This window comes from Longispora sp. NPDC051575 (genome assembly GCF_040681875.1).
Classification (GTDB): Bacteria; Actinomycetota; Actinomycetes; order Mycobacteriales; family Micromonosporaceae; genus Longispora.
This window is the reverse complement of record NZ_JBFAZP010000010.1, coordinates 113288-170958: the sequence shown is the minus strand read 5'-3', so window position 1 is coordinate 170958 and position 57671 is coordinate 113288. Positions and strand designations below refer to the sequence as shown.

The following is a 57671-nucleotide window of genomic DNA, read 5'->3' as shown; positions in this document are numbered from 1 at the left end:
CGTCGCCGACCAGCGGGTCGGGCAGGGTCTGGTAGAGCAGGCGGTCGCCGAGCTGCCAGCGGGCCGCGACCAGCGCGCGCCACGTCTCGTCGCCCACCGCGCCGTCGGCACTCAGGCCCCGGGACTGCTGGAAGGTCCTGACGGCCAGCTCGGTGGCGGCGTCGAACTCCTCGCCGTCGGGGGTGTCGAGCACCCCGAGCTTGTGCAGCGTCGCACGGATCTCCACGACGGCCGGGCCGGTGGCTCCTCGCCGGAATGAGCGCACGCGTTCTCCTCCTGTCGCGGTGTCCGCAGCCTAGTTCGACCGCTGTCACGAGGCTAGCGGCTGTTGATCCAGACAAAATACGCAGCCCACCCACGTCCCACTGTCTGTACCCGCCTGCTGTGGTCCTATACACACAATTCTGGCGGGGAACCCCCGGAGTTCGAGGTTCCCCGCCAGAAAGTGCGAAAACTAGATCGCTTCCTCGATGAACGTCTTGATCTTGCTCTTCGGGTGCGCGCCGATCATCGACTGCACCGGCTTGCCACCCTTGAAGATGGTCAGCGTCGGCAGCGACATGACCTTGTAGTCGCGCATCACGCCCGGGTTGGCGTCACCGTCGACCTTGACGATCGTGAGCTTGTCACCGAACTCCTCGGACAGCTCGGCCAGAACGGGGCTGACCTTCTTGCAGGGCGCGCACCACTCCGCCCAGAAGTCCACCAGCACCGGCGTCTCGGACTCCAGGACATCGGCGACGAAACTCGCGTCGGTCACAGCCTTCATGTGTATCTACTCTCCTGTCACGTGTGCGAGGAACCGCTCGGCGTCGAGCGCGGCGGCGCAACCGGTGCCCGCGGCGGTGATGGCCTGGCGGTACGTGTGGTCCACCAGGTCACCTGCCGCGAAGACCCCGGTGAGATTGGTACGGGTACTCGGGGCGTCGACCTTCACGTAGCCCTCGTCGTCCAGGTCCACCTGGCCGACGAACAGCTCGTTGCGCGGGTCGTGGCCGATCGCGACGAACAGGCCCGTGACGTCGAGCTTGCGCTCCTCGCCGGTGACCGTGTCGCTCAGCACGACGCCGCTGACCTTGTCCTCGCCGAGGATCTCGGTGACGACGCTGTTCCACTCGACCTTGATCTTCGGGTTCGAAAGCGCTCGCTCGACCATGACCTTGCTGGCCCGGAACTCGTTGCGGCGGTGCACGATCGTCACGGTGTCGGCGAACTTCGTCAGGAAGGTCGCCTCCTCCATCGCGGTGTCGCCGCCGCCCACGACCACGATGTGCTGGCCCCGGAAGAAGAAGCCGTCACAGGTGGCACAGCTCGACACGCCGTGGCCGAGGAGCCGGTCCTCGCCCTCGACGCCCAGGTGCCGCCACGCCGAACCGGTCGCCAGGATCACGGCGTGCGCCTGGTACTCGGTGTCGCCGATCCAGACCTTCTTGATGTCGCCCGACAGGTCGACCCGGGTCGCGTCGTCCGTCACGAACTCCGCGCCGAACCGCTCGGCCTGCTTGCGCATGTCCTCCATGAGCTCCGGGCCCATGATGCCCTCGGGGAAGCCCGGGAAGTTCTCCACCTCGGTCGTCGTCATCAGCGCACCGCCGGACTGCGCGCCCTCGATGACCAGCGGGCTCAGGCTGGCGCGGCTCGCGTACACGGCGGCGGTGTAGCCGGCCGGGCCGGAACCGACGATGATCAGCTTGCGTACGTCCACGGAAAGTCTCCTCGATCGGCGTCCAGTCGGCGCAACGCCATCGTACGGAGGGGGATTCCCGCTAACGGGACGGTGTCGGGTAGATCTCGTCCGCGCCGCTGGTCCCGCAGTTCGGGCCGACGATGACCGTCACCGCGTTTCCGCCGTCGAGAGTGATCACCAGGGCGGGGGAGCCCTCGTACCGGGCGTAGTCCGCGCGGGTCGGCCGGCCGCCGTGCAGGTCCTTCACCGCCTTCATGCACGCGTCGAACAGGGGCCGCTGGCGCAGCGGGTCGAGCTTCCTCGGCGGGTGCTGCGCGGTGGCCTGGGCGTCGGCCCCCGGGACCAGGAAGCCCTTGACCTGGGCCGCACTGTAGTTGCGGCCGCTGGCCAGGGTCTCCACGCCGGTGTCGGGCGGGCCGTAGTTGGACTGCGTGGCCTCCGGGGAGGCGGCGACCGGGGCGGGGCCCGACGGCTGGCCCGAGCCCGCCGCGCGCTGCTCGGCCTTCGGCGCGTCGGCGGCCTTGTCGGTGGTCGCGTTGTAGGTGGTGGGGCCCGTGGCGTTGAGGAGGATGCCCACCCCGCCGAGGGCGAGCGCGGCCACGGCGAACGCGCCGCCGGCCAGGGTCCACCGGGAGCGCCTGCGGGCCGCCGGAGGGATGACGGGGGCGGACGTGCCCTCGTCGGTCCACGCGGTGCCGGCCCAGGACGGGCCCAGCTCGCGCGCCAACGCCGTGGAGATCCGGGCGGCCACGTCCGCGGGCAGCGCCACCGGCTCGGCGGCGAAAGCGGACAGATCTGACCTGACGGCCACATCGGCGACGAGAAGCTCCTCGTACGCGGCGCGCCAGGCGGGGTCCGAGGCGATCCGGGCCGCGACGACCTGCTCCTCCGGGGTGCCCTCCAGGGCGCCGCCGAGGTAGTCGGCCAGTGCGTCGTACATGTTCATGAGACGTCATCCAGGAGCGATGGGTTCCGCAGATGGCCGAGAAGCACAGCCAGCCGGGCGCGACCCCGGGCACACCGGCTCTTGATCGTGCCCTCGGCGACGCCCAGGATCCGGGCGGCCTCGGCCACGGGGTAGCCCTGGACCTCGACCAGGACCAGGGCGGCCCGCTGGTCGGGGGGCAGTTCGGCCAGCGCGTCACGGACCAGCATCGGCGTGTCGCGGTCGGTGTCCGTGGCCGGCTCGTCGGGGCCCGACTCGGGCAGCGGGACCGTGGGGCGGGCCTGGCGGCGGCGGACCCGGTCCAGGCAGGCGTTGACGACGATCCGGTGCAGCCAGGTGGTGACGGCGGACTCGCCCCGGAACCGGGCGGCGCTCCGGTGCGCCGACAGCAGGGCGTCCTGGAGCGCGTCGGCGGCCTCCTCGCGGTCGCCGAGGGTACGCAGCGCGACAGCCCACAGCCGGCTCTGGTGCCGGCGGATCAGCTCCTCGAAAGCGCCCCGGTCACCGGCGGCGTGGGCGCTCAGAAGCTCCGCATCGTCCCGCACGGCGTCACACTACCGATCCACACGGCATCCCGGGGTCACTGGACCCGGACCGTGACCTCCTGAATTCCGACCTGATACCTGCCCTCGCTGACGGGCGGGAGCTTGGTGATCCACACCAGGAGGTACTGCACGCCGTCCTTGCCGGTGAACAGCTTCCGGTTGCTGATGTTGTCGACCGGACCCTCCACCGTCGTGTACGACGAGAGGATCTTGCCGTCGCCCTGGCTGTTGTTGCCCGGGTCCTCGGTGCCCGCCTTGAGCTCGACGGTCGCGCCCGGCCGGTCGAACTGCACCTCGACGGAGCTGACGTTGTACGACTTCCCCAGGTTGATCAGCAGCCCCATCCCGGGCTTGATCCGGCCGAACTCGGGGTGGTCCCAGTACTGCTGGGTCTGCCAGCCCGTGTCCAGCTTCCCGTCGAGCGCCCGGTCCGCCCCGGTCAGCTCGTCGTCGCGGTCACCGGCCGGCGCGACGATCCGCACCTGGCCGGCGGTGAGCACCAACGGGCTCGGCGCCGTACTCGGCCCGGGGCGGGGCGACGACGTACCCGGCGCGGTCTGGTCCGTGGCCTTGTCACCCGACGGCCAGGTGACCGCGACCAGGGAGGCGGTGAGGGCCACGATCACGAACCCGGCGACGGCCAGCGCCCACCGGATCCGCATCCGGCGCGTGTGCATCGCGGCGGGCGTCGCCCGGGGCAGCCGGACGGGGGTGTCGGGGCCGAGCAGCGAGTCCAGCGGGGCCGGGCCGAACCGGCTCAGGTCGGCGGCCACCTCGGCGGCGGTCGGCGACTCGCCCTCCGGGTGCAGGAGCAGCATGCAGAGCTCGTCGAGGTCCGCCGGCACGCCGGCCCGGATCTGGCGCGGGGAGGCGATCTTGCCGCCGTCGACCCGCAGCGCGTTCGGGAGGGCCTTGGAGCCCTCGATCTCGTGCGGCCAGTGGCCGGTCAGCGCCGAGTAGAGCACGGCGCCGATCGCGCGGACGTCCGCCTCCTGGGAGGTGGCGTCGGTGACCCGGGCGTCGGCGAGCACCACGCGGCCCTCGTCGCCGATCAGCACGGTGCCCGGGTGCACGTTGCCGTGCGCCACGCCGGTCTCGTGCACGGCGGCGCAGGCGTCGGCGATGGCGTGCGTGACCAGGGCGGCCCGGCGGGGCTCCAGGGGGGATTCCAGCAGGATCTGGCGGAGGGACTGGCCCTCGACCCACTCGCGGACCACGTACGCCCGGTCGCCCTCGTCGACCGCGTCGTAGACGCCGGCCAGGTTGGGGTGCACGACCCGGCTCGCCGTCACGGCGGCCTGGAGCATCTCCAGGGCGGCGTCGCCACCCGGGTGCCGGAGCACCATCGCGACGGGGCGGCGGAGGATGACGTCGGTGCCGCGCCAGACCTGACGGCCGGCGGGATCGTCGTTGATGTGCTCCTCGAGGCGGTAGCGGTCGGCCAGCACCTCGCCGACCTCGCTGTGCTCCTTCGGAACGGGCTGAGACTCGGTCGTCTCTGGATCCACCGTGAGCGCACCCGTGCTGTCGCTGGACGAGCTCTCGTGACCCTCGTCGACCTTGGTCACCCCGTGCTCCTTCCGCTTTTGGCCGTAGGGACAGCCTAGGCGTACGCCCCCAAGAGACCTTACCCGTGTCGTGCACTGTTCCTGGAGATCACCGTCTATGTGGCCTAACGCTCATGACATTGCGGACAAAGAACTACGATTTATGCCATGACTTCGGAGTTGGTGGACAAGGTCACGGCCGGATACACGTTCAATTCGCCCACCCTCGACCTTGGCGCGCTCGTGGTGGACGGAGTCGGGGTGCCGACAGCGCAGGTCCGGATCCCGTTGGCCGTCCTGAACAGGCACGGGCTGGTGGCCGGCGCGACCGGTACCGGTAAGACGAAGACCTTGCAGGTCATGGCCGAACAGCTGTCCACGGCCGGGGTGCCGGTGTTCCTCGCCGACATCAAGGGCGACGTCTCCGGCATGGCCGTGCCGGGCGAGTCGAACGAGAAACTCGTCGCGCGCGCCACCGAGATCGGCCAGACCTGGCAGCCGACCGCGTTCCCGTGCGAGTTCTACGCGCTCGGCGGCAAGGGCACCGGGATCCCGGTCCGGGCGACCATCACCTCGTTCGGGCCGACCCTGTTGTCGAAGGTGCTCGGGCTGACCGACGTACAGGAATCCTCGCTGAATTTGATCTTCCACTTCGCGGACAAGAACGGCCTGCCGCTGCTCGACCTCAAGGACCTGCGCGCCGTCATCCAGCACCTGACCAGCGAGGAGGGCGCCGACGCGCTCAAGGACCTCGGCGGGCTGTCCAAGCAGACGGCCGGCGTCCTGCTCCGCGAGCTGATCGGCTTCGCGGACAAGGGTGCCGACCAGTTCTTCGGCGAGCCCGAGTTCCTGACCACCGACCTGCTCCGGACCGCGCCCGACGGCCGGGGCCTCGTCTCGATCATGGAACTGCCCGGGGTGGTCGCCCAGCCCGCGCTGTTCTCGACCTTCCTGATGTGGCTGCTCGCGGACCTGTTCAACGACCTGCCCGAGGTCGGCGACCTGGACAAGCCCAAGCTGGTGTTCTTCTTCGACGAGGCGCACCTGCTGTTCAAGGACGCGTCCAAGGCGTTCCAGGAGTCGATCACGCAGACCGTGCGGCTGATCCGGTCCAAGGGCGTCGGCATCTTCTTCGTCACCCAGACCCCGAAGGACGTGCCCGGGGACGTGCTGGCGCAGCTCGGCAACCGGGTGCAGCACGCGCTGCGGGCGTACACGCCGGAGGACGCCAAGGCGCTCAAGGCGACCGTGTCGACGTACCCGCACTCCGACTACGACCTGGCCCAGGTGCTCACGTCGCTCGGGACCGGCGAGGCCATCGTGACCGTGCTGTCCGACAAGGGCGCGCCGACCCCCGTGGCGTGGACGAAGCTCCGGGCGCCCCAGTCGCTGATGGCCCCCGCGCCGGCCGAGGTGCTGGAGGCGGCCGTGAAGGCCTCCCCGCTGTACCCAAAATATGCGGAAATGGTGGATCGGGAGTCCGCGTACGAGATCCTGATGGCGAAGGTGGCCGCCGCGCCCGCACCCGAGGCCCCCGCGCCGGCCGCGCCCGCGCCGAAGCAGGCCCGCGCCCCGAAGGAGGAGCCCGGCATGGTCCAGCAGGTGATGGAGTCCAGCGCCGTGAAGAGTTTCCTGCGCTCGGCGGCCACCACGATCGGCAGGGAGATCACCCGATCCATTTTTGGTACGGCACGCAAACGGCGCTGACTCGTTGGAGGGGATATGAACACATACGGACCCGGTGACGGGGATACCTGGGACCCCACGAGCTCCGACGACTGCCTGGGGGCGTAGCCCCTCCCGGCCAATGATGTGACCGTCCGGCGGCCCGGGGAGCCCCGGGCGGGGCCGGGGCCGCGCGGCAGGGGCGGTCAGCGGCCGAGCTTGCGCTTGACCATCCCGATCGCCTCGGTCACCTCGGTGATCCGCAACAGGTGCGCGACGCCCAGGTAGACCAGCCCGATCACGGCCGAGCCGAGCACCAGGACCAGCGCGTTGTACCCCTTGCCGCCGGTCTCGGGGTCGAACGGCAGCAGCACCGCGTACCCGGCGGCCGTGGCCACCAGCGCCGCCCCGGCGACCTTCCCGACCGTCACCATGATCGAGCGCATCCCCAGCGGGCCCAGCCGGCGGCGCAGCAGCCAACCGGACAGCCCGACGGCCGCCAGGAACGACACCGCGTTGCCGAACATCAGCCCGGCCGCCAGCGAACTGAGCGCGAACAGCCCGTACCAGGCGAAGTCGACGCCGATCCGGACCGCGACCACCGGGATGTTGATCAGCGCCGGGGTCCGGGTGTCGGGCAGCGCGTAGAACGCGAACGTCTGCAACTGGCTCACCGCGAACGGGATCAGCGCGAACGCCGCCGCCGCCGTCACGAAGCCGGTCGACACCGCGTCGGCCGTCTCGAAGTTGCCGAAGTCGAACAGCGTGACGCCGATCGGCACGTTGAGCACCATGTAGATCACGGAGATCGGCGCGAGGAGCACGACGACCAGCCGGGTGCCCTTGGCCAGGTAGTCGACGACCTCGTGGTACCGGCCGGCCGCCGCCGCCGCGCTCAGCCGGGGCATCAGCGCCGTGAGGATCGAGACCGCGACGATGCCGTGCGCCATCATCATCAGCAGGTACACGTTGTTGTAGATCAGGATGCCGGGCTGGTTGTCGGCCGCCGCCCGGCCCGCGAGCCACGCGATGGCGAAGACCGCGACCTGGCTGACCGCGACGTAGGCGATCATCCAGCCGCCGAGCCGGGCGATCTCCCGGAGCCACAGGGCGCGGAAGTCGAACCGCCAGCCCCAGCGGAACCCGACCTTGCGCAGCGCGGGGATCAGGGAGAGCGCCTGCAGGACGATGCCCGACGCGGTACCGAGGCCGATGATCCAGACCGTGCTCGTCGGGGTGTCCTCCAGGGTGGGCTTGCCCGAGGCCAGCAGCAGCACCATGCCGGCCGAGCCGCACAGCACCAGGTTGTTCAGGATCGGGGCCCACATCGGGGCGGCGAAGTGGCCCCGGGTGTTCAGCACGGCGGCGAACAGGGCGGCCAGGCCGTAGAAGAAGATCGTGGGCAGCACCATGTACGCCCAGGTGGTGGTCAGGCCCAGCTGGCCCTCGTTCGACACGATCCGGGCGAGCAGCGGGGCGGCGGCCACGGCCAGCACCGTCGCCACGCCGAGGAACAGCACCGCCGCGGTCAACAGCCTCTGGGTGTACTTCTCGCCCCGGTCGTCGTCGGAGTCCCGGGCCCGGACCAGCAGGGGCACCAGCACGCTGGACAGCACGCCGCCGAGCAGCAGCTCGTAGACCATGCCCGGGAACAGGGTCGCGTTCGTGTACGCGTCGCCGACCAGCCGGCCGAGGGCGGCGGTGATCAGGAGGGTGCGCAGGAAGCCGGTGGCGCGGCTGACCAGGCTGCCCAGGGCCATGCCGGCGCTGCTGCGGCCGATGCTCTTCTCGGGGGCGGCGGGAACCCCGGCCGCGCCCGCCCGGCCCGCAGTGGCCGGTTCCGGCCCGGTACCCCCCTGAGGGTTTTCCGCCGGTATCGCCGACAGCAACCGGGTGGCGTCCGGGTCGGCCTCGGGCACGATCGGGAGCATCACGGTCGCGTCTGGGTCCGGCTGCCTCATACGGCTGACAGTAGCCGCCCGGAACACGGCGAACCGCGCCGACTACCCTGGATCAACCATGTCTGAGAACGATCACCGAGCGTTGACGGCCGCCCAGCAGCGGGGCGTCGCCGAGCTGTTGCGCATCTCCCCCGTCGCCGACGAGTTGGGGAAGCGTTTCGCGGCCGCCGGGCACGAGCTGCACCTCGTCGGAGGCTCCGTCCGCGACGCCCTGCTGGGCAGGCTCGGCGACGACCTGGACTTCGCCACGGACGCGCATCCCGAGCAGACCCTCGACCTGTTGAAGAACTGGGCCGAGGCGATCTGGGAGACCGGCCGGGAGTTCGGCACGATCGGGGCCACCAAACACGGCTTCCGCGTCGAGATCACCACATACCGGGCCGAAGCGTACGACGGGCTGTCCCGCAACCCGGTCGTGCAGTACGGCACCTCGCTCGCCGACGACCTGGTCCGCCGCGACTTCACCATCAACGCGATGGCCGTCTCGCTGCCCGGGCACGCGTTCACCGACCTGTTCGACGGGCTCGGCGACCTGGCCCGCAGGGTGATCCGCACCCCCGGCGCGCCCCAGGACTCGTTCGGCGACGACCCGCTCCGGATGCTGCGGGCCGCCCGGTTCGCCGCGCAGCTGGAGTTCGAGGTGGCCCCCGAGGTGCGCCAGGCGATGACGGACATGGCCGCCGACCTGGACCGGATCACCGCCGAGCGGATCCGCGACGAGTTCAACAAGCTGCTGTGCGGCGCGGACCCGATCACCGGGCTCCGGCTGCTGGTGGACAGCGGGCTGGCCGAGCGGTTCCTGCCGGAGCTGCCCGACCTGCGGATGTCCATCGACGAGCACGCCCAGCACAAGGACGTCTACGAGCACACCCTGACCGTGGTCAGCAACGCCGTGGCGCTGGAGGACGACGGTGCGGACCTCGTGCTCCGGCTCGCCGCCCTCCTGCACGACATCGGCAAGCCCGACACGAAGGCCATCGAGGGCGACGGCCGGGTGTCGTTCCACCACCACGAGGTCGTGGGCGCGCGGATGACCCGGGCGCGGCTGAAGGCGATGAAGTACCCGAAGGACGTCATCAACGCCGTCAACCAGCTCGTCTTCCTGCACCTGCGGTTCTACGGCTACGGCCGGGGCGAGTGGACCGACTCGGCGGTGCGCCGCTACGTCACCGACGCCGGCGAACTGCTCCCCCAACTGCACAAACTCGTCCGCTCGGACTGCACGACCCGGAACAAGCGCAAGGCCGCCGCCCTGTCCAGCACGTACGACATGCTGGAGGAGCGGATCGACCGGATCGCCGCCGCCGAGGACCTGGCCCGGGTGCGGCCCGACCTCGACGGCAACGCGATCATGGAGCTGCTCGGGCTGCCGCCGGGGCCGCTGGTCGGGCAGGCCTGGCGGTTCCTCAAGGAGCTGCGCCTGGAGCGCGGCCCCCTGGAGCACGACGACGCCGTGGCGGCCCTGCACGACTGGGCGCGCGAGCAGGGCCTGACTAGCTGACGGTCACCCTGGTCAGGGTCACCGGCACCTTGGGCTTCTCGTCCTCGGTGCCGTGGCCGCCCGCGATCACCTGGTCGACGAACTCCATCCCGCCGGTCACGGTGCCGATCACCGAGTAGTCCGGCGCCAGGTCCGCGTCGGCGCCCACGATGAAGAACTGGCTGCCATTGGTACCCGGCGTCGCGGTCCTCGCCATGGCCACCGTGCCCCGCGGGTACGGCTTCGCCTGGCCGGTCGGCAGGTTCTCCTCCGCGAACTGGTACCCCGGCCCGCCCGTGCCCGCCCCCGACGGGTCCCCGCACTGGAGTATCACGAGCCCGTCGGCGGCCGTGGTGACGCGGTGGCACGCGGTGTTGTCGAAGTAGCCCTGGCCGGCGAGGCTGCGCAGGGAGGCCACGGAGCAGGGGGCCTTGTCCCCGTACAGGTCCATGGTGATCGTGCCGAGGTTCGTGACGATCGTGGCCGTCATCTTCCGGCGCTCGACGGTCGTGGGGGTGGTCACCTTGCGGGGCGAGTTGTCGGAGTCAGCCGGGGCCCAGACGCAGCCCCCGGTCGAGCCGCCGCCCGTCGCCGTGGGCACAGCGGAGGGCGTGGGCTCGGAGGCGGTCGACGTCGAGGACCCCGACCCGAGCACGAAGTAGAGCGCGAACCCGCCGGCGGTCAGCCCGGCGCAGATCAGCAGGGAGCACGCGACCACCAGCACGATCACCAGGGTCGAGACGGATCTACGCGGCGGGGGCGGTGGCGGCATCGTCATGGCCAGATTCTCGCCGACCGGTGCCACCGGGCGCACCTGTGGAAACGCCACCGGTGCCCACGGGGCCGCCATGGACGTCCACGGGCCGCTCCAGGGCCGCGCGCCGGAGGACCTCACACGCCCCCACCGGCCTCACGCCCGGATCAGTGTCCCCCGCCGCTGCACCGAGAAGTACCAGGTCGCCAGCGCCGCGTACCCCACGGCGATGCAGAACATGGTGATCACCGACTTGCCGTTGGCCGGCAGCAGGTACGCGCCGATGAACAGCCCCACCACGTTGAGCGAGTTGAAGGCGGTGTCGTTCACGCTGAACACCCGGCCCTGGTACTCGTCGTCGCACTCGTGCTGGATCGACGTGTCCACCACGATCTTCATGCCCATCGAGGCGATGTTCAGGACGAACACCCCGGCGAGCAGCAGCCACGGCTCGAAGCTCGGGGTCATCGTGCCGATCGCCACCGCGTCGACGACCAGCAGCGTCAGCAGCCAGCGCGGGCCACCCCAGCGCCGGGTCGCCGCCGGGGTGATCAGGGCCGCGACCAGCGCGCCCACCGCCCCGCACGCGAAGACCAGGCCGAGGAACTCCTTGCCGTGGCCCATCGTCTTCGCGAACAGCAGCGTCGCGATGGTCAGCAGGCCGTACAGGCCGCGCGCGGCGCCCTGGGCGAGGAGGGCGAAGTACGCGTTCTTCCGGGAGGACAGGTGCCGCGCGCCGTCGACCATGCCCCGGGCGGCGACCGCCAGGGCCTGCGGGACGGACAGGTGGCTGTGCCGCAGCCGGTCGGCCGCGTCGGGCCCCAGGACCTCCCAGTGGAAGAGCACCTTCGCCAGCAGGGAGGACGCGCCGTAGCCGACGAGGGCGGTGAGCACGATGATCGCGTACCCGTGGAACCTGGCCCCGACCAGCGTGAGCAGCCCGACCGCCGTGGCCAGCCCGCTCGTGAACGCCATCGTGCCCATCGTGTTCGCCACCGCGTTGGCCGTGGCCAGCCGCTCGTCCTCCACGACGTGCCGCAGCGACGCGGACAGGCAGGCGAGGAAGAACCGGTTGATTGCGAGGATCAGGAGCGCGACCAGCGCGAACGGCAGGTCCGAGTGCCCCAGCCACAGCAGCCCCGCCGCCGGGATGATCAGGAGCGCCCGGCTCAGGTTGGCCATCGCCAGGATGTTGCGCCGGCTCCACCGGTCCAGGAAGACCCCGACATAGGGGCCGATCAACGAGTACGGCAGGAGCAGGATCGCGAAGCCCATCGCGATCGCCACGGGGCTCGTCTCGTTCTGCGGGTTGAACAGGACGCTGCCGCCGATGCCCGCCTGGAACAGCCCGTCGGCGAACTGGCTCGACAGCCGGACGCCGAGCAGCCGGCGGAACCCTCGCCGGGACAGCACCGCGCGCAACTCCCGAGTGGCAACCACCGCCCGAGTGTACGGCTTGCGTCAGAAGATGCGGTTCCAACAAAAAGGGCCCCGGAAAACCGGGGCCCTTTCCGTGCGTATCGTGTCGATCACGCCACGTGTGGGGACGGGTCGTGCCGCCCGACCAGCGACGTTACGTGCCACCCGCCAGCGGCGCCACGTTCCGCCCGACCTACTCGGCGTCGAGCACCTTCGCGTCGACCTTGGTGTCGGCCGCCGCCCCGCCGAGGCGCGCGAGCAGGCCGGCGAGGTCGATACCGGTCAGGTCCGTACCCAGCTGGAGGCCCTGCGCCACGTTCGACGCGACCGACTTGGTCAGCGAGGACGCCCCGTCCGTGGAGATCACGGTCAGCTTGTCGATCGAGGCCATCGGCGCGGACGCCTCCTTGACCACCTGCGGCAGCACCGTGACGAGGAGGTCGAGGATCGCGGCCTCGCCGTACCGGGCGAACGCCTCGGCCTTCTTCTCCATCGCCTCGGCCTCGGCCTGGCCCCGGGCGAGGATCGCGGACGCCTCGGCGGCACCCTCGCGCTCGACGGCCTCGGCGATGGCCTGCCGACGGAACTTCTCGGCCTCACCCTCCTTGGCGCCCTCGATCGCGTTGGCCTCCGCCAGTGCCGTACGCCGGGACTTCTCGCCCTCACCGCTCAGCCGGGCGGTCTCCGCCTGGGCCTGGGCGCGCGCGACGGCCGCCTGGCGCTGGGCGTCGGCCTCGAACACCGCGGCGTTGCGGGCGGCCTCGGCCTCCTGCTCCAGCTTGTACCGCGCCGCGTCCGCCGGCTTGCGCACCTCGGTGTTGAGCTCGCGCTCCTTGAGCTCGGCGTTGCGCTCGGCGACCTTCTGCTGCTCCATGAGGATGGCCTGCTGGCGCTCCGCCTCGGCCAGCGGACCGGCGGCGGCGGACCTGGCCCGGGCCGCGTCGATCTCGGCCTGCACCTCGGCCTGCTTGAGCTCCAGGTTCCGGTTCGCCTCCGCGATCAGCTCCTCGGCGCGCATCCGGGCCTGCTCGGACGCCTGCCGGGCCTGCGCCTCGGCGATCGCCGCGGTCTGCTGCAACCGGGCCGCCTCGGGCCGGCCCAGGTCCTCCAGGTACGACCCGGCGGTGCGGATGTCCTCCAACTGGAACGCGTCGAGCACCAGCCCCTGGTGCGACAGCGTGTTCTCGACCTCCTCGGCGACCTCGGCCGCGAACGCCGCCCGGTCCCGGATGATCTCCTCGACCGTGAGCCGGCCGACGATGGACCGCAGCGCGCCCGCCAGCACCTGGGCCGTGAAGTCCGCGATCTTCTCCTGCTGGTGCAGGAACCGCTGGGCGGCCGGCCGGATGGCCTCGGCGGTGCCGCCGACCTTCACGATGGCCACGGCGTCGGCGTCACACCGGATGCCCTGCTTGCTGACCGCGCCCGTGATCGACACCGGGATCTCGCGGCTGGACAGGTCGAGCTTGTACAGCTGCTGGACGACCGGCATGACGAACACCGACGCGCCCATCACGACCTTCTGGCCGGACATGTCCGTCACGACCGTACCGTCGGCGGCGGTGGTCGCCTTGCCCTTGCGGCCGGTGACGATGAACGCCTCGTTGGGGCCTGCCACCTTGATCCGGGACAGGATGAACAACACGATCAGCAGTAGTAGTGCGGCGCCGCCGATGACGGCGATCAGGATGGAGCTCATTGACCGTCCTTCTGGAAGAACTGGGGAGTGGGCTGGACGAGCACGCAGCTCGGGCTGACAGTGCCGATGACGAGCACCGACGTGCCTGCGGCGAGCGGCTCCTCCGACCGGGCGTTGAACTTCATCGACTGGCCGGCCATGGTCAGCCGGACCTCTCCGTACCCCCCTGAACGGGTTGCGGTGAGGATGACGCCCACAGACCCGACCAGGGCGTCCGAGGTCGGGGTGGAGTCGGTGCCCATCCGCTGCGCCGCGCGGGTGAGCCGGGTCGCGCCGTAGCCGACGGGCACGGCCGCGAGGATGCCGACGCCCGCGCCGACCAGGCCGTCGAGGGCGTGACCCGGGGTCAGCTCGGCCGCGATGGCCCCGGCGAAGCCGAACGCCCCGACGAAGCCGGCGAGGCCGGGCAGGGTGATGGAACTGTCGATGTCGCCGTGCCCGAGATGCAGGTGGCTGCCGAAGACGGACAGCGCGAGCATGACCAGGCTGAAGCCACCGACACACAGGAAGATCAGCGTCGCGAGTCCCACGACCTAACGGTAGGGCACCCCCGCCACCTGCGCAGACCCGCGCCCTGTGTCCTGGACGACTCGGGCGCCGCAGACCGGCCATATGTCGGTTGTGCCGGCCGGAGCGGCGGCGGTGCGGCATGTCGGTTGTGCCGGCCGGACCGGCGCCGCGTGCGCCCGGCGGTTGGGACGCCCGCCCGGTGGGTATCCAACCGGGGTCCCCACCGACCGTCTGAGATGGAGAGTGCCCGATGAGATCGACCCATCGTCACGTTCATCGCCGCCGTCCTGCTCGGCCTCGCCGCCTTCCAGCCGTGGCTGAACGCCATGCTGCCGTCGCAGTACCCGGCCCTCGACCTGCTCGCGGGCAATTCGAACACCGCCCCGGCCAACTTCTACGTGTCCTTCGGGATGGTGCTGCTGGTCGCCGCCGTGGTCGCCCTGATGGCCGTCGTCATCGGCCCGCGCGACCTGGCGTGGGTCGCGTTCGCCATCGCGCTCGTCGGCGGGCTGCTCTACGTCCTGCGGCATCCGGCGGCGCTCCAGGTGTTCCAGCTCGGCTTCTGGCTGACCGCCGCCGCGACGGTGCTGCTGCTGGTGGCCGGTCTGGCCGGCGCCCGGGCGGTCGGCGGCTACCGCTCCCGCCGCTCCTACGACTGACCTTCTGCGCGTCGACCGAGGGCCCGGGCAATCGCCTGGGCCCTCGTCGTGTGCCTCGAAAGGGCCGGCTCGAAGAGTTCCCGACCCAACCCCATGCGACGGGTACGACGAAGGGGCCGACCCTGTCGGGTGCGGCCCCACTCGTACCAAGAGAAGAACTAGCTCTTGATCTCGCCGTTGATGAAGTTCTCCACGGCCTGGTGCGCGTCGTGGTCGTTGTACTGCACCGGCGGCGACTTCATGAAGTAGCTCGACGCGGACAGGATCGGACCACCGATGCCCCGGTCCTTGGCGATCTTCGCGGCCCGCAGCGCGTCGATGATGACGCCGGCCGAGTTGGGGGAGTCCCACACCTCGAGCTTGAGCTCCGCGTTCAGCGGGGTGTCGCCGAACGAGCGGCCCTCGAGCCGGATGTAGGCCCACTTGCGGTCGTCGAGCCACGGCACGTAGTCCGACGGGCCGATGTGCACGTCGGAGCCGCGCATCTCGTGCGGGATCTGCGAGGTGACCGACTGGGTCTTGGAGATCTTCTTGGACACGAGGCGCTTGCGCTCCAGCATGTTCATGAAGTCCATGTTGCCGCCGAAGTTGAGCTGGTAGGTGCGCAGCAGCTCGACGCCCCGGTCCTCGAACAGCTTCGCCAGCGCGCGGTGCACGATCGTGGCACCGACCTGGGACTTGATGTCGTCGCCGACGATCGGCAGCCCGGCGGCCTCGAACTTCGCGGCCCACTCGGGGTCGGAGGCGATGAACACCGGCAGCGCGTTGACGAAGCCGCAGCCCGCGTCGATGGCGGCCTGGGCGTAGGACTTGGCGGCGACCTCGGAACCGACCGGGAGGTACGCGACGACGACGTCGACCCGGGCCTCACGGAGAGCGGCGGCCACGTCGACCGGCGCCTCGTCGGACTCGTCGACCATCTCGGTGTAGTACTCGCCGAGGCCGTCGTGGGTCGGGCCACGCTGCACGGTGACGCCGGTCGGCGGCACGTCGCACAGCTTGATGGTGTTGTTCTCGCTGGCGACGATCGCTTCGGAGAGGTCGCGGCCGACCTTCTTGGCGTCGACGTCGAATGCCGCGACGAACTCCACATCATTCACGTGGTAGTCGCCGAACTTGACGTGCATCAAGCCCGGTACTCGCTCAGCGGGGTCGGCGTTGCGGTAGTACTCGACGCCCTGGACCAGGGACGACGCGCAGTTGCCGACACCGACGATGGCTACCCGTACGGAACCCATCGCGCTGCCTCCTTCACTGTTTCTCTTCATCGGTCTGTCGCCGCCTCAGGTGGCGGGGTGGCCTCGGTGGCCTGAGCGGGTTCTGTGGCGACCGTCACAGACGGACCACTGCCTGCCCGCTCGTGGGCGATGAGCTCTTCGAGCCACCGCACCTCGCGCTCGGCCCCCTCGAGGCCGTGGCGCTGCAGCTCCTGCGTGTAGGCGTCGAGCCGCTCGGCGGCCCGGTGCAGGGTCTCCCGCAGCCCCTCGCGTCGCTCCTCTATCCGGCGCCGGCGTCCCTCGAGGATGCGGAGCCGGGTGGCCGGATCGGTGCGCGCGAAGAACGCGAAGTGCACGCCGAAGCCCTCGTCGTCATACGTCTCGGGCCCCGCCGCGACCAGGAGCTCCTGAAAGCGCTCCTTGCCCTCTGCGGTGATCTTGTAGACGACCTTGCTGCGACGCCCGACCAGGGTCGGGGTCTCGTTCGGGTCGCTCTCCTCGGTGATCCAGCCGCCGGCCTGAAGTCGGCGCAGCGTCGGGTACAGCGAGCCGTAACTGATCGCCGCCCGGAACGCCCCGACCTTCACCGCGAGCTGTTTGCGCAGCTCGTAGCCGTGCATCGGCGCCTCGTGCAGGAGACCCAGGATCGCCAGTTCCAGCATCCGGACCTCCCTTGCTACGGCTCGATGTATCGGCTCGATACATCGTAACGGTATCCCCTCGCCACACGTGTCGACAAGCGGCCCCTCGCTCCTCTCAGAATCGGCCGTTACCCTCGAACCCATGCGTACCCAGCGGCAGGTGGTGGATTACTCGCTTCAACGGCGAGCGCTGCTGCGTGACGTATACGCCGCCCGGGTCGGCACGAACGAGGTGTGCGACGCCTCTCCGTACCTGAGAACGGCCGCCCGGTTCCACGGCGAGCACACCGAGGTGCTGTGTCCGGTATGCCGGCGGGAACACCTCGTCAACGTTCACTACATCTATGGTGACGAGTTGAAGCAGTCGGCCGGCCAGGCCCGGCGACTGAAGGAACTGGCCATACTCGCGACGATGTACAAGGAGTTCACGGTGTACGTCGTCGAGGTGTGCCAGGGCTGTGGATGGAATCACCTGGTGGAGCAGTACCTGCTCGGCAAAGCCGGGCTCGAGACTGAATTGGTGCCCAATGTCTGACTATCCCCCCGAGCGTCCCACCGGTCGCGCGTCTGTGCCGGGGCTCACCCCGTCCAGCCCGAACGACCAGCCGGCCCACGGCGGATACAGCCAGCCACCCGGCGGCTACCGCGAACCCGAGAGCGGGTACCGGGAGCAGGGCAGCGGTTACGACGAGCCCTACCAGCAGCCGCCCTCGTCGACGTCCGGACGGGCGACCGTCGGGCGGGCCAGGGTCGGCGCGCCGCCCCCCGGCGACCCCAACCCGACGGGCCGCGCCTCGGTGAGCGCCCCGCCCGGACCTGGCGCGGCCGGCCGGGCCTCCGTCGCCGGCGCCGCCCCCGTCGGCCTGGACGAGGTCGCGGCGGTCACCCGCCGGGGCAAGGGTCCCGTCGACCCGAAGGTGCGCAAGCGCCGGAAGCGGCGGAACCGGATCGTCGCCCTGATCGCCGTGGTCCTGATGATGACGGGCCTCGTGTTCATCGGCGGCACCTACTACTTCACCAGCGTCCCGCTCCCCAACGAGCTGCCGCTGAACCAGATCTCGAAGGTGTACGCGAACGACGGCACCACCCTGATCGACACGATCGGCGAGGAGAACCGCTCGATCGTCGCGTTCGACAAGATCTCCACGCCGATGAAGCAGGCCATCGTGGCCGCCGAGGACCGGTCGTTCTACCAGAACTCCGGCGTCGACTTCAAGGGCATGATCCGGGCACTGTGGAACAACCTCACGGGTGGCTCCCAGCAGGGCGCGTCGACGATCACGCAGCAGTACGCGCGGCTGGCGGCGGACCTCAACCAGGACTCCTCGTACACGCGTAAGGCCAAAGAGGCCGTGATCGCGATGAAGCTCGACAAGGAATACAAGAAGGACGAGATCCTCAACTTCTACCTCAACACCGTCGACTTCGGCCGCAACACGAGCGGTGTCCAGGCCGCCGCCCAGGCGTACTTCGGGGTGGACGCGGAGAAGCTCAGCTACGAGCAGGCGGCCGTGATCGCCCTCATGGTGAAGAGCCCTGGTGGCTACTTCGAGCCGACGGACAAGCTGAAGCCGGAGGACAAGTGGAACACCAACACCGTCGACCGGTGGGGCTACGTGATGACCTCGCTGGTCGAGACCGGCGCGATCACCAAGGAACAGCGGGCGGCCGCGAAGTTCCCGGACGTGAAGCCGTTGCCCAAGAAGGGTGAGACCGAGCTGGGCGGCCGGCCGGTGGCCAACATCGTCAAGTACGTGATCGAGGAGATGGCCGCCAAGAAGGTTCCGTACAGCCAGCTGGAGCGCGGCGGGTACTCGATCGTCACCTCGATCGACCCCAAGATCCAGAAAGAGGCCGAGAACGCGGCGATGAAGACCGACAAGGGCTGGCCGATGGCGGGCCAGGACCCCAGGGTCCAGCCGGCGCTCGTGGCCACCGACCCCAAGACCGGTCGGGTGCTCGCCTACTACGGCGGTCCGAACGGCGTGAACGGCAGCGACTTCGCCGGCTACAACAAGAACCCGAAGACCGGGGCGATCGGCGGCTTCGGCTTCCACCCGCCGGGCTCGACCGCGAAGGTGTACGTGCTGGCGGCGGCCCTGGAGAAGGGGTACACGGTCAACTCCCTGTGGGACGGCAGCTCCCCGAAGGACTTCCCGAAGAGCGGCCGTGTCAAGGGCTCCAAGCAGGGCGCCATCACCAACTCCGACGGCACCAGCAAGTGCGGGGACCACTGCACGTTGCGTCAGTCCACCGTGCAGTCCCTGAACACCCCGTTCTTCGCCCTCGCCGAGGAGCTCACGCCGCCGGTCGTCATCGGCATGATGCGCAAGACCGGCGTGCAGTACATGCGTCCCGACGGCACCTTCGAGGCCGTGGACATCTCCACGAAGCCGCTGGACTCGATGGAGGAACAGTTCAACGCCCAGGTCGGCATCGGGCAGTACCCGATCACGGTCCTGCACCAGTCCGCCGGCTTCGCGACCTTCGCCAACGAGGGCGTCGCCATGAAGCAGCACTTCGTGGTCAAGGCCACCCAGCGGGTCAACTCCGGCGGCAAGGTCAGCGAGAACCTGATCTTCGAGGACAAGGCCCAGCAGGGTACCCGGGTCATGGAGGCCAACCTCGTGCACGCGATGGACGACGTGCTCAAGGACATCCACCCGTACGACAGCAAGTGGTCCAACGGCCTCGACGGCGGCAAGCGGGTCGCGGCGGCCAAGACCGGCACCTGGCAGTTCAGCGACAGCAACAACGTGGGTAACGCGCACGCCTCCATCGCCGGGTACACGCCGCAGTTGGCCACGGCAGTGTGGGTGGGCTCGAAGGACACCGAGTTCGCGCTCAAGGTGAAGAACGCCAACGGCTCCACCGCCGGCGACATGTACGGCGGTAACCTGCCCGGCTCCATCTGGGCCACCTTCATGGAGAACGCCCACAAGGTGATGAACTGGAAGGCGACCAGCTTCCCGAAGGCCACCCCGGTCGGCAACCCCGAACTGGCCGGCAACGGCAAGACGGCCCCGCCGACCCCGCCCCCGGCCTCGGGCAACCCGTCCTGCCCGTTCCCGCCGTTCTGCCCCGGCCAGACCCCGGGCGGCGGTGGCGGGTCCCCGACCCCGAACCCCAACCCGAACAACGGCCTCCCGGTCCCGAACACGGTCCCGACCGGCAGACGCCGGTAGCCGTAGCGCGACCCTCGGTGGCGGTGTCCTCAACATGGGGACACCGCCACCTTTCTCATCCGTCCAGCGACGTTCGTCGACAGGGGCACCCGCCCGACCAGTGCCCGCGGCGAAGTACGCCCCGGCGTCGGTGTGACCGCTGGACCATCCCGTACGGCAAGATGTGCACATGCGCGACGTCGATCACAGGACCGCCAGCCCGGGCCGCACCGACTGGTTCGTCCGAGGACTCAGTCAGCTCGTCGGGGGGCCCGCCGGCCGGTTCGCCACGGCCAGGCCGGGCAGGTTCTGGACCCCGGCCCGGGTGGTGCTGGCACTCGCGTGCCTGGTCATCGCCCTGAACTGGCTGCAGAAGTCCCCGTGCATGGACGGCGCGTGGGTCGACAACGTGCAGTACAAGAAGGGCTGTTACACCGACGTCCTCGCGCTGTACTACGCCGAGCACCTCAGCGACGGGATGATCCCGTACGTCGACTTCCCGGTCGAGTACCCGGTGCTCACCGGCGCCTTCATGGGCCTCCTCGGCCTCCCGGTGCACGCGCTCGGGGTGAAGAACCCGGCGATCAACCAGGCGATGCTGTTCTACAACGTCAACGCGGTCGTCCTGGGCATCCTGGGCGTGCTCACGGTCGCCATCCTGCTCGCGCTGCGCCGCCGCCGGCCCTGGGACGCCGCCCTGCTGGCGTGCGCCCCGGCGATGCTCGTGACGGCCACGGTCAACTGGGACCTGCTGGTGCTGTGCCTGGCGGCGGCGGCGATGCTGTTCTGGGCCCGGAAGCGACCGGTGCTGGCCGGGTTGTTCCTGGGGCTGGCGGTCGCGGCCAAGTTCTATCCACTGTTGATGGTCGGCCCGCTGCTGCTGCTCGTGGTGCGGACGTTGCGGATGCCGCCGAAGGTCGATCCGGCCATCGACATCGACGTGACGGAGGAGCCCGACCAGGCCACGGAGAGCCGGCTCGCGGCGTTCTGGCGGTTCAACCCGCCCCTGCGCCACGCCCTGACCACCATCGCCGTGGCCGTGCTCACCTGGGCCGCGATCAACGGCCCCGTCTGGTACTTCTGGCGCGAGTCCTGGATGCGGTTCTGGGACCTCAACAGCACGCGGGGCGTGGACTGGGGCACCCTCTGGTACATCGGGGCGCACTTCCCGCTCGGCGGCGACCGGTACGGCATCCCGTTCTTCCAGAACATCGCCGGCAACGTGGACACCCTCAACACGGCGTACCTGCTGCTGTTCGTGATCTGCTGCGCCGCGATCGCCGCGCTGACGTTCATGGCCCCGCGCCGGCCCCGGCTCGCGGCGCTCGCGTTCTTGGTGCTCGCGGCGTTCCTGATCACGGGCAAGGTCTGGTCGCAGCAGTACGTGCTGTGGCTGATCCCGCTCGCAGTCCTCGCCCGGCCCCGGTGGGGCGCGTTCCTGGCCTGGCAGGCCGCCGAGGTCGGCTACTTCATCGCGTTCTACGGCGAACTGCTCGGCGCGAGCGGCGGCAAGCAGGCGTTCCCCGAGTGGGTGTTCGTCACCGCGTCCGGGTTCCGGCTCGTGACCCTCGCGGTGCTGTGCGGCTTCGTGGTCCGCGACATCCTCAAGCCCCGCGAGGACGTGGTCCGCGACAGCTACCCGGACGACCCGGACGGCGGCGTCCTCGACGGGGCGCCCGACGCGCCCTGGGTGACCCGCTTCAACGCGCCGGACGGTTCCCGGTCGGGCGCACCCGACCGGGAACCGCTGCTACAGCGTGAAGATGACGGTCCGACCGTCCTCGCGGCGGTCGATCCCCAGGCCGTCGGTCGGGGCGTCGGCGGCCCGCTCCCACGCGGTGCCGGGGATCCGGTCGCGTAGCACGACGACCGTCTTCACCCCGAGGTCGCGCAGGTACTGCACGCTCTCGGGGCTCGGGAACGTCATCGACGCGTTGCGGATCTCGTCCTGGCGCATCGGGTAGAACGCGCTGCCCCCGTTGACCATGGTCGGGAACCCGTCCGTGGACCACAGCATCGCGGCCTCGTCGGTGAACTGGTCGCTCGGCAGCAGCATCAGCGGCGCCTTCAGCGTGCTGAACGCGACCGGCGGGGGCGGCACCTCCGGGTGCAGGGTGTTGTTCCAGCCCTCGACGCCCACGAGCAGCACCGGCAGCACCATCGCCAGCCGGAGCGGGATGCCGAGCTGGTGCAGCGGCCGGGACCGGGCCACCTCGTACGCCTGCTGGGCGAACGCGCTGACCGCTCCCGCCGCGAGCACCGCCAGGAGCAGCGTGACCCAGAGCATCAGCCGGCCCGGGGTACGCAGCGCCTCCATGCCCGGCAGGCTGCGGTAGACCAGCAGGTAGCCGTACTCGCCGTCGCCCCACGACTGGGTGCCCAGCGAGAGCCAGGTCATCACGACCGTGGTGCCGCCCAGCCACAGCCGGGTGGACAGTTTCCAGGTCGAGAAGAACATGCCGGCGATGGCCATGCCGATCAGGAAGAACCCGGGCAGCAGGGGCTGTTCCGCCAGGTACGGCAGCGTGGTGCGGGCCTGCTCGTGCGCCGACCCCCACAGCCAGCTCTCCGACGGGGCGGTCAGCAGGCCGTGCAGCGGGGGCGAGAACAGCGCCAGGTCGGCCTCTGTGCGCTCGGCGTTCGGGTGGGTGTCGCGGACGTGCCAGTACACCGAGGCGATCGTGAGGGTGACCGTGGCGAACAGGGCGCCGCCGCCGAGGTTGGCGAACACGATCCGCCACGGCACGACCGGGCGCTTCTTCACGAACCACGCGACGAGTACGGCGAGGCCGATCGTGAGCAGCACGTACCCGAACGGGATGCCGATCGCGAAACCGAGGGTCATCTGCCAGGCAGCGACCAGCCAGCCGCCGATCACCCAGCCGATCCGGGTCTTCTCGACCCGGTAGCCCGCCGTCAGCGAGAAACCGTGGCCCCGGGCCAGCATGGCCAGCGCCAGGGCGATGCCGCCGACCGAGATCACGTTCATGTGGCCGCCGTGCGCGAGCTTCCACGGCGCGTAGGCGAAGGCCATGCCGGCCACCGCGGCACCCGGGCGGCGCGCGCCCAACTGGCGGAGCAGCACGTAGGCGCCGAAGAACGCCAGGGCGTGCAGGAGCACGAACACGATGTTGTACCGGACGACCGCGGCGGTGAAGCCCTCGCCGATCATGCCGAACGGCGCGTACCCGGGAATGGCGTCCGTGAAGGCCAGGCTCGCCGGCTCGGGGTAGAACGGGTTGGCGTTCCACAGGTTCACCGGGTCGGTGATCAGGGCGTGTCCCGCCCACGCGATCTGCCAGGCCTGGAGCAGCGGATCGTAGATGTCCTGCGGGATGGTCTTCGTGATGTCCTTGACCGTCGGCCAGGTCATCAGGACCGCGAGCAGCACACTGCTGACCGCGGCGACCGTCCACTCGTGAGTGACGAGGCGGCGGATCCGGCCGCGCCGGACCTTGGGGGCGTCCGGGGCGAAGGCCTCCCACTTGTCCCCGTCCTGGTCGGGGGAGTCGCCTTCCGACCGGCCGTCGTCCGGCGTACCCGTCTCGTCGGGGGTTTCGGTGGTGTCTTTGATGCTTGTATCGGCGGATTTCACCGACTCATTCGGATCCGTGACGGCCTCCGGCCTGGTCTCCTCCCCGCCCGGTGGCTCCTCCGTCCCGTGCTCGGGCGTCGACGTGGGCTTGGGACTAGACGTCACGGCAGGCGCTCCCGCAGGTAGGCGATGTCCGCGGCCTGGTCCTCGACACTGCCCGGGGTCTCGCAGACCGCGGGCGCGCCGGAGGACCGGACCACCTCACTGATGAGTTCGGGGTCGATCTCGCCCCGGACGAAGTTCTCGTGCCGGTCCCGGCCGGAGTCGAAACCGTCCTTGGAACCGTTGGCGTGGATCAGGTCGATCCGCCCCGTGATGGCCTTGAGCCGGTCCACGATCCCGACCAGGTCCTCGCCGCCGGCGTGCGCGTGGCAGGTGTCCAGGCACAGCCCGACCTCGTGGCCGTCCAGCGCGTCCCACAGCCGGGCCAGCATGTCGAACCGGCGGGCGCACGCGTTGTCGCCGCCGGCCGTGTTCTCGATCAGCACCGGGAGCGGGAAACCGCCCTCCGACTCCGCGTACGCGAAGGCCTTGCGCCAGTTGTCGAAACCCGACTCGATGTCGTCCCCGGCGTTCACGTGCCCGCCGTGCACGATCAGGCCCTTGGCCCCGATCTCGGCCGCCGCCCGGGCATGGGCGAGCAGGAGTTTGCGACTGGGGATCCGGATCCGGTTGTTTCCGGTCGCCACGTTGATCACGTAAGGCGAATGGATATAGATGTCGACCTCGCTGTCCCGCAACGCCTCCGCGTCGTCGCGAGGTTTCGGGGCCTTCCAACCCTGGGGGTCTGCCAGGAAAAACTGGACGACGTCCGCACCCCGAGCCTTCGCTTCGGCGAGTGGGTCTGTGGCGTCGACATGGGCACCGATTCGCATACGGCCGAGTGTAGGACCCGGGTGCGTTACTTGGACTCGTGCGCGTCGTTGACTTCGGTAGAAAAACTCCGACCGACAGGGGGTAGTGTGCGTCGCCTGCAAGCTCTCGCCACAGTTGGCCTCCTCGGCACCGCCTGTGCCCTTCTCGGGGCCGGCACGGCTTTCGCGGACTCGCCCACCGTCACGTTCTCCGGTAGTTGCGGCCTGTTGGGCATCGGCGCCCATTCCCGGCCCAGCGTCTCCGACCTCACGGTCGAGGAGATGACCCCGGTCCGGTTCATCAACGGGCTGCGGATCAGGGCCGACCTGGTCCTGCCGGGCGGCGCGCGCTACACCCTCAATCCGGGTACGTACCTGGACCTCCAGATCGCCAGCGGCCCCGCCGAGGCGCTGATGGAACCGGCCTGCGGTCTCGGCCTGCTCCCCACGTACGAGAAGGTCACCATCCAGGTGGAGCCCAGCCCCGGTCCCGAGGGTGGCCCCGAGGAGCCCCCGAAGACGTCGGCCCCCGCCGCGCCCGCGCCCCCCGCGCCCCGCGGCGGACCGACCCGGGCCAACCCGCGCCCCACGGTCCCGGCCCCGTCCGCCGCCGTCCCGGCCCCCGGCGCGGCGGTCTCCCCGAACCTGGTCGAGCCGACCCCGAGCATGTCCACGTCCTCGGCCTCGGGGCCGATCGACTCACCGGCGATCGAGCCCGTAGCCGCAGGTCAGGTACCGGGTCGCGCGTCGAGCCTGCTGGCCATGGTGGCCACCGTATGTGTGATCGGCGTCTCCGCCGCAGCTGTCCGCGCGATCGGCGCGCAGCGCACGGTTCGGACAACGGCCACGTAACAGGTAGGGAAATAGGCCCCGCGGGGCGCTCGCGTCACCTCGTAGGTGTGGTCGTTCCTCCCCAGGTCCCACCCCGGAAGTGGATTCGGCGCCCCGCGGCTGTATCGTTACCGAGTTCACCTGTCAAGAGCGGGGACCTCCCCGCCGCTGGCGCGTGAACTACGCAAAGACCCCTGTCGCAGAGAGCCTGCGACCGCATAGTCCACAGGGGGTGAGTACGTCTTGCGTCACTACGAGATCATGGTAATTCTCGACTCGGAGCTCGAGGAGCGCACGGTCGCTCCGTCGCTCGACACGTACCTGAACGTGATCCGCACTTCTGGCGGTTCCGTGGAGAAGGTCGACGTGTGGGGCCGCCGTCGGCTCGCGTACGAGATGAACAAGAAGACCGAAGGTATCTACGCCGTCATCGACGTGCAGGCCGAGCCCGCCGCTGTCGTTGAGCTGGACCGTCAGCTCAGCCTCAACGAGGCCATCCTGCGTACCAAGGTGATCCGTCCGGAGACCCGCTAGGTACTTCTGTCACGCGGTCGTCGACCGCGTGGCGCCCGGTCCTGTCGTACCCAGGTGCGACTCTTGGTCTCCACACACAAGGAGTAGCCGTGGCAGGAGAGACCATCATCACGGTCGTCGGCAACATGGTCGACGACCCGGAGCTTCGATTCACCCCGTCGGGAGCGGCCGTTGCGAAATTCCGCATCGCCTCCACTCCGCGGACGATGGATCGTGAGACGAACCAGTGGAAGGACGGCGAAGCGCTGTTCCTCTCCTGCGTGATCTGGCGTCAGGCGGCCGAGAACGTCGCCGAGACGCTGACCCGCGGGACACGAGTGATCGTGCAGGGCCGTCTCAAGCAGCGCTCGTACGAGACCCGTGAGGGCGAGAAGCGCACGGTCTACGAGCTGGACGTCGAAGAAGTCGGACCCTCGCTGAAGTACGCCACAGCGAAGATTCAGAAGATGTCCCGCGGCTCCGGCGGTGGTGGTGGCGGTGGCTTCGGTGCCTCCGGTGGCCAGGGCGGCGGCGGTGGCGGTTTCGCCAACGACGACCCCTGGGCCTCCGCGGCTCCGGCCGGCGGCTCCTCCGGTGGCGGCCAGGGATCAGGCTCATCTTCGTTCAGCGACGAGCCCCCGTTCTAGGCCAGTGATGGCCCCGACGGGCGTCGGCCTCATTGCAAGCAGGTTAAGGAGTTAGGGATCATGGCTAAGCCGCCGTCGACCCGCAAGCCGAAGAAGAAGGTGAACCCTCTCGACAAGGAGGGCATCACCTACATCGATTACAAGGACACCGCGCTCCTGCGCAAGTTCATCTCCGACCGGGGCAAGATCCGTGCCCGCCGGGTCACCGGGGTGAGCAGCCAGCAGCAGCGGCAGGTCGCCCGCGCCATCAAGAACGCGCGGGAGATGGCCCTGCTGCCGTACACCGCGCAGTCCCGCTAAGGAGGGCCGACATGAAGATCATCCTGACTCAGGAAGTTTCGAACCTCGGTGCTCCCGGCGACGTCCTGGAGGTCAAGGACGGCTACGGCCGTAACTACCTGCTCCCCCAGGGTCTCGCCATCGGCTGGACCAAGGGTGCGGAGAAGCAGGTCGTCACGATCAAGCGGGCCCGCGCGGCCCGCGAGGTCCGCGACCTCGACCACGCCAACGAGATCAAGGCCGCCCTCGAGTCCCGCACGTACGGCCTCGCGGCCCGTGCCGGCAACGGTGGCCGCCTGTTCGGCTCGATCACGGCCGCCGAGATCGTCGACGCCGTCAAGGCGTCCGGCGGTCCGATCCTGGACCGTCGTCGCGTCGAGCTGAAGAGCGCCATCAAGGCGCTCGGCGACCACCAGGTGCAGGTCAAGCTGCACCCGGAGGTCACGGCGAAGTTCACCGTCAAGGTGGCTGTGTCCAAGTAGTTCGCACGTCGGAGCGGCGGCTCGTCCTCAGGGACGGGTCGCCGCTTTCGTGTGTCCGGGGACGGGGCGAACGGTCTCGGGCTGGTCGGCCCAGCATGGCGTCGCGGGGCCGGGCGGTGCGATCGCCCGCCCGGGACCGTCGGGTCAGACGATCGCCATGTCGACGAACTGGGACAGGTGCAGCTGCGCCGCCACCGTGATCGTGTCCGTCGGCCCGTTACGGTGCTTGGCCACGATGAAGTCCGCCTCGCCCGCGCGCGGGGACTCCTTGTCGTAGTAGTCGTCACGGTGCAGCAGGATCACGACGTCGGCGTCCTGCTCGATCGAGCCCGACTCACGCAGGTCGGACAGCTGCGGCCGCTTGTCGGTGCGCTGCTCGGGGCCACGGTTCAGCTGACACGCCGCGATCACCGGGCACTGGATCTCCTTGGCCAGGAGCTTGAGCCCACGGGAGATCTCCGCGACCTCCTGCTGCCGGCTCTCGGTCTTCTTCGGCGAGCTCATCAGCTGGAGGTAGTCGACGCAGACCAGCTTGAGGTCGTTGCGCTGCTTCAACCGGCGGGCCTTGGCCCGGATCTCCATCAGCGTCATGTTGGGCGTGTCGTCCACGAACAGCGGGGCCTCGCTGATCTCGCCCATCCGGCGGGCCAGCTTCGTCCAGTCGTCGTCGGACAACTGCCCGGAGCGAAGGACGTGGAGGGGTACGCGGGCCTCCGCCGACAGCAGACGCATCACAATCTCGATCTTGCTCATTTCGAGGCTGAACAGCGCGCTGGACAAACCATGCTTCAACGAGGCGGACCGGGCGAAATCCATGGCGATGGTCGACTTGCCCAAGCCGGGGCGGCCGGCGACGATCACCAGCTGGCCCGGGTGCAGGCCGCCCAGGAGGCGGTCGAGGTCGGTGAACCCGGTCGGGACGCCCGTCATCGCGCCGCCGGCCGCGCCGATCGCCTCGATCTCGTCCAGGGTGGGCTGGAGCAGGTCGCTGAGGACCGAGTAGTCCTCGCTGACCCGCTTCTCGGTCACGTCGTAGATGGCCTGCTGGGCGAGGTCCACGACATCGTCGACGTCGCGGCCGGCCCCGGCACCGGCGCCGTACCCGAGTTGGACCACGCGGGTGCCGGCCTCGACGAGGCGGCGGAGGATGGCGCGCTCGGCGACGATCCGGGCGTAGTAGGAGGCGTTCGCGGCCGTGGGGACCATGTTGACGAGCGTGTGCAGGTACGGCACGCCGCCGACCCGGCCGATCTCACCCGCGTCGGTGAGCGCCGCGGCCACGGTGATCGGGTCGGCGGGCTCGCCCCGGCCGTACAGGTCGAGGATCGTGTCGAAGATCGTCGCGTGTACGGGCTTGTAGAAGTCGGGGAGGCGGAGGATCTCGACGACGTCGGCGATGGCGTCCTTGCTGAGCAGCATGCCGCCGAGGACGCACTGCTCGGCCGCGACGTCCTGCGGTGGCGTGCGGTCGTAGCCCGCGCCGTCGTAGGTGTTGGTTGTGGGTGCGTTGCCGGGCTTCACGTCATCCGATACGGCCACGCCGTCCCCCTCACCTGCGGCTACGCACGAGTGTTCGCCGCTGAGCCCCCCGAACGGCGCCGACGCGCCGGAAGCATTCGTCTGACACTAGGAACCCGCAGCCCCACAGCCAAATCTGCCTGTGGATAACTCTGTGGATAACCTGTGGATAAGTGCCCTCCGGCGGTGCATAACCCTGTGGACAGCCTGTGCACAACTTCTGTGGATAACTTGCCCACAGGGTCCTGAGCTGCGAAAACAATCCCCACAGCCTGTGGACGAAAGATAGTCGGGCGTGTCGGAATTCACGGCGTGTCGAAACTGCCGGCGGAACCGCCCGAACGGCGGATGGATACAGGTCACGGAATGAGGAATAATGCCGGACGTGGACAAAGGCATCGGAACCTGGGACGGACCTCGACACAGGGACCCCGCCTCGGCTGAACGCAGGGTGCTACCAGCCATGATGGCCACGGCCGGATGGTATCTGGTCCCCGCCTTCCTCTTCGTGCTCTGGTTCCTGTTCTTCTCCCGGACGTCGACCGGCGGCGGCATCCACCTCAAGCCGGCGGTGATCGTGACCGCCGTCGTGATGGGGCTGGTCCTGACCGTGCCGATCCGGATGATGACCCGGGGCTGGCAGGCGATGTCGGTGGGCTTCGCGGCTTCGGTGATCAGCGCGGGCGTCACGACGATCCTGTTCACGGGCGTCGGCACCTCCTGACCCGGGCGCTGCCCACCCGCTGAGCCGAGGCCGCTGCCACGTGCGCTGAGCCACGGCCGTCCCCCGACCCAGCGCCGCAGGCCCCCACCCGGCCGTCACAGCCGCACGATCATCTTCCCCAGATTCTCCCCCCGCAACATCCCCAGGAACGCCGACACCATGTTGTCGATGCCGTCCACCACCGTCTCGTCGACCGACACCCGTCCACTCTGGATGTGCGGGACGAGCAGCTCCTCCAGCGCGGGGCGCGCGTCCAGGTGCTCGCGGACCAGGAACCCCTCCAGCCGCAGGCTCTTGGCCATCACCTCGAACAGGTTGCGCGGCGCGGCCGGCGGTTCGAGGCTGCTGTACTGGGCCACCGCCCCGCACCAGGCGATCCGGCCGTGCTCCCGCAACGAGGCGATCGCGGCTTCGAGGTGGTCGCCGCCGACGTTGTCGAGGTACACGTCGATGCCGTCGGGGGCCGCCTTCGCGAGCTGGCCGGTGAGGTCGCCGGCCCGGTAGTCGAGGGCCGCGTCGAAGCCCAGGGCGTCGGTGAGGTGCCGGGCCTTGGCGGCCGAGCCGGTGCTGCCGATGACGCGGGACGCGCCGAGCAGCCGGGCGAGCTGGCCGGCCGCGCTGCCGACCGCGCCGGCCGCCGCCGAGATGAACACGGTCTCGCCGGGTCGCAGCTGGGCGATGCGGACCAGACCCACGTAGGCGGACAGGCCGGTGCCGCCGAGTACCCCCAGATGGGCGCTGAGGGGCACGCCGGGGAGGTCGGGCAGCGGCCGGGAGTCGGCGGGCGTCACGAGGGCGTGGGTGCGCCAGCCGTGCCGGTGGAAGACGAGCCCGCCGACGGGGAGCGCGGGGTCCAGCGACGCGACGATCCGGCCGAGGGCGCGGCCCTCCATGGGGGCGTGCAGGTCGCCGTCGTCCATCACCTGGCGCATGTAGGGGTCGACGGACAGGTAGAGGTTCTCGACGAGGGCGGTGCCGGGCGTCGGGGTCGGGGTGGGCCCGGTGACCAGCGCGAACTCCGCCCCGGTGGGCGAGCCGTGTGGCCGGGCGATCTGGTGCACGACGGAAGACATGCCCCCAACGAACCAGAGCCGCCGGCCGCCGGGCAGAGATTTAGGATGGGGCTTAATGATCACGTACCGGCTGGGCGTCGAGGATCTCGCGGACATGCGGTTCGCGTGCTCGCCGCTGCTGGAGACCACGACGAGCCTGTGGGCGCTGCGCTGGCCGGAGCGGTACGTGCTGCACCTGCCCTGGATCCGGGCCACCCGGGCCGCCCTCGCCGAGCTGGACCCCGCAGACGTGGCCGTGCTGCGCGCCCTGATCGGGTCGACGCGCGGCTGGCTGCCCGACTTCGTCACCCCGCGCCCCACCTCGCCCCTGCCGGACCTCTCCGAGGAGCTGGGCCGGGTCGCCGACACCCCGCCGGCCAGGGCCGCGGCGGACATCCGCGCCGTCTACGCCGCCGAACCCGTGCCCGACCTGCTGCGCCGCTCCCCGGCGTCGATCGCTGAAACCCTCGGCAGGTACTGGCACCGCGCGGTCGCCCCGCACTGGCCCCGGATGCGCGGGGTACTGGAGGCCGACATGCTGCACCGGGCCCGCCTGCTCGCCCGGGACGGCGCGGCGGCCGTGTTCACCGACCTGGACCACCGGGTGCGCTGGACGGAGGGCGAGCTGCGCCTGTACGCGGGCGCGGGCCTGGACTACGAGGTCGACGTCGCCGGGCGCGGCCTGTGGCTGGTACCCGGCCTGTTCGTGCCCCAGACGATCAGCCAGGTGAGCCCGGACGAGCCGCCCACGGTCATGTACCTGGCGCGGGGGGTCGGCACGCTGTGGGAGACCGCCGACATCCGGCCCCCCGAAGCCCTGGCCGAACTGGTGGGCCGGCCCCGGGCGGTGCTGCTGGCGGGGCTCGACGGGCCGGCGTCGACCACGGAGCTCGCCCGCCGTCTGGGGGTGACCCCGAGCGCGGTGTCCCAGCAGCTCGGGGTGCTCCGCCGGGCCGGACTGGTGGCGCGGACCCGGGCCGGCAGGGTGGTGCTGTACGCGCGGACGGAGCTGGGTGACCGGTTGGTCTGAAAGGTCCTCGAAATTGCTCTGTCAACTTGGGGACAGTCGGGGTGGGGTACAGGTGCGGGAGGGGACCCCGTGGAGTCCCCTCTGTCACACTCCGTAGCGATTAGTCGAAAAGTTCGCCGAGGAAGCCCTTCCTGCGGCGCCCGTGGCGGTAGCCGTGGCCGTGGCCACCGTGCCGGTAACCATGGCTGACGTGCCCATGTCCGTATCCGGGCTGCGCGTAGACCGGCGGCGGCGGGGGCGGCGGCGGGTAGCCGTAACCGGGCTGGGGCTGGTGCGGCTGGGCCGGGTAGGCGGCCGGCGGCGGGGGCGGCGGAGGGGTGTGCGACTGCTGCGACTGCGGGCTCCGACCCGCCGGCGAACCCTCGCCCTGAATGATTTTCTCCAGCTCACCACGGTCGAGGAACACGCCTCGGCACTCAGTGCACTGGTCGATGACGATGCCACTGCGCTCGTACTGACGCATCTCGGCGTGGCACTTCGGACAGGTGATCTGCATCCCCCAACGGTACCTGCTGGGGGTGGCACGAACCCGGGAGCTAAAACTTGTTCCGCTTTCGTATCGTGGTGACACACAGCCACCCCGCCTGAGGAGAGCAAGATGAGCGAGTTCGACTTCGACCACGACGGTTCCGCCGACCACGGCATCACCGCCGACTACTCCGACGGCCACTCCGAGACGGTCGTCGACACCAACCACGACGGCTTCGCGGACTACGCGGGCACCGACGCCGACGGCGACGGCAACGACGAGGTCGGCTACACCCACCAGTACGGCGCGGGCCACGACCTCGACACCGCGACGATCGACCGCGACGACGACGGCGACGCCGACCAGCAGCTGGGCGACCGCAACCACGACGGCCGCTTCGACACCAACTCGCTCGACCGCAACGACGACCAGCGCGTCGACGCCGTCTACGCCGACGACAACTACGACGGCGTCGTGGACCACAGCACGCTGGACCGCAACTTCGACGGCAACGCCGACTTCGACGCCAAGGACTACGACCAGGACGGTCAGGCGAACGTGACCACGACCGACTCCAACTTCGACGGGAACTACGACACCGTGCACTACGGTGACACCGAGACCAACCCGCTCGCCGGTCAGTCCCCGAACCCCTTCGCCAACAACTAGTTAGGAACCCTCACCATGAGCTACGACACCACTGTTGACGCTGACGGCGACGGCACCTGGGATGACCACACCATCGAGTCGGACGGCTCTGGTGGGTACAACATCCTGGTCGACCAGAACGGGGACGGTCAGACCGACTTCGTGGGTCACGACCACGACGGCGACGGCCTGATCGAGTCGGCCGAGTACGACAACGACTTCGACGGCAAGTTCGAGACCCACACCGGTGACACGAACGGGAACGGGTGGCAGGACCGCGAGGTCGCCGACCGCAACCACGACGGGAACACCGATCTCGCGGGTGTCGACACCAACGAGGACGGCACGTTCGACCACGTGGTGGCGGACAACAACTACAACGGCCGGGCCGACACCGTCTACGACGACCGGAACCTGGACGAGAAGTACGACTCGGTGAAGACGGACTCCGACGAGGACGGTCAGTGGAACACCACCACCGACGCGAACTACGACGGCAACTTCGACACCGTGCACTACGGGGACGCCAGCCAGAACCCGTACAACGCGGTCTAGGCCGGGTCGGGCTCCCTCACAGGACCGAGGGAGCCCAGGAACGGGATCCACAAGGCGTACGCGGCCGGGTAGAGCAGGTAGCCGAACCGGGTCGCGGGCATCAGCAGCATGGCGGTCAGCAGTCCGGTGGCACACACCGCGGCTGCGGCCGCCGCTGTGCGTGGTGGCCGGCGCAGTAGCCACCAGCCGAGCGCGCAGGCCGCGAGCCCGAGCAGGCCGAGGGCGATGTACCGGCCACCGGGCACGTTCTCGGTGATCAGGTGCCCCGGCAGCGGGCTCGCCGCCGGGCTCTTCACCAGCCCGTGACCGAGCGGGAATTTCAGGACGTTCTCCACGAACGCGCCCGGGTTGACGACCAGCGCGGGCAGCGCGGTCAGTACCGGGATCGCGATCATCGGCACGGCGAGTTTCCCGATCCCCGCACCCGTGGACCGCCTCGTGAGCAGCCGCGCGATGAGGACTACGGCCGCGACCGGCCACGCGAAGAGCTTCAGGGCCGCCGCCAGGCCGAGCACGACGCCGGTGGCGGTGTCCTTCCCCCGGGCCAGGTAGGCGAGCCCGAGCAGGGTCAGCGCCAGCACCGGCAGGTCGTCGCCGCCGGTGGCGAGGGTCAGGGCCGCCACGGGCAGCACGGTGACCGCCTGGAGCGCCCGTACCCGCCCGCTCGTCCCGGCCGTCCGGACGTCCGGGGACCCCGCCCCGTTCGCCTCGTCCCCGGTCGACGCGGGGGTCGTCCCGGAGGCGGGCGACAGCAGGCCGGCCTTCGACAGGCGCGGCGGTGACGTCGTGGCGGTCCGCAGCGCCAGGAACAGGCACAGCGCGGTCACCAGGGCGAAATACACCCGCGCATCGGTGTACCAGTGCGCGCCCAGCACCGCCCTGGGCAGCCCGAACACCGCCATCGCCGGCTGGTACGGCGTGTAGCCCAGCAGGGGTTCGGGGATGGCCGCGATGTCCGCCCGGCTCAGGAACGGGCTGCCGGTCTCCAGCATCCGGATGCCGGAGTTCTCGACGACGAGCACCTCCTCCTGGGCCCGGTCGAGCCGCCCGTCGGCGCGCTGCACCGCCTCGAAGACCAGCGGCAGCAGGCAGACCGCGCCCCAGGTGCCCAGGACGACGGCGCCCCGTCCGCCCCGGTTGCGGGTGACCAGCTGGACGAGGGCGGCGAGCGCGGCGACCGCGTACCCGATGGCGGCTATCGCCCCCCACGGGCGGTGTGCCGGGAGGTTGGAGCTGGCGGTGAGCCAGGCGAACCCCGCCGACAGCAGATAGAGCCCGAGGTCGACGGCGACGCCGCCACCCGCCCGGTTTGCCCGTCTCATCCAGTGCGCAGCCACGAGCCCAACCTAGCCGCTCGATCATCGCGGGGCAGAATGGGCGACATGAGCGCGAGCAGCGAACGAGGGTTGACGCACGTCGACGCCGCCGGGGCCGCCCGGATGGTGGACGTCTCCGCGAAGGACGTGACGGCCCGCAGCGCCACCGCCGTCGGGACCGTCGTGACCACGGCGGAGGTGATCGGCCTGCTCCAGTCGGGCGGGCTGCCCAAGGGCGACGCGCTCGCCGTGGCCCGGCTGGCCGGCATCATGGGCGCGAAGAAGACGCCGGACCTCATCCCGCTCTGCCACCCGATCGCGCTGCACGGCGTCACGGTCGACCTGACGCCCGGCGCGGACCGGGTCGAGATCGCGGTGACCACCCGGACGGCGGACCGGACCGGGGTCGAGATGGAGGCCCTGACGGCAGTGGCCGCCGCGGGGCTCGCGCTGATCGACATGATCAAGGCCGTGGATCCGGCCGCATCCATCGAGGGGGTACGGGTGACGCGCAAGCTGGGCGGCAAGACCGGCGAGTGGGTGCGGCCGTGACGGAGCAGCAGCCCTGGTCGACGGGGTCCACCCCACGCGTGGGGCGCGCCGGTGCGGCGCACCCGGGGTCGCACGAGCACCCCGGGGCCCACGAGCACGCCGGTTCGCCCGCGAATGTCGGGGCCCACGAGCACGTCGGGCCGACGGAGCACATCGGGCCGACCGGCCAGTCCGGGCACGCCCACTCCGGGCCGGCGGGGCTCTCGGACTTCCTGCCGTCGGACACCCCGCACGGCGCACCGGCAGGCTCCCCGCACGCAGGACCGGCCGGCTCCCCGGAGCCCTCACCGGTCGCGCCGGGCAGCGCCGGTCGCGCCGTCGTCATCGTCGCCTCCAACCGGGCCGCCGCCGGCGTCTACGAGGACAGGTCCGGCCCGATCCTCGTCGCCGGCCTGCGCGACCTCGGCTTCGAGGTGGACGTCCCCGTGGTCGTCCCCGACGGCGCGGCGGTGGGCGAGGCGATCCGCGCGGCGGTGTTCGACCACGCGGATGTGGTCCTGACCAGCGGCGGTACGGGGATCAACCCCACCGACCGCACCCCGGACGAGACCCGCCCGCTGCTCGACTACCAGGTGCCGGGGATCGCGGAGGCCATCCGGGCGTACGCGAAGGTGCCGACGGCCGCGCTGTCGCGGGGCCTGGCCGGGGTGGCCGGTCGTACGCTGGTGGTGAACCTGCCCGGCTCGACCGGCGGCGCCCGCGACGGCCTGGCCGTGCTGGGTCCGCTGCTCGCCCACGCGGTGTCCCAGTTGAGCGGAGGCGACCACTGATGTTGACCTGGGCCGAGGCGCGCGCCGCCTGCCACGCCGCCGGGGCGGCCGTCCCGCCGGTCACCGAGACCGTGCCGCTGGCCGCCGCCGACGGCCGTACGCTGGGCGAACCGCTGGTCACGCTGACCGATCTGCCGGCCTTCCCGACCTCCAGTGTGGACGGCTGGGCGGGGCGCGGGCCGCAGCCGTGGCGGATCGTCGGCCGGGTGCTCGCCGGGGACGATCCGGCGCCGCTCGGCGAGGACGGCACGTGCGTGGAGATCGCGACCGGGGCCTCGGTGCCCGACGGGGTGGCGGCCATCGTGCGGGTCGAGGATTCGAGCACCGAGCAGGACGGGGTCCGTGGCCAGGCCCGGGCGATGCGGGACTGGCGGGACGCGGGCGAGGAGGCGGCGCGGGGCGAGGAGCTGCTGCCGGCCGGTACCCCCGTGACGCCCGGGGTTGTCGGTCTTGCCGCCTCCTGCGGTTACCAGACACTGCCGGTCCGCCGGCCGGTGCGCGCCGAGCTGCTGGTCTTCGGGGACGAGCTGCTCACGGAGGGGCTGCCGGGCGCGGGTCGGGTCCGGGACGCGCTGGGGCCGCAGCTGCCGGCGTGGCTGGCCCGGTACGGCTGCGAGGTCGCCCCGGTCGGGCCCCCGGTCAAGGACACCCTCGACGCGCACGTCGAGGCGATCGAGGCGGCCCTGGCGCGCGCCGACCTGGTGTGCACCACGGGCGGCACGATGCACGGGCCGGTGGACCACCTGCACCCGGCGCTGGCGGCGCTCGGCGCGGAGTACGTGGTGAACACGGTCCGGGTCCGGCCCGGCTTCCCGATGCTGCTGGCCAGGCTGCCCGGGGGCAAGTTCCTCGGCGGGCTGCCCGGCAACCCGCAGTCGGCGGTCGTCGCCCTGGTCTCGCTGGTCGCGCCGCTGGTCGCGGGGCTGTCCGGCCGGGGTACGGACCTGCCGAAGGTCACCCTGGGCTCCGACATTCCGGGCCGGGGCGATTACACCCACCTGGCCCTGGTCCGGCTCGACGCGGACGGGCTGGCCCACGCGCTGCCGCACGCCGGGTCCTCGATGCTGCGCGGCCTCGCGCGGGCCGTCGGGTTCGCGGTGATCCCGCCGGGGACGCACGGCGCGGCGGGTACGGTCGTCGAGCTGGCGCCGCTGCCCCTGTACCCGGGAGAGTTCGCATGATCCACACCGAGGTCACGGCGGAACCGCTGGACATCGCGGCGCACGAGAAGTTCGTGGCGGACGCGCGGGCCGGGGCGGTCGTCACCTTCAAGGGCGTGGTGCGCGACCACGACCACGGCCGGCAGGTGGCGTCCCTGGAGTACGAGGGGCACCCGACCGCCGCCGCCATCCTCGCCGAGGTCGCCGCCGAACTGGCCGCCGACCCGAACGTGTACGCCGTCGCGGTCAGCCACCGGGTCGGCCCGCTGGAGATCGGCGACGTGGCCCTGGCCGCCGCCGTGTGCACCGCGCACCGGGCCGCCGCGTTCGAGGCGTGCGCGCGGCTGGTGGACGAGGTCAAGGCGCGGCTGCCGATCTGGAAGCGGCAGACCTTCACCGACGGTACCGAGGAATGGGTCAACTGCCCTTGATCTAAATCGATGGCCCCCGCGCGGTGACCGTGCGAATGTCCGGGTCATGGACTCCACTGCGCGGGAACACATGCACCGGCGGCGCGCCAACTTCGCCCGCCGCACCGCCGACTCGCACGCCGCCTTCTTCCTCCCGCACCTGCGGCCGGGCATGGCGCTGCTCGACCTGGGCTGCGGCCCCGGCTCGATCACCGTCGGGCTCGCCGCCGCCGTGGCCCCCGGCCCCACGACCGGGGTGGACCGCGATCCCGGGCTGCCGGAGGGCGGGCACGACATCACCCTCGTCCCGGCCGACGTGCACGACCTGCCGTTCCCCGACGCCAGCTTCGACGCGATCTTCGCCAGCGCGCTGCTCCAGCACGTCGCCGACCCGCTCGCCGTGCTGCGCGAGGCCCGCCGGGTGGCCCGGCCCGGCGCGGTGATCGGCCTCGTCGACGCCGACTGGGACGGGGAACTGCTGCACCCGACCAACCCCGTGCTCCAGCGGTCCTACGAGCTGATGCGCCAGATGCGGGCCGGGACCAGCCCGTTCGTGGGCAAGCGACTACGGTCGTTGCTGGCCGAGGCGGGCTTCGAACGCTGCGAGGGGTACGCGCGGGCCACGCACCACGGCACGCCCGACGAGACCCGGGGGATCGGGGAGTTCACGGCGAGCCTGTTCGGCTATCCGGCGTCGGCGCTGCGGATGGTGACCGAGGGATGGGCGACCAGGGAGGAGATGGCGGAGATCCAGGGGGCGTGGCGGGCCTGGGGGGAGGAGCCGGGGGCGTTTCTGGCCCGGTTCTGGTGTGAGGCGGTGGGGTGGGCGCCGTGAGGGGCCGACCCAGGCCCCGTGAAGCCCCGGCCCGGGGCTGACCGCACCCCGATCCGCGCCCGGCCCGAGCCGCCCGCGTCCCGGCGACCCCACCGGCACCCGGCCCACCCGCCGGGTATGACAGGTTCTACCGGCTTCTACCCCCGGCACTAGACAGCTGGATATTCTCCGAGGATGGAGCCGATCCGGAATCCGTACGCCCCCGGCGCCGGCCAGCGCCCCCCGGAACTCGCCGGCCGCGACCGCGAACTCGACGCCTTCGAGATCGTCCTCGAACGGGTCGCCCGGGGCCGCCCCGAACGCAGCCTGATCCTCACCGGCCTGCGCGGCGTCGGCAAGACGGTCCTGCTCAACACCCTGCGCAGCCAGGCCATGGGCGCGCTGTGGGGCACCGGCAAACTGGAGGCCCGCCCCGACCAGTCGCTGCGCCGGCCGTTGACCGCCGCCCTGCACATGGCCGTCCGCGAGCTCGCGCCCCGGCACCCGGCCCCGGCCCGGATCGACGAGTTCCTCGGCGTGCTGAAGGCGTTCGCGCTGAGGGTGAACGCGGCGGACACCAAGCTCAAGGACCGCTGGTCGCCAGGGATCGACGTGCCGCCCACCCACGGGCGCGCCGACTCGGGGGACATCGAGATCGACCTGGTGGAGCTGTTCACGGCGGCGGCGGGGGTGGCCACGGACGTCGGTACCGGCATCGCGGTCTTCATCGACGAGTTGCAGGACCTGCCGGCGGCGGACGTCTCGGCCCTGTGCGCGGCGTGCCACGAGCTGTCCCAGACCGGCGCGCCGCTGATCGTGGTCGGCGCGGGGCTGCCGCACCTGCCGGCGGTGCTGTCGGCGAGCAAGTCCTATTCGGAGCGGCTCTTCCGCTATATGCGGATCGACCGGTTGGGGCGCGAGTCCGCCGACCTGGCGTTGACGCTGCCGGCGCGCCGGGAGGACGTGGAGTTCGAGGAGAAGGCGCTGATCGAGCTGTACGAGCGCTCGGGCGGCTATCCCTACTTCATCCAGGCCTACGGCAAGTCGGTGTGGGACCACGCCCCGCGCACCCCGGTCACGGTGGAGGACGTGCGGGTGGCCGCCCCGGAGGCGGAGGCGGAGCTGGCCGTGGGCTTCTTCGGTTCGCGGTACGACCGGGCGACGCCCGCCGAGCGCGAGTACATGCGCACGATGGCCGAGCTGGGGGACTCCGACGCGGTGCCGACCGCCGAGATCGCCCGCAGCCTGGGCCGGAAGCCGGCGAGCCTGTCCCCGGCGCGCGACGCGCTGATCAAGAAGGGCCTGATCTACTCGGGCGAGCGCGGCACGGTGGCGTTCACGGTGCCGCACTTCGGCAGGTACCTGCGGAGTCAGCCCACCGCCTAGTTCCCCACGATGTAGCGCTGGAACGTCGGCCCCAGCCAGGCGACCACCTGCTCCCGGGTGAACCCGACCACGGGCGGCAGCCGCAGCACGTACCGGCACAGGGCCAGCCCGAGCGCCTGGGTCGCGACCAGCCCGGCCCGGGTCGCCGGGTCGTCCGGGCACACGGCGGCGACGGCGGACCCGACCTGTCGGGCGAAGATCTCCCGCAGCCGGTCGAGGACGTCGGCGTTGCTGACCCCGGCGCGGAGCATCGCGACCAGGGCGTCGTCGTCCTCCCACCGGTCGAACAGGTGCCCGGCGAGGGTGTCGCCGATCGCGGCCCGGTCGAGGGCGGCCAGGTCGGGGAGCCGCAGGTCGAGTTGTGCGGCGACCGCGAACAGGCCCTCCTTGTTGCCGTAGTAGCGCATCACCATGGCCGGGTCGATGCCCGCGTCGGCGGCGATGGCCCGGATGGTGGCCTTCTCGTAGCCGTCGGCGGCGAACCGTTCGCGGGCGGCGGTCAGGATCGCGGCCCGGGTGCGGTCGGAGCGCCGTCCGCCCGTCGCTGCTGTCATGTCAACGATTGTAGGCCAACGCGCGTTGACAATCCTGGGAGGGCGGGCCTACCGTCTAAGTCAACAGCCGTTGACCAAACTGGGGAGCCTTCGATGCTCAGCACAGATGTCCTCGTGGTCGGAGCCGGCCCCACCGGCCTCACCCTCGCCGCCGCCCTCGCCCGGCGCGGCGTCGACGTCACCGTGATCGACCAGCTCGCCGAGGGCGCCAACACCTCCCGGGCCGGCGTCGTGCACGCCCGCACCCTGGAGGTCCTCGACGACCTGGACGTGGCCCGGCGGCTCGTCGACGCGGGGCTGCCCGCGGACCGGTTCGTGCTGCGGGACCGGGACACCGTGCTGGTGGAGGTGCGGTTCGGGCACCTGCCGACGAAGTACCCGCAGATGGTGTTCATCCCGCAGTTCCGCACCGAGGAGATCCTGCTCGCCCGGCTCACCGAGCTGGGCGGCACCGTGCTGCGGCCCCGCACCCTGGTCGCCCTCGACCCGGCGACCGGCGCGGCCACCCTGGACGACGGCACCGAGGTCCGGGCGCGGTGGATCGTCGGCGCCGACGGCGCGCACAGCACCGTCCGCGAGCAGGCCGGGATCGGGTTCACCGGCGGCAGCTACCCGGCGTCGTTCTCCCTCGCGGACGTGCGGCTCCGGGGCCCGATGCCCGCCGCCGAGGCCGGGCTCTACTTCTCCCGGGACGGCATCCTGGTCACCGCCCCGCTGCCCGGCGGCACGGTCCGGATCGTCGCCACCGTGGACGACGCGCCCGAACACCCCGACGCGGCCTACGTGCAGCGGCTGCTCGACACCCGGGGGCCCCGCGCCCACGGGCTGGTCGTGGAGGAGGTCACCTGGGGCTCGCGGTTCCGGGTGCACCACCGGGTGGCCGACACCTACCGGTCGGGCCGGGTGCTGCTCGCCGGGGACGCCGCGCACGTGCACAGCCCGGCCGGCGGCCAGGGCATGAACACCGGCATCCAGGACGCGGTGCCGCTCGCCGAGGCGCTGGCGGCCGTGCTGGGCGGGGCGCCGGAGTCGGTGCTGGACGGGTACGGAGCCCGTCGGCGGCCGGTCGCCGCCCAGGTGGTGGCGTTCACGGACCGGATGACCCGGATCGCGACCGTGCCGCGCGCGCTCCGGCCGGTGCGCAACCTGCTGATCAGGGGGCTGGCCCTGTTCCCGGGGTTCCGCCGGATGCTGGCGTGGCGCCTGTCGGGCCTCGCCTACCGCTAGACCGATCTAACCCTCTCTAGCAAAAACGCAAGATTCGAGGGGTACGAAAAAGCGGGCCCACCGGAGCGGGCCCGCTTCTCGATCCGGAGTTACGACGTGCGCGTCTTCAGGCACAGGGTGAAGCTGAGCGACTCGTACAGCGGGTTCTTGCTGGTGTAGCTCGTCGTGTAGCCCGCGACGCCGTCACACGCCTTCGCGTCGGCCTGGCCGGGGACGTTCTTCAGCACCTCGTACGTGCCCGCGCCGCAGGCCACGATCGAGATGTCCGGGCTCTCGTTGGTGCCCGAGTTCTTGATGCACTTGCCCGGCGTGATCGCCCGGAGCGCGGTCGTCTTGTCCGGCGACTTCGACGCGCTCGGGGTCGGCGAGGGCGTCGGCGACGGGGTCGGGGAACTGCTCGGCGTCGGGGTCGGCGTCGGGGACTTCTTGTCCTTGTTGATCAGGAAGTACGCGCCGCCGCCGCAGGCCAGCAGGAGCACGAACGCGACCACGAGGATGCCGACGATCAGACCGGTCTTGCTCTTCTTCGGCGGCGGGGCCTGCGTCCACGGCTGCGGGTCGCTCCAGCCCTGCTGCGGCATGCCCGTCACCGGCGGACCCGACATGGGCGGCCCGGACATCGGCGGACCCGACATCGGCTGGCCCGGGTACTGCTGGGTCGGGTCGTACTGCGGCTGCCCGTACGGCGACTGCTGCTGGGGCTGGCCGTAGCCGGGCTGGGGCTGCTGCGGCTGCCCGTACCCCGGCTGGTTGTAGGGGTCCGGCTGCTGCTGGGGCTGCCCGTACGGATCGCTGGGCGGGGGCGGGCCGTAGCCGGCCGCGCCCGGGCCGTACGTCGGCGGCTGCTGGGGGGCACCCGGTCCGTACGGCGACGTGGGAGGTGCCGCGTACGGGTCGTTCGGCGGGGGCGGCGGACCATACGGCTGCTGCTGACCGGGATCCCCGGGCGGCGGCCCGTAGTTCGACATGGTTCTCCTTGAGGGGTCTAGAGCAGCCGCAACTGCTGGTCGCGGGGCTTTCGGCGGGAGACTCCGGCTCCCCGTTTGGCCAGGAGTGACGCATCGATCGCGGACAGGAACGGACTGGGCGGCAGTTCCCGCTCGGCTCCGTGCCGGAAGCGCCGGGCCGCATGTGACAGATACAGGCGGTCCTGTGCCCGGGTCAATCCTACGAAGAAGAGCCGGCGCTCTTCGGCCTCGTCGGATTCCTGACCCGGGAACCGCAGTGGGAGCAGGCCGTTCTCGCAGCCCACCATGAACACGACCGGGAACTCCAGCCCTTTCGCCGCGTGCAGCGTGAGAAGGGTCACCTGATCCGCGCGGGGGTCCAGGGCGTCGACTTCTGCCCCGGTACGCAACTCGGTGAGTAGTTGGTCCAGATCGTCCCCACAGCGGCGGGCCAGCGGGGCGAGCAACTCGACGGCGGTGTGCACGTCGGCGGCCTCCAGCCCGGCCCCCGCGAGGGTGCCCGAACTGAGCCCGGCGGCGGCGGCCCGGATCCTGGCGGCCACCGTGCCGGCCAGGAACGGCAGCTCGCGGGCGATCGCCCGGACCCCTGCCCGGTCGGTGAGCCGGTTGTGCGAGCGCTTCTGCACCGGGATGCCGGCGCGCTCCAGGGCGGCGAGCAGGGGCTTGGCCTGCGCGTCCGTCCGGTACAACACGGCGATGTCGGAGAAGCCGACCTCCAGGCTGGTGTGCCCCGACGCCCGGCCCGAGTCGATCGCGTGGTGCGAGGAGCCGCCGACCAGCTCCTCGATGGTGCGCACCACGTGGTCTGCCTCGTCGGCCTCGCTGGACGCCGCGTACAACCCGACGAGGGTCGGGTCCGGGTCGCGGCGGGCCGGCTCCAGGATCCGGCCCTGCACGAGCGAGCCGGGCGCGATGGCCTGCACGGCGGCGGCCAGGATCGGGGCGGCCGAACGGTAGTTGCGGGTCAGCCGGACCGTGCGCGCCTGGGGGAAGTCCTCGGCGAACCGGAGGAAGTACTTCACGTCGGCGCCCCGGAACGCGTAGATCGCCTGGTCGGGGTCGCCGATCGCGTACAGGTTGCCGTCGGGCGGGCACAACAGGGTCAGCAGCTTGTACTGGGCCTCGTCCACGTCCTGGTACTCGTCGACGAAGATCCACGGCCACCGCGCCTGGTACCGGTCCGCCAGGGCCGGGTCCGCCGACAGCAGCTGGACCGGCAGGCTGATCAGGTCGTCCATGCCCACGAAGCCGTCGGGCACCTCCTCCTCGGCGGTGACCTGGAAGTCGGCGGCCAGCCCGAACCGGTCGTGGTGCTCGCGGAGGATCTGCATGCCGAGGCTGTGGAAGGTGCCGACGTTCAGCTCGGCGGCCCGGTCCGGCAGGAGGGCGTGCAGCCGCTCGGCCAGCTCGCCGGCCGCGCGCCGGGTGAACGTGATCGCCAGGCAGGAGGCGGGGGCGACGCCGAGCTCCGCCACCAGGTACGCGATGCGGTGGGTCAGGGTCCGGGTCTTGCCCGTGCCCGGGCCGGCCACGATCAGCATCGCGCCCGTCGAGGCGGACGCGGCCACCCGCTGCATCGCGTCGAGCCGGTCGAGCAGGCCGGTGCCGACCTCCTCCATGCCGAGCAGCACGGGCTCCATCGGCTCGTGCGGCGACGGCGCGGGCAGGTCGGTGGGCTCGCGGCGCGGTTCGAGGTCGTAGTCGAACTCCGGCTCGGCGACGACCTTGGGCTTCTTCGGTTTCTTCGGCGCGGGCACCTTCTCGAACAGCCCGTCGAACAGGGTCGCCTCGGCGCGCAGCTCGGCGGGGTCGAAGAGCCGGATCGTGCCGTACTCCCCGTCGAAGCCGGACTCGCGCCGCACGTCGCCGCGCCGCAGCCGGTCGATGGCCTCGCCGAGCAGCTCGCCGCCGGCCTTCGCCACGTCCTCGATCGGGGTGCTGGTCAGGATCTCGAACTCCGGCCCCAGCTCCGCGACCAGCGCGTCGATCTTCCCGGCGACGGTCTTGGTCTTCGGGCCGACGCCGTTGAGCTCGCCGAGGATCTCCGGCAGCGGGATGATGCTGGTCGCGCGCGGGTCCGGCGTCGCGGGGCGGTCGGCGAGCGCCTCGATCCGGCTCAGCACGCCCACGGTCACCGGCTTGCCGCAGCCGGGGCACTTGCCGCCGAGCTTGATCGTCTCGCTCGGGGTGAGCACGACGTCGCAGTTGCGGTGGCCGTCGGCGTGGTACTTCCCCTCCTCGGGGAAGAATTCCAGCGTGCCCTCGTAGCCGGATTTGGTGCGCAGCGCGTCGCGAATGGCGAAGTAGTCGAATGGGGTGGAGAAGGCGGTCGCCTCGCGGCCGAGCATCGGCGGGGAATGCGCGTCGGAATTGCTGAGCATCGTGTAGCCGGCCAGCGAGGACACGCGAGAGTTCATCTCGGGGTCGCTGGAGAGGCCGGTTTCCACGGCGAAAATATAGTCGGCCAGGTCAAGATAACAGTCCGCTATCGCATCGAAACCGGACTTCGAGCCCAGCGCGGAGAACCACGGCGTCCAGATGTGCGCGGGGACCAGATAGCCGTCCGGGCTGGCCTGGAGCACGATCTCCAGCAGGTCGCGGGAGTCGAGACCGATGATCGGCCGGCCGTCCGAGCCCAGGTTGCCGATCCGGCCGAGCGCGGTGTTGAACCGCTCGACAGCGGCAAGATCGGGAAGATAGATGAGATGGTGTACTTTGCGAGTCTTGTCGCCTCGCTTGTAGATCGTCGAGATCTCCACCGACAGCATGAAGCGGGTCTGGCCGCGCAGATTCTTCGGCAGCCGCTGATTGACGCCGCCCGCGATGTCGGCGCGCAGGACATAGAGCCCCGGCTCGGCTTCGACCAGGTTGTCCTTCAGATGCGCGAACCAGGCCGGGTGGGTGAAATCTCCGGTCCCGACGAGGCCGATGCCCTTGCGGCGCGCGTACCAGGCGAGGTTCTCGAGGTCGCAGTCCTTGCTGCAGGCACGGGAGTACTTCGAATGTATATGCAGGTCGGCGTAGAACCGGCCAGCCATTGTCGAGTCTCCCACGGCGACCCATCCTGACATGCCCGCCGCGGGGTTCGGCAGCCGGCACGCCAGGAGCGCCGTTCGGACTTGTTCGGGATCGCGACGGGGCGCCGCCGGGGTCGGAGGGCCGGCCGGGGCGGGCGCACCACGGGGGCGGGAGGGACGGCCGGCCCGGGGGTGGCACGGAGCCGGGTACACCGTGTCCCCGGCTCCGCGCGGCAGGGTCAGAGCGCGAGGACTTCGATCTTGGTATCGGCGGGGATCGACGCCGCGTAGAAGGCCGTGCCCGTGGTGCGGCCCAGCCAGGTCCTGGCCCCCCGGCGGTCGACGGCGCGGACGTCGTAGCGGCCCGGGCCGCCCGACCAGGTGATTCGGTTGCCGTCGACCCGGACGCCGCGCACCGGGCGGGGCTCGCGGTCGGCCTCCTCCTCCAGGGCCAACCGGCCGATGTGGAGGTCGGTGGGGCCCGGGGTGCCGCTGATCCGGAGGGCGATCCGGATCAGGGTCCGGCCGTGGAAGCGCGACAAACCGGAATCCCGGGTGGTCCAGCGGTCACCGAACCGGCCGAGGGGGACCTCGACGTCGGTGTCGGGGGCGTCGAGGAACCGGAGGAGAGCACTGATCCGGAGTTCGTCGCGGGCCGGCGCGCCGGGCGCGGTGGCGTCGGCCGACGCGGTGTCGCCGCCGATGCCGGGCTCCGGTGCTCCGCCTGGTCCGCCCGCTCCGCCCGGCACCGTTGCCGCCCGGGTCGCCGTAGCGGTCAGGGAGATCCGGTTGCCGGCGGAGAGGCGGACCCGGGTCGCGTACAGGTCGACGCGGGTCGGGGTGGTCAGCGCGCCGGTCAGCCGGAGGGACGAACCGCCCTCCCACACCGTCGCGTAGTCGTAGGACGCCGTCAGGGGCGACCCGGTGACCCGCCAGCGCCAGGTCGGCAGGACGTCCTGCGCGGTCAGGTTGTTCCACTCGCCGCGCTGCCACACCCGGCCACCCGACGCCCACAGCCGCCCGTGCCCGGTGTTGAACGTCGTCGCGAACGGGACCCGGGTCACCACCGCCGCCTCGGCGACCTTGGCGGAGACGCCCCTCCAGCCGTCCGCGTCGGCGGTCGAGGTGGTCGGGTCGCCGTCCGCGCCGACCCAGAACCGCTGCTCGCGGGCCTCGTACTGCGTCTTGTCGTCGATGCTGGTCAGGGTGAAGTCCGGCCGGTACAGGCCGATGGACAGCCCGTTGTGGTCCTCGGCGGGGAACACCGCGTCGAAGTCGAGCTGCACCGTGAACTGCCGCCACCCGGTGTCGACGCCGCAGAAGAGCTGGCCGGGGTCGCGGCCCATCCCCCGGGCGTACGCGGCCGAGGACGGCAGGTCCGGGTAGTCCCAGCGGAAGTCGACGAACATGGTGTCGGAGGTGGCGAAGTACGGGGCGTTCAGCTCGTCGAGCCGGCCCCGCCAGCCGATGTGTCCGGTGGTGTTCATGGCGTCGTACCAGATGACGGATGTCCTGGCCTTCAGCGCGACGACGAACAGCCGCATCTCCTCGGCGAGCGCCGGATCGGCCCCGTCGGTCTCCTGGTTGATGAACCAGCCCTCGAAGCCGTAGTAGCGGCTGATCCGGGCCAGGCCGTCGGCGACGGGGAACCTGCCGAGCGCGTCGCGGCGGAGGAACTGCCGGACCCGGTCGAGGTCGCCGCCGTAGACGTTCGGCGGGAAGAAGACGGTGCCGTGCACGGGGACGCTGTTGCGGTGCGCCGCGTCGGTGACCGTGGGGTTCGGGGCGAGGATCAGGCCCTCGCTCGCGGAGCCGCCCCAGAACACCAGGCTGTCGATGTACTGCCAGAACTCGCTGGTGTAGTAGTCGAACTGGGCGCTGCCCTGCGAGGGGTTGCCGTCGGTGTTGCCGAACACGGACAGCGCGAGGATCCGCCGCCTGCGGGCCTCGGGGTTGGCGGTGGTGTGCCGGTCGATGATCCTGCTGGTCAGCGGGGTGGTGCTCCGGTTGAACCGGGCGTCGGGGTCGGTGTCGGGGGACCAGCCGGGGATGTCGGCGGGGAACCAGTTGGGCGCGAAGGGCTGGCCGGCCGGTGGAGGCGGGGTCGCCGTCGGGGCCGCGCCCGCCATGCCGGGGTGCGGGGCCGGGCCGCCGGGGGTCGCGGCGGCCGGGCCGGCTCCGACGGTGGCGCCCGCGGCCCCGACCGCGCCGGCGATGAGCAGGGTGCGACGACTGAGCGTTGGCACTGTCGACCTCCGAAGGGGGATTCGTCTGGTGTGGCCGCCAGCATGACAACGTTGCCATCTCGGGGCAAGGGTTCGGGATGATCGATATGGCGGGGGATACCGGGGCGCGCGAAACAGGCACTATGACAACGTTGCCATCAGGGCATCGCGGACCTTACAGTGGCCGCATGCAGATCACCGCCGCCGAGTCGACCGACCTGTTCGTCGGTACCGAAGAGGCCCCCCGCCAGGTCCTGCGCGTGACGATCGTCCGGGACACCACCGAGAGCACGATTCTGACCGTCACCGGCGAGGCCACGGGGGGCGCGGAGATCCCCGCGGGGGCGGGCGAGGTGGTCGTCGAGGTCGGGTTGGACACCGACCGGGCCGTCGACCAGCCGGGTCTGGCCGGCACCGACGCGGCCGCCGGATCGGCGCCGGAGAACGTCGGATCAGCGTCGGCGAACGCCGGGCCCTCCGAGCCGGCCGGATCGGCGCCCGGGACAACCGCCCACCCCAGCCGCCCCCGCCCCACCCGCCGGATCACCATCACCGCCGGCACCGCGAGCCTGGACACCACCTTCACCCTCGAAGAGCCCGGCTACACCATGCACCTCATCTCCCACTTCCACTACGACCCGGTCTGGTGGAACACCCAGGCGGCGTACACGTCCCCGTGGGAGTGGCTGTCCGGGGACGCGAGCACCCGCCCGCTGTGGGAGCGCAACGCGTTCCGCCTGGTGGACACGCACATCGACCTGGCGCTCCGGGACCCGGACTACAGGTTCGTGCTCGCCGAGATCGACTACCTGAAGCCGTACTTCGACGTGCACCCCGAGCGCAAGGAGGACCTGCGCAGGCTGCTGCGCGAGGGCCGGGTCGAGCTGATGGGCGGCACGTACAACGAGCCGAGCACCAACCTGACGGGCGCGGAGACCACGATCCGCAACATCGTCTACGGCATCGGCTACCAGCGCGGCATCCTGCACGGCGACCCGCAGACGGCCTGGCAGCTCGACGTGTTCGGCCACGACCCGCAGTTCCCGGGCTACCTGGCCGACGCCGGGCTGACCGGCAGCGCCTGGGCGCGCGGCCCGTTCCACCAGTGGGGGCCGATCCAGAAGAACTTCCGGGACGCCAAGGGCGACGCGACGGTGATGCAGTTCCCGAGCGAGTTCGAGTGGATCTCGCCGTCCGGGCTGGGCGTGCTGACCCACTACATGCCGAACCACTACTCGGCGGGCTGGTGGATGGACTCATCGGCGACTCTGGAGGAGGCGGAGCAGGCGGTCTTCCAGCTGTACCGCAACCTGAAGCCGGTGGCCGCGACGAAGCACATCCTGCTGCCGGTCGGCACGGACTACACCCCGCCGAACAAGTGGGTGACGGCGATCCACCGCAGCTGGGCGGAGAAGTACGTCTGGCCCAGGTTCCGGTGCGCCATCCCGCGCGACTTCCTCGACGGGGTGCGCTCGCAGATCGGCCGGCCCGCGCCGCAGACCCGGGACATGAACCCGGTCTACACGGGCAAGGACGTGTCCTACATCGACACGAAGCAGGCGCAGCGGGCCGGGGAGGTGGCGGTCACCGACGCGGAGAAGCTGGCGACGATCGCGAGCCTGCACGGCCTCGGGCGCTACCCGGAGGCCGCGATCGACAAGGTCTGGCGCCAGTTGGCGTACGGCGCGCACCACGACGCGATCACGGGTTCGGAGTCCGACCAGGTGTACATCGACCTGTTGGCGGGCTGGCGGGAGGCGTTCGACCTGGCCTCCGACGTGCGGGACCGGGCGCTCGACGCGCTGACCGGCCAGATCGCGCTGGACGGCGAGTCGGTGGTGGTGGCCAACACCCTGGGCTTCGACCGCACCGGACTCGTCAGGGTCAGGACCGACAAGACCATTCGTGGGGTACGCGCGGTGCGCGACCGGGGCACGCTGGTGTTCCGCGCCGCCGACGTGCCGGCCCTGGGCTGGACGACGTTCTCGCTGGTCGAGGGCACCGCCGGGGGCTGGTCGGCCGCCGCCGGCCACACGATCGGCAACGCGGCCCTGACGGTCACGGCGGACCCGGCCCGGGGTGGCGCGCTGTCGAGCATCCTGGCCGGCGGGCGCGAGCTGCTCCAGGCCGGCGAGGTGGGCAACGAGCTGCGGCTGTACGCCGAGTACCCGGCGCATCCGGACTTCGGCGAGGGGCCGTGGCACCTCGTACCCAACGGAAAGGTGGTTTCCTCGGCGGCCGGCGCGGGGACCGTGCGGAAGGAGACCAGCGACCTCGGGGAGCGGCTGATCTCGACCGGCGTCGTCGACGGGCTCGCCTACGAACAGACCGTCACCCTCTGGCACGGCTCCGACCAGCTCGAATGCTCCACCCGGGTCCTCGACTACGCGGGCGTGGACAAGCTGCTGCGGGTGAAGTTCCCGATCGACCTGCCCGGCGCGCTGCCGATCTCCGAGGTCGCCTCCGCCGTCGTCGGACGCGGCTACGCGCTGCCGGACGTGGACGTCGCCGAGGCCCCGTGGACGCTGGACAACCCGGCGAACACGTGGTTCGGGCTGGGCTCGACGGCCCGGGTGGCGCTGAGCGACGGGACGTCCCGGGCGCTGGGCGTGGCCGAGGTGGTCGTCCCCGACCTGGCCAGCGCCCCGGACGCCCGCGACCTGGTCGTCGCCCTGGCCCGGGTCGGCGTCACGGCCACCACCTCCAGCGCCGACTGGTCCCGGTACGGCTGGCTCGACGTCGACTCCAACCTGCCCGACTTCCGGATCGTCCTCGGCGGCCCCGACACCAACGAGTTGGCCCGCGAGATCCTCGGCGACACCGACCCGGGCGAGCACCCGTGGGTCTGGGTGCCGGCCGCCAAGCCGCTCACCGAGGTCTGGCAGCCCAACGCCGACCTGCGCGACGCCCGCGCGCTCCCGGCCCTGATCGTGCTCCGCGACCTGCCGGCCCTGGTCACCGATGTCGCCGACGCCACGATCACCGCCCCGACCCTGGGCGCGAACACCGAACCGCTCACCGACGGCACGGTCGCCCTGCTCACCTACGGCCTGCCCGGGTTCGCCGTCGACCCGACCGGCGCGCTGCACCTGTCGCTGATGCGGTCGTGCACCGGCTGGCCGTCCGGGGTGTGGATCGACCCGCCGCGCCGGACCGCCCCCGACGGGCTGAGCTTCCAGATGCAGCACTGGACGCACGAGTTCACCTACGCCCTGGTGGCCGGCGACGGGGACTGGCGCGCCTCGACCCTGCCGTCGCGCGGCCAGGAGCACTCGACGCCGCTGCTGCCCCGGGTACTCGGCGCGCAGCCGGGCACCTTCCCCGCCACGCACTCCTTCCTGCGGGTCGAACCCCAGCGGGAGGTACTGCTCAGCGCGCTCAAGCCGACCGGCAACCCGATCGCGGCCGGCTCCGGGGCCGGGGTCGACCCGGCGCGTGGCGTCACGGTCCGGCTCGCGGAGAGCACGGGGCTCGGCCGGACCGCCCGCCTCGACGGGTTCGCGCTGGACTCCTTGCAGGTCGCCGACCTGCTGGAAAGCCCCTCGGGCCCCGCCGGGAGCCTTGACCTGGCAGGCTCGACAGTTGTGACATACGTGGGTACTCCGGTCGGCGCGGTCGCCGGGGGCGAGGTACTCGGCGCGGTTTCGGAGATCGTGCCGGCCTACTCGCGGTACTGGCTGCACAACCGGGGGCCGGCCCCGATCGGGTACGCGCCGGTCACGGTCACCGCGACACCCGGGATCCTGCGCACCGCCGGGGAGCCGTTCGAGGTCGAGGTGGTCCTCGCCAGCCAGGTCCAGGACACGGCCGTCGAGGGGCTGGCCACGCTCCGGGTACCCGAGGGCTGGTCCGTCTCCCCCGCCCAGCGCGTCTACCGGCTGCCGGCGGACGGCCACACCCGGTTCACCGCCACCGTGACCCCCGGCGCGTGCCCCGACGGCCTGTACTTCGTCGCCGCCGGCATCGACGGGTCCGAGGACGTCGTCACGGTCGCGGTCGGTGACCTGCCGGGCGTGCTGCCGACGCCGATCGAGAACCTGCCGGAGGACTGGACGGCCGCGCAGGGCACGACCTCGGTCACGTCCCGCGACACCGGGCTGGCCGTGGCGGCGCTGTCGACGAGCCTCGTGGTCCGCCCGGGCGGCACCGGCACCCTCGGCGTCACCCTGACCAACACGACCCGGGACGAGATCCACGGGGAGGTGCACCTGGTGTCGCCGTGGGGGACGTGGGAGCTGTTCCCGGCGGTGGTCAGCGGGTTCGGGGTCGGGCCGGGGGAGACCCGGGTGGTCGAGTTCGCAGTGAGCGTGCCGGCGGACTTCGAGCCGGGGCACGCGTGGGCGATGGCGAAGGTGCTGTGGTTCGGGCGGTGCCAGTACGCGCCTACGGTCAAGGTCGAGGTGGTGGTGTGACGGAGCAGGTGGTGGTCGCGGCCGGTCCCGGGGCGGGCCCGGGGACCGGGGCGGTCCTCGGGTATCTCGACGGGCGGCCCATCCCGCGCGACCGGCTCGACCGGCGGCTCGACGGGCTGCGGCGCAGCTCCCGGGCCGCCGCGCTCCCGGTGCCGGAGAGCTCGGAGGGCCGCCAGCTCGTCCGCTGGGTCGCGCAGGTGATCCTCACCGAGGAGCTCTGCGCCACCCTCGACGCGCCCGCCGTCGACCCGGGACCGCTCGACCCGGTCGCGGCGGTGGAGTACGGCTCGATCACCGCCGCCGCCTACGAGGGCTCCCCCGCCGTCCGGGCCGCGTTCGCACAGGTCACGGGCGGGGTGACGGTGCCCGAGGAGGAGGTCCGGCGCTACTGGGAGGCGTGGGCGCGGCCGGCACCCGACCGGTGGCGGCTCCGGCACCGGCTCGACGGCGGTCCCTGGCAGCCGCTGGGGCCGGTGACCCTGGAGGAGCTGCCCCGGGCGGTCCGGGCCGGCGTCGAGCGCGGCGAGACCCGAGCGGGTGACCCGATCGGCGAACACGAGTGGACCGTCGAGGAGATCATCCCCGGGGCTCTACCCTCCTTTGAGGACGACGCGCCCGCGATCCGGGCCGCACTCCTCGCCGCCGCCCGGCGAAGAACCTTCGCCCACTGGTTGGACCGGTCCCGGGCCGAGCGGCTGACGCTCGTCGAGGGGCTGGAACATCCGGGTGACCCACGGCAGCCAGACAACCACCACAAGCACTGAGAGCAGCGGAGATGACCGAAGTACTGGCCCTGGACATCGGCGGGACCAAACTCGCGGCCGGCGTGGTCGGGCGGGACGGCACGGTGCACGGGCACCGCGTCGTCCCCACCCCGGTCACCGACGACCCGGAGGTGGTGTTCGAGGCGGTGCTGGACCTGCTGACCCCGTTCGACGCGCCCGTGATCGGTGTGGGCTCGGCAGGACCACTAGACCCTTTCGGGGGTACCGTCAGCCCGCTGAACACCCCCGCGTGGCGTGAGTTCCCGCTGGTCAAGAGGCTGACCACCGCGCTCGGCCGGCCCGTGGTCCTCGCCGGGGACGGGCACTGCTTCGCCCTCGCGGAGCACTGGCTCGGCGCGGGCCGGGGCAGCGCCGCCCTGCTCGGCATGGTGGTGTCCACCGGCGTCGGTGGCGGCCTGATCCTCTCGGGCGAGCTGATCCTCGGCCCGTCGGGCAACGCCGGGCACATCGGGCACGCGATCGTGGACCCGGACGGGCCGGCGTGCGCGTGCGGGAGCCGGGGCTGCGTGGAGGCGTACTCGTCGGGTCCGTCGTTGGTCCGGTGGGCCGTGTCGAACGGCTGGTCCCCCGTCGTGGCCCCGCCCAGCGCCGCGCCTCCGGCCGCCCCCGACAGACCGGCCCCCACCGCCCGCGACCTCGCCGCCTCGGCCGCCGCCGGTGACCCGGTCGCCCTCGCGGCCTTCGACCAGGGCGCCAAGGCCCTGGCCGCCGGCATCCTCAGCGCCGCCGCGATCGTGGACCTCGACACCGTGGTGATCGGCGGTGGCGTCGCGGCCAGCGGTCCCCTGCTCTTCGACCCGCTGCGGGACTGGATCGGCCGCCTGGCGGGCCTGGACTTCCTCCGCGGTCTGCGGGTACTCCCGGCGGAGCTCACGGAGGCGGGGGTGATCGGCGCGGCGGCCCTGGCCTTCCGGCGCTGAAAGTCCCCTGCAACCCTTCCCCACCCAGCGGTGTGTAGTTCCCGAGCCAGCCAGGACGTCTGGCCGCACGGGGAGGAAGCAGAGTGGTGACGTTGCAGGAAGACGGGGGAGTCGGGGCGGTGCCGGACGTCGGCACCAGCTTCGACGACTTCTACGCGGCCCACTTCCGGGGGCTGACGATCCAGCTGTTCGCCTACACCAATGACCTGGGCCACGCCCAGGACGTGGTCCAGGAGGCTTTCTGCCGGGCGCTGGCCCGGTGGTCGAGGATCTCCGGGTACGAGGAGCCGGTCGCCTGGGTGCGCCGGGTCGCCATGAACCTGGCGACCAACCGGTTCCGCCGGGCGAAGGTCGCGCTCGGGTTCCTGCGTGGACAGCGCGAGGAACACGTCGCCGGGCCGTCCCCGGACCGGGTCGCGATCGCCGCCGCCCTGGCCACCCTGCCGCCCGCCCACCGCCGGGCCGTGATCCTGCACCACCTCGCGGACCTGCCGATCGCCGACATCGCCCGCCAGGAGGGCGTCGCCGAGGGCACGGTCAAGTCCTGGCTGCACCGCGGTCGTGCGGCGCTCGCCACGCAGCTGAAGGAGAAGCGCGATGTCTGAGTCCGACGACCTGAACCTGATCAACGGCGCGTTCGCCGAGCTGCGCGAGGAGACGGCACCGTTCGTGAAGCCGGCCGGAACCCGGCAGGCGCACGCGACGGTGCGCCACCAGCGCAGGGTGCGGACCCTGGCCGCCGGGGTGGTGACCGTGCTCGCCGTCGCCGTGCCCGTGGCCGCGTTCGCGACGCGGGGCTCCGCCCCGGGGCCGGGTCCGGTTCCCGGCGGCACCGTGACGCCGAGCGCCTCGCCGCGCCCGACGCACAGCCCCTCGCCGGGCGCCTCGCCCCGGCCGTCGGCCGCCCGGGAGGTGTTCGGCGGGATCGACGCGCAGCTGGCCCACGCCACCCTGGACCTTCCGGGCCGGGGCGCGACCTCGCTGTGCGGGGGCGGCCGGTTCACCTTCCGGGCCGGGGTGAGCGTCCTGGACGGCGAGCTGAACTACACCATCCTGAAGACGGTGGAGTCGGACCTGGACGGCGACGGCACCATCGAGATCACGGCGCTGATCACGTGCGCGGTCCGGGACCCGAGCCTCCAGGTGGTCACCTTCCGTCCCACCGGCCCCGGCACGTTCGCGACGATGGGCACGGTGGTGCGGAACGAGCCCGGCGGCCCCGTCGCGACCATCTACGACCTGCGCCGGGAGCCGGGCGGAACGGTCTCGGCGCAGGTGTCCGACCACCAGGTGTCCCGGGCCGCCGACGCCGAGCACCGCACGGAGCCGCAGTGGCGCACGTACGCCTGGCGCGGCGGGGCGTTCACCCAGGTGGACGGACCGACGACGTTCCCGGCGAACCAGCGCTACGTCGACCTGGCCGTCACCTCCGCCGACCTGGTCCTCGGTCCGGAGGTGAAGAGCCAGCGCCGCGGGGTCCTCAAGGTCACGGTGACGAACAACGGCACCCTGGCGGCACCGTCCGTGGCCCTGAACATCCGGGTGCCCGAGTGGCTGCGGCAGACCGGTACCGGCTGCGGTCCGGAACGCGGGGAACCGTTCGTGCGGCTCAGCACGTGCCACTCGGGCGAGCTGAAGCCGGGCGAGTCCCGGGTCATCGAGGTGGAGTTCACCGCCCACGTGGCCTACGACAACGCCGACGTCACCCAGGGCGGGCCGCCGTCGCTGAACGTCGGGACGCAGATGACGTTCGGCGAGACCCTGGCGGACGCCGCCCTCGACGACAACAGCGGGCCGATCGTCATCCGGTGGCAGTAGACACCACGAGACATGGAAATAGTTAAGAGTATTGACAGTCAGTGCCCGGGGTCGTCAGGGTGGTCCTCTACGGACACCTGGAGGAACGCCATGCCACCAGCCAGACGCTGGGCCGCCGCCCTGGTCGGCGCCGCCCTGCTCTCCACCCTCGCCGCCGCCCCGGCGCTGGCGGACCCGGCCACCCCGGCCGCCCCGGCCCCCGCAGCCGCCGGCAACGACGTCCCGAGCAAGGTCGTCACCGCGTACTACGCGGGCTGGGACGTCTACGGCCGGCAGTACTTCGTGAAGGACATCCCGGCCACGAAGCTGAACGTGATCCAGTACGCGTTCGGCTACCCGACCTTCGACGAGGCCACCGGCAAGGTCGGCTGCGCGCCGGTCGACCCCTGGGCCGAGTACCAGCAGGTCTACTGGGGCCCGGAGAACACGGTCGACGGCGTCGCGGACAACTACCCCGAGCAGCGGCTCTACGGCAACTTCAACCAGATCCGCAAGCTCAAGGCCAAGTACCCCCATCTGAAGGTCGAGATCTCGCTCGGGGGTTGGACGAAGTCGACGTGGTTCTCCAAGGTCGCGCAGACCCCCGAGCGCCGGGCGGCCGTCGTCAAATCCTGTGTCGACACCTTCATCAAGGGTGACCTGCCCACGGGCGGCTGGCCGGAGAACGCGGGCGGCCCCGGTGCCGCCGCCGGGGTGTTCGACGGGATCGACATCGACTGGGAGTACCCGACGCAGGTGGCCGGCGGCAACGTCGACCCGCGCCCGGAGGACCGGAAGAACGCCACGGCGCTGTTCCAGGAGTTCCGCACGCAGCTCGACACTGTCGGAAAGTCGACTGGCAAGCACTACCTGCTGACCGCCGCGCTGCCGGCCACATCGAAGAGCACGAAGTATTTCGAGCTCTCGAAGGTCGCGAAGATACTCGACTGGGTCAATGTCATGACCTACGACTACACGGTCGGCGGCGACCAGAAGACCGGTCCCTCCTCGCCGTTCGGATGGGACCCGAGGGACGCCAACTCCTCCGATCTCACCGCGAACACGGTGGGCACTGTCGTGCACTATCTGCAAAACGGCGTTCCGGCGAACAAACTCGTTGTCGGGGTGCCGTTCTACGGAATCCAGTTCCTCCGCACCGACGGCCTCTACAAGAAGCACGACAGCCGCGGGCTGGACGCGAACACTTTGCGCTGGGATTCGACGCCCAATCCGACCTATCGGGACATCAGTAAGGCCCAGGGCCTGCAGTTCAGCCGCAATCCGCTCACCGGGGAACCTTCCCTGTACGGGACCGCAACCCATCAGCTGTGCGGCGCGTTTAACCCAGATGGGACCTGCTCCGCTCCGTACACGGAATCGACCACGACCCTGATCACCTACACGGACCCGACATCGATCGCGTTGCGCGTCGCGTTGGTGAAGTCGGTGAAGTTGCGCGGGCTGATGGCGTGGGAGTTGAGCCAGGACTCCGACGATCACGCACTGCTCACCGAGATGGCACGTGTTCTGCCCCACTGAATCATGTTGTGTCCGGCAGATCGGCATGATCTGCCGGACACGCCTATGCCCATCGTGGGGACACGGCCTAGGCTGGTGGCGGACTGTGTCGGTGAGGGGCAGGGAGGCGACGTGGCCAAGGCGTTCCGGGTGGATCTGCCGACCCTGCTCAAGCTGCGTTATCCCGATCCGCAGCGCTATCTCGCCGAACTGATTCGTCATTCGGTGACGAGAAACGCCAAGCGGATCCGGATTGTCCCGGCGGACGTGAACAGGGGCCAGTTCCAGATCAGTGACGACGGCGAGACCACCGTGCCCGACGGTCGGTTGCCCGGCGAGGACGGCCTGGTGGCCGGCCTCCTGGTCAGCGACTCCGTCACCCGGACCAGCGCGGGCACCAAGTGGGTCGGCCGGATCAGCGGGACGCACACCACCACGGCCGTCGAGGACGACCTGACCGGCACGACCGTCACCCTGCGCCGCCGGCGGGGCGAGACCCTGCTGAACACGTCCAAGGTCGTGGAGCTGGCCCGGCGGTTCGCCGAGATGTCGCCCATCCCGGTGGACGTGGCGATGCCCGGCGGCGCGACCCAGAACGTGAACCGCCAGCCCCCGTGGCTGCTGGACAAGCCCCTGGAGATCGCGGAGTACGGGGCGGAGCTGCTCGACGCCGACCCGCTCGACATGGTCGCGCTCAAGAAGCCCACCGGCGAGACGTTCGGCGTGGCGTACATCCTGCCCACGTCGCC

Annotated in this window: 51 protein-coding genes and 1 pseudogene (2 of these 52 running past the window's edge); 29 read left to right on the top strand and 23 right to left on the bottom strand. The window is 71.2% G+C overall.

Translation table 11 applies throughout. The features are described 5' to 3' along the window. From AB0M43_RS29885 to AB0M43_RS29860, 6 genes are all read right to left on the bottom strand, one after another. A protein-coding gene (locus AB0M43_RS29885) for an N-acetylmuramoyl-L-alanine amidase (RefSeq protein WP_363729119.1) crosses the window boundary here: on the bottom strand, positions 1–265 show its 5' portion. The gene continues 863 nt to the left of window position 1, outside the view; only the first 265 of its 1128 coding nucleotides appear in the window; it begins with the start codon at positions 263–265; its stop codon lies off the left edge, out of view. Positions 266–454: 189 nt separating this feature from the next. After that, complete coding sequence (gene trxA, locus AB0M43_RS29880; RefSeq protein ID WP_363729118.1) at positions 455–769, bottom strand: thioredoxin; 315 nt, start codon at positions 767–769, stop codon at positions 455–457. A 6-nt stretch (positions 770–775) separates the two neighbouring features. Beyond that, entirely contained in the window at positions 776–1705 is a 930-nt protein-coding gene (gene trxB, locus AB0M43_RS29875) for a thioredoxin-disulfide reductase (RefSeq protein ID WP_363729117.1), read from the bottom strand. 61 nt (positions 1706–1766) lie between these two features. Beyond that, on the bottom strand, positions 1767–2633 hold the full coding sequence (locus tag AB0M43_RS29870; RefSeq protein ID WP_363729116.1) for a hypothetical protein: 867 nt from the start codon (positions 2631–2633) through the stop codon (positions 1767–1769). Further along, a complete protein-coding gene (gene sigM / locus AB0M43_RS29865) occupies positions 2630–3178 on the bottom strand; it encodes an RNA polymerase sigma factor SigM (protein WP_363729115.1) in 549 nt (182 codons plus the stop codon). The genes AB0M43_RS29870 and sigM overlap by 4 nt, the downstream gene beginning before the upstream one ends. A gap of 35 nt (positions 3179–3213) precedes the next feature. Then, on the bottom strand, positions 3214–4746 hold the full coding sequence (locus AB0M43_RS29860; RefSeq protein ID WP_363729114.1) for a protein kinase: 1533 nt from the start codon (positions 4744–4746) through the stop codon (positions 3214–3216). 147 nt (positions 4747–4893) lie between these two features. Between AB0M43_RS29860 and AB0M43_RS29855 the strand changes: the two genes are divergently transcribed. Next, positions 4894–6432, top strand: a complete 1539-nt coding sequence (locus AB0M43_RS29855; RefSeq protein ID WP_363729113.1) for a helicase HerA-like domain-containing protein — start codon at positions 4894–4896, stop codon at positions 6430–6432. Between the two features lie 164 nt (positions 6433–6596). On the opposite strand, the gene murJ is transcribed toward AB0M43_RS29855, so the two are convergent. Then, positions 6597–8351: a murein biosynthesis integral membrane protein MurJ gene (gene murJ, locus AB0M43_RS29850; RefSeq protein ID WP_363729112.1), complete on the bottom strand. Its 1755-nt coding sequence runs from the start codon at positions 8349–8351 to the stop codon at positions 6597–6599. Positions 8352–8409: 58 nt separating this feature from the next. Between murJ and AB0M43_RS29845 the strand changes: the two genes are divergently transcribed. Beyond that, positions 8410–9852, top strand: a complete 1443-nt coding sequence (locus tag AB0M43_RS29845; protein ID WP_363729111.1) for a CCA tRNA nucleotidyltransferase — start codon at positions 8410–8412, stop codon at positions 9850–9852. Here the strand turns inward: AB0M43_RS29845 and AB0M43_RS29840 are convergent. The 4 genes from AB0M43_RS29840 to AB0M43_RS29825 form a co-directional block, all read right to left on the bottom strand. Beyond that, positions 9845–10609 carry a peptidylprolyl isomerase gene (locus AB0M43_RS29840; RefSeq protein ID WP_363729110.1) on the bottom strand — a complete coding sequence of 255 codons (765 nt, stop codon included), beginning with the start codon at positions 10607–10609 and terminating at the stop codon, positions 9845–9847. The two genes, AB0M43_RS29845 and AB0M43_RS29840, sit on opposite strands and share 8 nt — an antisense overlap. 132 nt (positions 10610–10741) lie before the next feature. After that, a complete protein-coding gene (locus AB0M43_RS29835) occupies positions 10742–12025 on the bottom strand; it encodes an MFS transporter (RefSeq protein ID WP_363729109.1) in 1284 nt (427 codons plus the stop codon). A 172-nt stretch (positions 12026–12197) separates the two neighbouring features. Next, on the bottom strand, positions 12198–13703 hold the full coding sequence (locus AB0M43_RS29830) for an SPFH domain-containing protein (RefSeq protein ID WP_363729108.1): 1506 nt from the start codon (positions 13701–13703) through the stop codon (positions 12198–12200). After that, complete coding sequence (locus AB0M43_RS29825) at positions 13700–14233, bottom strand: hypothetical protein (RefSeq protein WP_363729107.1); 534 nt, start codon at positions 14231–14233, stop codon at positions 13700–13702. The genes AB0M43_RS29830 and AB0M43_RS29825 overlap by 4 nt, the downstream gene beginning before the upstream one ends. A 306-nt stretch (positions 14234–14539) precedes the next feature. Here AB0M43_RS29825 and AB0M43_RS29820 point away from each other — a divergent pair, with 306 nt between their 5' ends. Then, positions 14540–14872: a hypothetical protein gene (locus tag AB0M43_RS29820; RefSeq protein ID WP_363729106.1), complete on the top strand. Its 333-nt coding sequence runs from the start codon at positions 14540–14542 to the stop codon at positions 14870–14872. Between the two features lie 158 nt (positions 14873–15030). Here the strand turns inward: AB0M43_RS29820 and AB0M43_RS29815 are convergent, their stop codons facing one another. Next, positions 15031–16110, bottom strand: a complete 1080-nt coding sequence (locus AB0M43_RS29815; protein WP_363729105.1) for an inositol-3-phosphate synthase — start codon at positions 16108–16110, stop codon at positions 15031–15033. Positions 16111–16136: 26 nt separating this feature from the next. Next, positions 16137–16751, bottom strand: a complete 615-nt coding sequence (locus tag AB0M43_RS29810; RefSeq protein ID WP_363729104.1) for a PadR family transcriptional regulator — start codon at positions 16749–16751, stop codon at positions 16137–16139. 121 nt (positions 16752–16872) lie between these two features. Between AB0M43_RS29810 and AB0M43_RS29805 the strand changes: the two genes are divergently transcribed. The 3 genes and pseudogenes from AB0M43_RS29805 to AB0M43_RS29795 form a co-directional block, all read left to right on the top strand. Continuing rightward, positions 16873–17265: a DUF5318 family protein gene (locus AB0M43_RS29805; protein ID WP_363729103.1), complete on the top strand. Its 393-nt coding sequence runs from the start codon at positions 16873–16875 to the stop codon at positions 17263–17265. Continuing rightward, a complete protein-coding gene (locus AB0M43_RS29800) occupies positions 17258–19915 on the top strand; it encodes a transglycosylase domain-containing protein (protein WP_363729102.1) in 2658 nt (885 codons plus the stop codon). Before AB0M43_RS29805 ends, AB0M43_RS29800 begins: the two co-directional genes overlap by 8 nt. Positions 19916–20084: 169 nt before the next feature. After that, positions 20085–21593: pseudogene (locus AB0M43_RS29795) on the top strand (glycosyltransferase 87 family protein); the annotation flags it as partial. 51 nt (positions 21594–21644) lie between these two features. Here AB0M43_RS29795 and AB0M43_RS29790 read toward each other — a convergent pair. Next, positions 21645–23489 (bottom strand): hypothetical protein, encoded by a 1845-nt coding sequence (locus AB0M43_RS29790; RefSeq protein ID WP_363729101.1) that lies wholly within the window; start codon positions 23487–23489, stop codon positions 21645–21647. Between the two features lie 101 nt (positions 23490–23590). Then, positions 23591–24364, bottom strand: coding sequence for a deoxyribonuclease IV (locus AB0M43_RS29785; protein WP_363729100.1), 774 nt, complete (start codon positions 24362–24364; stop codon positions 23591–23593). Positions 24365–24451: 87 nt separating this feature from the next. Between AB0M43_RS29785 and AB0M43_RS29780 the strand changes: the two genes are divergently transcribed. The 5 genes from AB0M43_RS29780 (at position 24452) to rplI (ending at position 27095) form a co-directional block, all read left to right on the top strand. After that, the gene (locus AB0M43_RS29780) at positions 24452–25195 is read left to right on the top strand and encodes a hypothetical protein (RefSeq protein WP_363729099.1); all 744 of its coding nucleotides are present in this window, start codon (positions 24452–24454) and stop codon (positions 25193–25195) included. Positions 25196–25417: 222 nt separating this feature from the next. Then, positions 25418–25708, top strand: a complete 291-nt coding sequence (rpsF, locus tag AB0M43_RS29775) for a 30S ribosomal protein S6 (protein ID WP_197006295.1) — start codon at positions 25418–25420, stop codon at positions 25706–25708. Between the two features lie 89 nt (positions 25709–25797). Next, positions 25798–26334, top strand: coding sequence for a single-stranded DNA-binding protein (locus AB0M43_RS29770; RefSeq protein ID WP_363729098.1), 537 nt, complete (start codon positions 25798–25800; stop codon positions 26332–26334). Positions 26335–26394: 60 nt separating this feature from the next. Further along, entirely contained in the window at positions 26395–26634 is a 240-nt protein-coding gene (gene rpsR, locus AB0M43_RS29765) for a 30S ribosomal protein S18 (protein WP_197006297.1), read from the top strand. Positions 26635–26645: 11 nt separating this feature from the next. Continuing rightward, positions 26646–27095 (top strand): 50S ribosomal protein L9, encoded by a 450-nt coding sequence (gene rplI, locus AB0M43_RS29760; protein WP_363729097.1) that lies wholly within the window; start codon positions 26646–26648, stop codon positions 27093–27095. Positions 27096–27239: 144 nt separating this feature from the next. On the opposite strand, the gene dnaB is transcribed toward rplI, so the two are convergent. Next, complete coding sequence (gene dnaB, locus AB0M43_RS29755) at positions 27240–28616, bottom strand: replicative DNA helicase (RefSeq protein ID WP_363729309.1); 1377 nt, start codon at positions 28614–28616, stop codon at positions 27240–27242. Between the two features lie 460 nt (positions 28617–29076). Here dnaB and AB0M43_RS29750 point away from each other — a divergent pair, with 460 nt between their 5' ends. Next, positions 29077–29337, top strand: a complete 261-nt coding sequence (locus AB0M43_RS29750; RefSeq protein ID WP_363729096.1) for a hypothetical protein — start codon at positions 29077–29079, stop codon at positions 29335–29337. 95 nt (positions 29338–29432) lie between these two features. On the opposite strand, the gene AB0M43_RS29745 is transcribed toward AB0M43_RS29750, so the two are convergent. Beyond that, positions 29433–30410 carry an NADP-dependent oxidoreductase gene (locus tag AB0M43_RS29745; RefSeq protein WP_363729095.1) on the bottom strand — a complete coding sequence of 326 codons (978 nt, stop codon included), beginning with the start codon at positions 30408–30410 and terminating at the stop codon, positions 29433–29435. Positions 30411–30465: 55 nt separating this feature from the next. Here AB0M43_RS29745 and AB0M43_RS29740 point away from each other — a divergent pair, with 55 nt between their 5' ends. Further along, positions 30466–31419, top strand: a complete 954-nt coding sequence (locus tag AB0M43_RS29740) for a helix-turn-helix domain-containing protein (RefSeq protein ID WP_363729094.1) — start codon at positions 30466–30468, stop codon at positions 31417–31419. Positions 31420–31519: 100 nt separating this feature from the next. Here the strand turns inward: AB0M43_RS29740 and AB0M43_RS29735 are convergent, their stop codons facing one another. After that, positions 31520–31915 carry a zf-TFIIB domain-containing protein gene (locus AB0M43_RS29735; RefSeq protein ID WP_363729093.1) on the bottom strand — a complete coding sequence of 132 codons (396 nt, stop codon included), beginning with the start codon at positions 31913–31915 and terminating at the stop codon, positions 31520–31522. Between the two features lie 102 nt (positions 31916–32017). Between AB0M43_RS29735 and AB0M43_RS29730 the strand changes: the two genes are divergently transcribed. Continuing rightward, entirely contained in the window at positions 32018–32557 is a 540-nt protein-coding gene (locus AB0M43_RS29730) for a hypothetical protein (protein WP_363729092.1), read from the top strand. Between the two features lie 15 nt (positions 32558–32572). Next, positions 32573–33091: a hypothetical protein gene (locus tag AB0M43_RS29725; protein WP_363729091.1), complete on the top strand. Its 519-nt coding sequence runs from the start codon at positions 32573–32575 to the stop codon at positions 33089–33091. Here AB0M43_RS29725 and AB0M43_RS29720 read toward each other — a convergent pair. Next, positions 33088–34413 carry a glycosyltransferase 87 family protein gene (locus AB0M43_RS29720; RefSeq protein WP_363729090.1) on the bottom strand — a complete coding sequence of 442 codons (1326 nt, stop codon included), beginning with the start codon at positions 34411–34413 and terminating at the stop codon, positions 33088–33090. The genes AB0M43_RS29725 and AB0M43_RS29720 overlap by 4 nt on opposite strands. A 60-nt stretch (positions 34414–34473) precedes the next feature. Between AB0M43_RS29720 and moaC the strand changes: the two genes are divergently transcribed. The 6 genes from moaC to AB0M43_RS29690 all read left to right on the top strand — a co-directional run bounded on the left by moaC (position 34474) and on the right by AB0M43_RS29690 (position 39499). Then, positions 34474–34959 (top strand): cyclic pyranopterin monophosphate synthase MoaC, encoded by a 486-nt coding sequence (gene moaC / locus AB0M43_RS29715; RefSeq protein ID WP_363729089.1) that lies wholly within the window; start codon positions 34474–34476, stop codon positions 34957–34959. Between the two features lie 323 nt (positions 34960–35282). Beyond that, the gene (locus AB0M43_RS29710; protein ID WP_363729308.1) at positions 35283–35729 is read left to right on the top strand and encodes a MogA/MoaB family molybdenum cofactor biosynthesis protein; all 447 of its coding nucleotides are present in this window, start codon (positions 35283–35285) and stop codon (positions 35727–35729) included. Then, complete coding sequence (locus AB0M43_RS29705) at positions 35729–36910, top strand: molybdopterin molybdotransferase MoeA (protein WP_363729088.1); 1182 nt, start codon at positions 35729–35731, stop codon at positions 36908–36910. The genes AB0M43_RS29710 and AB0M43_RS29705 overlap by 1 nt, the downstream gene beginning before the upstream one ends. Further along, positions 36907–37320 (top strand): molybdenum cofactor biosynthesis protein MoaE, encoded by a 414-nt coding sequence (locus tag AB0M43_RS29700; protein WP_363729087.1) that lies wholly within the window; start codon positions 36907–36909, stop codon positions 37318–37320. Before AB0M43_RS29705 ends, AB0M43_RS29700 begins: the two co-directional genes overlap by 4 nt. 46 nt (positions 37321–37366) lie before the next feature. Next, positions 37367–38134: a methyltransferase domain-containing protein gene (locus tag AB0M43_RS29695; protein WP_363729086.1), complete on the top strand. Its 768-nt coding sequence runs from the start codon at positions 37367–37369 to the stop codon at positions 38132–38134. Between the two features lie 174 nt (positions 38135–38308). Then, on the top strand, positions 38309–39499 hold the full coding sequence (locus AB0M43_RS29690; protein ID WP_363729085.1) for an AAA family ATPase: 1191 nt from the start codon (positions 38309–38311) through the stop codon (positions 39497–39499). On the opposite strand, the gene AB0M43_RS29685 is transcribed toward AB0M43_RS29690, so the two are convergent. Continuing rightward, positions 39496–40053: a TetR family transcriptional regulator gene (locus tag AB0M43_RS29685; protein ID WP_363729084.1), complete on the bottom strand. Its 558-nt coding sequence runs from the start codon at positions 40051–40053 to the stop codon at positions 39496–39498. The two genes, AB0M43_RS29690 and AB0M43_RS29685, sit on opposite strands and share 4 nt — an antisense overlap. 93 nt (positions 40054–40146) lie before the next feature. On the opposite strand from AB0M43_RS29685, the gene AB0M43_RS29680 reads away from it, so the two are divergent. Beyond that, the gene (locus tag AB0M43_RS29680) at positions 40147–41280 is read left to right on the top strand and encodes an FAD-dependent oxidoreductase (protein WP_363729083.1); all 1134 of its coding nucleotides are present in this window, start codon (positions 40147–40149) and stop codon (positions 41278–41280) included. Positions 41281–41369: 89 nt separating this feature from the next. Here AB0M43_RS29680 and AB0M43_RS29675 read toward each other — a convergent pair whose 3' ends face one another. The 3 genes from AB0M43_RS29675 to AB0M43_RS29665 form a co-directional block, all read right to left on the bottom strand. Continuing rightward, entirely contained in the window at positions 41370–42248 is an 879-nt protein-coding gene (locus tag AB0M43_RS29675; RefSeq protein WP_363729082.1) for a hypothetical protein, read from the bottom strand. A gap of 17 nt (positions 42249–42265) precedes the next feature. Beyond that, complete coding sequence (locus AB0M43_RS29670; RefSeq protein WP_363729081.1) at positions 42266–45286, bottom strand: UvrD-helicase domain-containing protein; 3021 nt, start codon at positions 45284–45286, stop codon at positions 42266–42268. A 218-nt stretch (positions 45287–45504) separates the two neighbouring features. After that, on the bottom strand, positions 45505–47511 hold the full coding sequence (locus AB0M43_RS29665; RefSeq protein WP_363729080.1) for a hypothetical protein: 2007 nt from the start codon (positions 47509–47511) through the stop codon (positions 45505–45507). Positions 47512–47678: 167 nt separating this feature from the next. Between AB0M43_RS29665 and AB0M43_RS29660 the strand changes: the two genes are divergently transcribed. The 7 genes from AB0M43_RS29660 to AB0M43_RS29630 all read left to right on the top strand — a co-directional run. Beyond that, entirely contained in the window at positions 47679–51902 is a 4224-nt protein-coding gene (locus tag AB0M43_RS29660; RefSeq protein ID WP_363729079.1) for an NEW3 domain-containing protein, read from the top strand. Next, on the top strand, positions 51899–52666 hold the full coding sequence (locus AB0M43_RS29655; protein ID WP_363729078.1) for a hypothetical protein: 768 nt from the start codon (positions 51899–51901) through the stop codon (positions 52664–52666). Before AB0M43_RS29660 ends, AB0M43_RS29655 begins: the two co-directional genes overlap by 4 nt. A gap of 11 nt (positions 52667–52677) precedes the next feature. Then, on the top strand, positions 52678–53607 hold the full coding sequence (locus AB0M43_RS29650; RefSeq protein ID WP_363729077.1) for an ROK family protein: 930 nt from the start codon (positions 52678–52680) through the stop codon (positions 53605–53607). 86 nt (positions 53608–53693) lie between these two features. Then, positions 53694–54212: a sigma-70 family RNA polymerase sigma factor gene (locus AB0M43_RS29645; RefSeq protein ID WP_363729076.1), complete on the top strand. Its 519-nt coding sequence runs from the start codon at positions 53694–53696 to the stop codon at positions 54210–54212. Continuing rightward, positions 54205–55425 carry a hypothetical protein gene (locus AB0M43_RS29640; protein WP_363729075.1) on the top strand — a complete coding sequence of 407 codons (1221 nt, stop codon included), beginning with the start codon at positions 54205–54207 and terminating at the stop codon, positions 55423–55425. The genes AB0M43_RS29645 and AB0M43_RS29640 overlap by 8 nt, the downstream gene beginning before the upstream one ends. Positions 55426–55515: 90 nt before the next feature. After that, on the top strand, positions 55516–56943 hold the full coding sequence (locus AB0M43_RS29635) for a glycoside hydrolase family 18 protein (RefSeq protein WP_363729074.1): 1428 nt from the start codon (positions 55516–55518) through the stop codon (positions 56941–56943). A 111-nt stretch (positions 56944–57054) separates the two neighbouring features. Further along, positions 57055–57671, top strand: the beginning of a protein-coding gene (locus tag AB0M43_RS29630; RefSeq protein ID WP_363729073.1) for a hypothetical protein. It continues 904 nt past the right edge of the window; only the first 617 of its 1521 coding nucleotides appear in the window; it begins with the start codon at positions 57055–57057; the stop codon falls past the right edge of the window.

Bases quoted from the DNA above. Each gene is read 5' to 3' on its own strand.
- trxA (WP_363729118.1), bottom strand. From the start codon at position 769: ATGAAGGCTGTGACCGACGCGAGTTTCGTCGCCGATGTCCTGGAGTCC.
- AB0M43_RS29870 (WP_363729116.1), bottom strand. From the start codon at position 2,633: ATGAACATGTACGACGCACTGGCCGACTACCTCGGCGGCGCCCTGGAG.
- AB0M43_RS29855 (WP_363729113.1), top strand. From the start codon at position 4,894: ATGACTTCGGAGTTGGTGGACAAGGTCACGGCCGGATACACGTTCAAT.
- murJ (WP_363729112.1), bottom strand. From the start codon at position 8,351: ATGAGGCAGCCGGACCCAGACGCGACCGTGATGCTCCCGATCGTGCCC.
- AB0M43_RS29845 (WP_363729111.1), top strand. From the start codon at position 8,410: ATGTCTGAGAACGATCACCGAGCGTTGACGGCCGCCCAGCAGCGGGGC.
- AB0M43_RS29840 (WP_363729110.1), bottom strand. From the start codon at position 10,609: ATGACGATGCCGCCACCGCCCCCGCCGCGTAGATCCGTCTCGACCCTG.
- AB0M43_RS29830 (WP_363729108.1), bottom strand. From the start codon at position 13,703: ATGAGCTCCATCCTGATCGCCGTCATCGGCGGCGCCGCACTACTACTG.
- AB0M43_RS29820 (WP_363729106.1), top strand. From the start codon at position 14,540: ATGCTGCCGTCGCAGTACCCGGCCCTCGACCTGCTCGCGGGCAATTCG.
- AB0M43_RS29815 (WP_363729105.1), bottom strand. From the start codon at position 16,110: ATGGGTTCCGTACGGGTAGCCATCGTCGGTGTCGGCAACTGCGCGTCG.
- AB0M43_RS29810 (WP_363729104.1), bottom strand. From the start codon at position 16,751: ATGCTGGAACTGGCGATCCTGGGTCTCCTGCACGAGGCGCCGATGCAC.
- AB0M43_RS29805 (WP_363729103.1), top strand. From the start codon at position 16,873: ATGCGTACCCAGCGGCAGGTGGTGGATTACTCGCTTCAACGGCGAGCG.
- AB0M43_RS29800 (WP_363729102.1), top strand. From the start codon at position 17,258: ATGTCTGACTATCCCCCCGAGCGTCCCACCGGTCGCGCGTCTGTGCCG.
- AB0M43_RS29785 (WP_363729100.1), bottom strand. From the start codon at position 24,364: ATGCGAATCGGTGCCCATGTCGACGCCACAGACCCACTCGCCGAAGCG.
- rpsR (WP_197006297.1), top strand. From the start codon at position 26,395: ATGGCTAAGCCGCCGTCGACCCGCAAGCCGAAGAAGAAGGTGAACCCT.
- rplI (WP_363729097.1), top strand. From the start codon at position 26,646: ATGAAGATCATCCTGACTCAGGAAGTTTCGAACCTCGGTGCTCCCGGC.
- AB0M43_RS29750 (WP_363729096.1), top strand. From the start codon at position 29,077: ATGATGGCCACGGCCGGATGGTATCTGGTCCCCGCCTTCCTCTTCGTG.
- AB0M43_RS29745 (WP_363729095.1), bottom strand. From the start codon at position 30,410: ATGTCTTCCGTCGTGCACCAGATCGCCCGGCCACACGGCTCGCCCACC.
- AB0M43_RS29740 (WP_363729094.1), top strand. From the start codon at position 30,466: ATGATCACGTACCGGCTGGGCGTCGAGGATCTCGCGGACATGCGGTTC.
- AB0M43_RS29735 (WP_363729093.1), bottom strand. From the start codon at position 31,915: ATGCAGATCACCTGTCCGAAGTGCCACGCCGAGATGCGTCAGTACGAG.
- AB0M43_RS29730 (WP_363729092.1), top strand. From the start codon at position 32,018: ATGAGCGAGTTCGACTTCGACCACGACGGTTCCGCCGACCACGGCATC.
- AB0M43_RS29725 (WP_363729091.1), top strand. From the start codon at position 32,573: ATGAGCTACGACACCACTGTTGACGCTGACGGCGACGGCACCTGGGAT.
- AB0M43_RS29720 (WP_363729090.1), bottom strand. From the start codon at position 34,413: ATGAGACGGGCAAACCGGGCGGGTGGCGGCGTCGCCGTCGACCTCGGG.
- moaC (WP_363729089.1), top strand. From the start codon at position 34,474: ATGAGCGCGAGCAGCGAACGAGGGTTGACGCACGTCGACGCCGCCGGG.
- AB0M43_RS29705 (WP_363729088.1), top strand. From the start codon at position 35,729: ATGTTGACCTGGGCCGAGGCGCGCGCCGCCTGCCACGCCGCCGGGGCG.
- AB0M43_RS29700 (WP_363729087.1), top strand. From the start codon at position 36,907: ATGATCCACACCGAGGTCACGGCGGAACCGCTGGACATCGCGGCGCAC.
- AB0M43_RS29695 (WP_363729086.1), top strand. From the start codon at position 37,367: ATGGACTCCACTGCGCGGGAACACATGCACCGGCGGCGCGCCAACTTC.
- AB0M43_RS29690 (WP_363729085.1), top strand. From the start codon at position 38,309: ATGGAGCCGATCCGGAATCCGTACGCCCCCGGCGCCGGCCAGCGCCCC.
- AB0M43_RS29685 (WP_363729084.1), bottom strand. From the start codon at position 40,053: ATGACAGCAGCGACGGGCGGACGGCGCTCCGACCGCACCCGGGCCGCG.
- AB0M43_RS29680 (WP_363729083.1), top strand. From the start codon at position 40,147: ATGCTCAGCACAGATGTCCTCGTGGTCGGAGCCGGCCCCACCGGCCTC.
- AB0M43_RS29675 (WP_363729082.1), bottom strand. From the start codon at position 42,248: ATGTCGAACTACGGGCCGCCGCCCGGGGATCCCGGTCAGCAGCAGCCG.
- AB0M43_RS29670 (WP_363729081.1), bottom strand. From the start codon at position 45,286: ATGGCTGGCCGGTTCTACGCCGACCTGCATATACATTCGAAGTACTCC.
- AB0M43_RS29660 (WP_363729079.1), top strand. From the start codon at position 47,679: ATGCAGATCACCGCCGCCGAGTCGACCGACCTGTTCGTCGGTACCGAA.
- AB0M43_RS29650 (WP_363729077.1), top strand. From the start codon at position 52,678: ATGACCGAAGTACTGGCCCTGGACATCGGCGGGACCAAACTCGCGGCC.
- AB0M43_RS29640 (WP_363729075.1), top strand. From the start codon at position 54,205: ATGTCTGAGTCCGACGACCTGAACCTGATCAACGGCGCGTTCGCCGAG.
- AB0M43_RS29635 (WP_363729074.1), top strand. From the start codon at position 55,516: ATGCCACCAGCCAGACGCTGGGCCGCCGCCCTGGTCGGCGCCGCCCTG.